This is a genomic window from Paraburkholderia sp. BCC1884 (assembly GCF_900996225.1).
Classification (GTDB): domain Bacteria; phylum Pseudomonadota; class Gammaproteobacteria; order Burkholderiales; family Burkholderiaceae; genus Paraburkholderia.
On record NZ_CAAJGL010000101.1, the window covers coordinates 1 to 57,671 of the forward strand.

General features: G+C 62.9%; 48 protein-coding genes (1 of these 48 running past the window's edge). 30 read left to right on the top strand and 18 right to left on the bottom strand.

Translation table 11 applies throughout. From position 1 onward, the window contains the following. Positions 1-329, bottom strand: a 329-nt coding sequence (locus tag FQ705_RS22420; RefSeq protein ID WP_144144407.1) for a pyridoxal-phosphate dependent enzyme, incomplete at its 3' end; no start/stop codon positions are given. 503 nt (positions 330-832) lie between these two features. Between FQ705_RS22420 and FQ705_RS22425 the strand changes: the two genes are divergently transcribed. The 18 genes from FQ705_RS22425 to FQ705_RS22510 all read left to right on the top strand — a co-directional run bounded on the left by FQ705_RS22425 (position 833) and on the right by FQ705_RS22510 (position 23,276). Further along, positions 833-4,927 carry a DUF3683 domain-containing protein gene (locus tag FQ705_RS22425; RefSeq protein ID WP_144144409.1) on the top strand — a complete coding sequence of 1,365 codons (4,095 nt, stop codon included), beginning with the start codon at positions 833-835 and terminating at the stop codon, positions 4,925-4,927. Between the two features lie 34 nt (positions 4,928-4,961). Next, positions 4,962-5,390: an HIT family protein gene (locus FQ705_RS22430; RefSeq protein WP_144144411.1), complete on the top strand. Its 429-nt coding sequence runs from the start codon at positions 4,962-4,964 to the stop codon at positions 5,388-5,390. 7 nt (positions 5,391-5,397) lie between these two features. Beyond that, positions 5,398-5,811 carry a gamma-butyrobetaine hydroxylase-like domain-containing protein gene (locus tag FQ705_RS22435; protein ID WP_144144413.1) on the top strand — a complete coding sequence of 138 codons (414 nt, stop codon included), beginning with the start codon at positions 5,398-5,400 and terminating at the stop codon, positions 5,809-5,811. Positions 5,812-5,877: 66 nt separating this feature from the next. Beyond that, positions 5,878-6,609 (top strand): bifunctional demethylmenaquinone methyltransferase/2-methoxy-6-polyprenyl-1,4-benzoquinol methylase UbiE, encoded by a 732-nt coding sequence (ubiE, locus tag FQ705_RS22440; RefSeq protein ID WP_144144415.1) that lies wholly within the window; start codon positions 5,878-5,880, stop codon positions 6,607-6,609. A 38-nt stretch (positions 6,610-6,647) separates the two neighbouring features. Next, a complete protein-coding gene (locus tag FQ705_RS22445) occupies positions 6,648-7,643 on the top strand; it encodes a Tim44 domain-containing protein (protein ID WP_144144417.1) in 996 nt (331 codons plus the stop codon). Between the two features lie 153 nt (positions 7,644-7,796). Next, on the top strand, positions 7,797-8,441 hold the full coding sequence (locus tag FQ705_RS22450; RefSeq protein WP_144144419.1) for an SCP2 domain-containing protein: 645 nt from the start codon (positions 7,797-7,799) through the stop codon (positions 8,439-8,441). A 15-nt stretch (positions 8,442-8,456) separates the two neighbouring features. After that, entirely contained in the window at positions 8,457-10,034 is a 1,578-nt protein-coding gene (gene ubiB, locus FQ705_RS22455) for a ubiquinone biosynthesis regulatory protein kinase UbiB (protein WP_144144421.1), read from the top strand. Between the two features lie 18 nt (positions 10,035-10,052). After that, a complete protein-coding gene (locus FQ705_RS22460; RefSeq protein ID WP_144144423.1) occupies positions 10,053-10,676 on the top strand; it encodes a methyltransferase domain-containing protein in 624 nt (207 codons plus the stop codon). Positions 10,677-10,854: 178 nt separating this feature from the next. Next, a complete protein-coding gene (locus FQ705_RS22465) occupies positions 10,855-11,253 on the top strand; it encodes an FmdB family zinc ribbon protein (RefSeq protein WP_144144425.1) in 399 nt (132 codons plus the stop codon). 75 nt (positions 11,254-11,328) lie between these two features. Further along, on the top strand, positions 11,329-11,982 hold the full coding sequence (locus tag FQ705_RS22470) for a DUF502 domain-containing protein (RefSeq protein WP_144144427.1): 654 nt from the start codon (positions 11,329-11,331) through the stop codon (positions 11,980-11,982). 76 nt (positions 11,983-12,058) lie between these two features. Then, positions 12,059-13,858: an aspartate--tRNA ligase gene (gene aspS, locus FQ705_RS22475; protein WP_144144429.1), complete on the top strand. Its 1,800-nt coding sequence runs from the start codon at positions 12,059-12,061 to the stop codon at positions 13,856-13,858. 167 nt (positions 13,859-14,025) lie between these two features. Continuing rightward, on the top strand, positions 14,026-14,529 hold the full coding sequence (nudB, locus tag FQ705_RS22480; RefSeq protein WP_144145745.1) for a dihydroneopterin triphosphate diphosphatase: 504 nt from the start codon (positions 14,026-14,028) through the stop codon (positions 14,527-14,529). Then, complete coding sequence (clsB, locus tag FQ705_RS22485; protein WP_144144431.1) at positions 14,526-15,785, top strand: cardiolipin synthase ClsB; 1,260 nt, start codon at positions 14,526-14,528, stop codon at positions 15,783-15,785. Before nudB ends, clsB begins: the two co-directional genes overlap by 4 nt. 289 nt (positions 15,786-16,074) lie before the next feature. Continuing rightward, on the top strand, positions 16,075-16,674 hold the full coding sequence (locus FQ705_RS22490) for a TetR/AcrR family transcriptional regulator (RefSeq protein ID WP_091796739.1): 600 nt from the start codon (positions 16,075-16,077) through the stop codon (positions 16,672-16,674). Between the two features lie 98 nt (positions 16,675-16,772). Next, on the top strand, positions 16,773-18,560 hold the full coding sequence (locus FQ705_RS22495) for an acyl-CoA dehydrogenase C-terminal domain-containing protein (protein WP_144144433.1): 1,788 nt from the start codon (positions 16,773-16,775) through the stop codon (positions 18,558-18,560). A gap of 119 nt (positions 18,561-18,679) precedes the next feature. After that, positions 18,680-21,115, top strand: a complete 2,436-nt coding sequence (locus FQ705_RS22500) for a 3-hydroxyacyl-CoA dehydrogenase/enoyl-CoA hydratase family protein (protein WP_144144435.1) — start codon at positions 18,680-18,682, stop codon at positions 21,113-21,115. Between the two features lie 41 nt (positions 21,116-21,156). Next, a complete protein-coding gene (locus tag FQ705_RS22505; RefSeq protein ID WP_144144437.1) occupies positions 21,157-22,356 on the top strand; it encodes an acetyl-CoA C-acyltransferase in 1,200 nt (399 codons plus the stop codon). Positions 22,357-22,505: 149 nt separating this feature from the next. Further along, a complete protein-coding gene (locus FQ705_RS22510; protein ID WP_144144439.1) occupies positions 22,506-23,276 on the top strand; it encodes an enoyl-CoA hydratase in 771 nt (256 codons plus the stop codon). Between the two features lie 48 nt (positions 23,277-23,324). On the opposite strand, the gene fdhD is transcribed toward FQ705_RS22510, so the two are convergent. Then, a complete protein-coding gene (gene fdhD, locus FQ705_RS22515; protein WP_144144441.1) occupies positions 23,325-24,164 on the bottom strand; it encodes a formate dehydrogenase accessory sulfurtransferase FdhD in 840 nt (279 codons plus the stop codon). Between the two features lie 106 nt (positions 24,165-24,270). Between fdhD and FQ705_RS22520 the strand changes: the two genes are divergently transcribed. Together FQ705_RS22520 and FQ705_RS22525 are read left to right on the top strand one after the other, a co-directional pair. Continuing rightward, positions 24,271-24,747 (top strand): nitrate reductase associated protein, encoded by a 477-nt coding sequence (locus FQ705_RS22520; protein ID WP_144144443.1) that lies wholly within the window; start codon positions 24,271-24,273, stop codon positions 24,745-24,747. 157 nt (positions 24,748-24,904) lie between these two features. Then, positions 24,905-28,015 carry an EAL domain-containing protein gene (locus FQ705_RS22525; protein WP_144144445.1) on the top strand — a complete coding sequence of 1,037 codons (3,111 nt, stop codon included), beginning with the start codon at positions 24,905-24,907 and terminating at the stop codon, positions 28,013-28,015. 19 nt (positions 28,016-28,034) lie between these two features. Here the strand turns inward: FQ705_RS22525 and FQ705_RS22530 are convergent, their stop codons facing one another. After that, positions 28,035-28,649: a glutathione S-transferase gene (locus FQ705_RS22530; RefSeq protein WP_144144447.1), complete on the bottom strand. Its 615-nt coding sequence runs from the start codon at positions 28,647-28,649 to the stop codon at positions 28,035-28,037. Between the two features lie 158 nt (positions 28,650-28,807). Here FQ705_RS22530 and FQ705_RS22535 point away from each other — a divergent pair, with 158 nt between their 5' ends. Both FQ705_RS22535 and FQ705_RS22540 read left to right on the top strand, forming a co-directional pair. After that, positions 28,808-29,740 (top strand): LysR substrate-binding domain-containing protein, encoded by a 933-nt coding sequence (locus FQ705_RS22535; RefSeq protein WP_144144449.1) that lies wholly within the window; start codon positions 28,808-28,810, stop codon positions 29,738-29,740. 200 nt (positions 29,741-29,940) lie between these two features. Then, positions 29,941-30,270 carry a DUF4148 domain-containing protein gene (locus FQ705_RS22540; protein WP_144144451.1) on the top strand — a complete coding sequence of 110 codons (330 nt, stop codon included), beginning with the start codon at positions 29,941-29,943 and terminating at the stop codon, positions 30,268-30,270. 105 nt (positions 30,271-30,375) lie between these two features. On the opposite strand, the gene FQ705_RS22545 is transcribed toward FQ705_RS22540, so the two are convergent. Then, positions 30,376-30,771, bottom strand: coding sequence for an acyl-CoA thioesterase (locus FQ705_RS22545; RefSeq protein ID WP_144144454.1), 396 nt, complete (start codon positions 30,769-30,771; stop codon positions 30,376-30,378). A gap of 319 nt (positions 30,772-31,090) precedes the next feature. Here FQ705_RS22545 and FQ705_RS22550 point away from each other — a divergent pair, with 319 nt between their 5' ends. Then, a complete protein-coding gene (locus FQ705_RS22550) occupies positions 31,091-32,974 on the top strand; it encodes an ABCB family ABC transporter ATP-binding protein/permease (protein WP_144144456.1) in 1,884 nt (627 codons plus the stop codon). A 19-nt stretch (positions 32,975-32,993) separates the two neighbouring features. Here FQ705_RS22550 and murU read toward each other — a convergent pair whose 3' ends face one another. Then, complete coding sequence (gene murU, locus FQ705_RS22555; protein ID WP_144144458.1) at positions 32,994-33,713, bottom strand: N-acetylmuramate alpha-1-phosphate uridylyltransferase MurU; 720 nt, start codon at positions 33,711-33,713, stop codon at positions 32,994-32,996. A 3-nt stretch (positions 33,714-33,716) separates the two neighbouring features. Further along, positions 33,717-34,808 carry an aminoglycoside phosphotransferase family protein gene (locus tag FQ705_RS22560; RefSeq protein ID WP_144144460.1) on the bottom strand — a complete coding sequence of 364 codons (1,092 nt, stop codon included), beginning with the start codon at positions 34,806-34,808 and terminating at the stop codon, positions 33,717-33,719. A gap of 221 nt (positions 34,809-35,029) precedes the next feature. Here FQ705_RS22560 and FQ705_RS22565 point away from each other — a divergent pair, with 221 nt between their 5' ends. From FQ705_RS22565 to rsmA, 4 genes are all read left to right on the top strand, one after another. Further along, on the top strand, positions 35,030-37,396 hold the full coding sequence (locus tag FQ705_RS22565) for an LPS-assembly protein LptD (RefSeq protein ID WP_144144462.1): 2,367 nt from the start codon (positions 35,030-35,032) through the stop codon (positions 37,394-37,396). Between the two features lie 67 nt (positions 37,397-37,463). Further along, positions 37,464-38,825 (top strand): peptidylprolyl isomerase, encoded by a 1,362-nt coding sequence (locus tag FQ705_RS22570; RefSeq protein ID WP_144144464.1) that lies wholly within the window; start codon positions 37,464-37,466, stop codon positions 38,823-38,825. A 5-nt stretch (positions 38,826-38,830) separates the two neighbouring features. Then, complete coding sequence (pdxA, locus tag FQ705_RS22575; protein ID WP_144144466.1) at positions 38,831-39,841, top strand: 4-hydroxythreonine-4-phosphate dehydrogenase PdxA; 1,011 nt, start codon at positions 38,831-38,833, stop codon at positions 39,839-39,841. A gap of 141 nt (positions 39,842-39,982) precedes the next feature. After that, complete coding sequence (rsmA, locus tag FQ705_RS22580; protein ID WP_144144468.1) at positions 39,983-40,813, top strand: 16S rRNA (adenine(1518)-N(6)/adenine(1519)-N(6))-dimethyltransferase RsmA; 831 nt, start codon at positions 39,983-39,985, stop codon at positions 40,811-40,813. Here rsmA and FQ705_RS22585 read toward each other — a convergent pair. Beyond that, complete coding sequence (locus tag FQ705_RS22585) at positions 40,810-41,745, bottom strand: DMT family transporter (RefSeq protein WP_144144470.1); 936 nt, start codon at positions 41,743-41,745, stop codon at positions 40,810-40,812. The genes rsmA and FQ705_RS22585 overlap by 4 nt on opposite strands. A 263-nt stretch (positions 41,746-42,008) precedes the next feature. On the opposite strand from FQ705_RS22585, the gene FQ705_RS22590 reads away from it, so the two are divergent. Next, positions 42,009-43,130, top strand: coding sequence for a porin (locus FQ705_RS22590; RefSeq protein ID WP_144144472.1), 1,122 nt, complete (start codon positions 42,009-42,011; stop codon positions 43,128-43,130). 5 nt (positions 43,131-43,135) lie between these two features. Here FQ705_RS22590 and FQ705_RS22595 read toward each other — a convergent pair whose 3' ends face one another. Continuing rightward, on the bottom strand, positions 43,136-46,171 hold the full coding sequence (locus FQ705_RS22595) for an autotransporter outer membrane beta-barrel domain-containing protein (protein WP_144144474.1): 3,036 nt from the start codon (positions 46,169-46,171) through the stop codon (positions 43,136-43,138). 207 nt (positions 46,172-46,378) lie between these two features. On the opposite strand from FQ705_RS22595, the gene gloA reads away from it, so the two are divergent. Both gloA and FQ705_RS22605 read left to right on the top strand, forming a co-directional pair. Further along, positions 46,379-46,765, top strand: a complete 387-nt coding sequence (gloA, locus tag FQ705_RS22600; RefSeq protein WP_144144476.1) for a lactoylglutathione lyase — start codon at positions 46,379-46,381, stop codon at positions 46,763-46,765. A gap of 25 nt (positions 46,766-46,790) precedes the next feature. Continuing rightward, a complete protein-coding gene (locus FQ705_RS22605) occupies positions 46,791-47,189 on the top strand; it encodes a hypothetical protein (protein ID WP_144144478.1) in 399 nt (132 codons plus the stop codon). A gap of 73 nt (positions 47,190-47,262) precedes the next feature. Here FQ705_RS22605 and FQ705_RS22610 read toward each other — a convergent pair whose 3' ends face one another. The 10 genes from FQ705_RS22610 to mnmA form a co-directional block, all read right to left on the bottom strand. Further along, positions 47,263-48,165, bottom strand: a complete 903-nt coding sequence (locus FQ705_RS22610; protein ID WP_144144480.1) for a M48 family metallopeptidase — start codon at positions 48,163-48,165, stop codon at positions 47,263-47,265. Positions 48,166-48,209: 44 nt separating this feature from the next. After that, positions 48,210-48,968 (bottom strand): lysophospholipid acyltransferase family protein, encoded by a 759-nt coding sequence (locus FQ705_RS22615; RefSeq protein WP_144144482.1) that lies wholly within the window; start codon positions 48,966-48,968, stop codon positions 48,210-48,212. Between the two features lie 40 nt (positions 48,969-49,008). Continuing rightward, positions 49,009-49,563, bottom strand: coding sequence for a D-glycero-beta-D-manno-heptose 1,7-bisphosphate 7-phosphatase (gene gmhB / locus FQ705_RS22620; protein ID WP_144144485.1), 555 nt, complete (start codon positions 49,561-49,563; stop codon positions 49,009-49,011). A 10-nt stretch (positions 49,564-49,573) separates the two neighbouring features. Further along, positions 49,574-51,676: a glycine--tRNA ligase subunit beta gene (glyS, locus tag FQ705_RS22625; protein ID WP_144144487.1), complete on the bottom strand. Its 2,103-nt coding sequence runs from the start codon at positions 51,674-51,676 to the stop codon at positions 49,574-49,576. Positions 51,677-51,691: 15 nt separating this feature from the next. Beyond that, positions 51,692-52,699, bottom strand: a complete 1,008-nt coding sequence (gene glyQ, locus FQ705_RS22630) for a glycine--tRNA ligase subunit alpha (RefSeq protein ID WP_144145747.1) — start codon at positions 52,697-52,699, stop codon at positions 51,692-51,694. Positions 52,700-52,859: 160 nt separating this feature from the next. Continuing rightward, entirely contained in the window at positions 52,860-53,177 is a 318-nt protein-coding gene (locus tag FQ705_RS22635) for a hypothetical protein (RefSeq protein ID WP_260854591.1), read from the bottom strand. Next, positions 53,174-53,896, bottom strand: coding sequence for a peptidoglycan recognition family protein (locus FQ705_RS22640; protein ID WP_260854592.1), 723 nt, complete (start codon positions 53,894-53,896; stop codon positions 53,174-53,176). Before FQ705_RS22640 ends, FQ705_RS22635 begins: the two co-directional genes overlap by 4 nt. 2 nt (positions 53,897-53,898) lie before the next feature. Next, positions 53,899-54,474: a PAAR domain-containing protein gene (locus tag FQ705_RS22645; protein ID WP_186307961.1), complete on the bottom strand. Its 576-nt coding sequence runs from the start codon at positions 54,472-54,474 to the stop codon at positions 53,899-53,901. 380 nt (positions 54,475-54,854) lie between these two features. Beyond that, positions 54,855-56,465 (bottom strand): FMN-binding glutamate synthase family protein, encoded by a 1,611-nt coding sequence (locus FQ705_RS22650; protein ID WP_144144491.1) that lies wholly within the window; start codon positions 56,463-56,465, stop codon positions 54,855-54,857. Between the two features lie 146 nt (positions 56,466-56,611). Then, positions 56,612-57,671, bottom strand: the 3' portion of a protein-coding gene (gene mnmA / locus FQ705_RS22655) for a tRNA 2-thiouridine(34) synthase MnmA (RefSeq protein ID WP_144144493.1). It continues 86 nt past the right edge of the window; the window shows 1,060 of its 1,146 coding nt (coding positions 87-1,146); the start codon falls outside the window, past its right edge — the gene reads right to left on this strand; the stop codon is at positions 56,612-56,614.

The following is a 57,671-nucleotide window of genomic DNA, read 5'->3' on the forward strand; positions in this document are numbered from 1 at the left end:
GCATCGACCTTCAGTTGAGGCGTCGTGACCGGCACCACGATAATCGCCTTCACGCCCATACGGGCCGCCGACAGCGCCACGCCCTGCGCATGATTGCCCGCCGACGCCGTAATCACGCCACGCGCCAGCGCCTCGGCCGGAATGTGCGCCATCTTGTTGTACGCGCCGCGCACCTTGAAGGAGAACACCGGCTGGTTGTCCTCGCGCTTCAGATACACCGGATTGCGCAGCCGGGCCGACAGATTCGGCGCGCGTTCGAGTTCGGTCTCGCGCGCCACGTCGTAGACGCGCGCGGTCAGGGTTTTCTTCAGGTAGTCGTGGGAGGCCATGCGGGTAGCGCGGTGCGCTCAATGAGACGGGAAAGGGTCAATGATAGCGCCAACGGCACGCGCTCAGGCCTTCGCCCGCTGCATCGCTATCGTGTCGTCAAGTGCCGCCCGACCGTTCGGTCGGACATCCTGTCAATCTAGCCGGGCGCCCGATTTCGCCAGAAAACGCTCAAACCCGCGCCTTTGCTTCGATTTCAACCGCGAACGCGTGGCGGAATCATGCGGTAGAATTCCATTTTGGAATGAGGATCGGAAGATGCACTGGCAGCCTCGGATCGCCCACCTGATGCCCGTCCCGCGTGAGTCTTGCCCCGCGGCGGAGCGTCACGTCCGCCATGCACGATCGTGTAGCTAGCTCCGAGTGCCGCGAAGCGACTGATGTGGGTCAGGCCGTCAGTCGTGCTTCGCTCCCCTAGAAGATTTCCAGCATTGCGCCCCACGCGCACCGTTAGCCGACGCCTCATCGACGAGCGCGCCGGGCTGACCTACCGAGTCGTCCGACTATGAACGCACCTCAAGTTTTCGATCCGCACGGTGCCGCCGCTACGGTGGCCGCCGATCCCGAAGCGCGTCTGCGCGAAATTCCCTATAACTACACGTCGTTCTCCGACCGCGAAATCGTCATCCGGCTGCTAGGCGACGACGCCTGGGCGGCACTCGCCGAATTGCGCGCGGAACGCCGCACCGGCCGCTCGGCCCGCATGCTGTACGAAGTGCTGGGCGATATCTGGGTGGTGCGTCGCAATCCGTATCTGCAGGACGATCTGCTCGACAACCCGAAGCGCCGCGCGATGTTGATCGAAGCGCTGCATCACCGTTTGTCGGAAATCGAAAAGCGCCGTCGTGCCGATCTGGTCGCCCACGGCGACGAAGCCGGCGTGGACCGTGCCGCGCGCGTCGAAACACTGGTGCAGGCCGCGCGCCGCGCCGTCGACGAATTCGCGAGCGAGTTCCAGAAAACCTATGATCTGCGCCGTCGCGCGACCAAGGTGCTGGGCAAGGTCACGGAAAAAGACAACATCAAGTTCGACGGTTTGTCGCGCGTCTCGCACGTCACCGACGCGACCGACTGGCGCGTCGAATATCCGTTCGTGGTGCTGACGCCGGACACCGAGGCCGAGATCGCCGGCATGATCAAGGCGTGTTTCGAGCTGGGGCTGACCGTAATTCCGCGCGGCGGCGGCACGGGCTACACGGGCGGCGCGGTGCCGCTCACGCCGTTCTCGGCCGTCATCAACACGGAAAAGCTCGAACAGCTCGGCGCGGTCGAGATGACCGAATTGCCGGGCGTGGATCGCAAGGTCGCGACGATTTTCTCCGGCGCGGGCGTGGTCACGCGTCGCGTGACGGAAGCGGCCGAGCAGGCCGGCTTCGTGTTCGCGGTCGATCCGACCTCGCTGGATGCGTCCTGCGTCGGCGGCAATGTCGCGATGAACGCGGGTGGCAAGAAGGCGGTGTTGTGGGGCACGGCGCTCGACAACCTCGCCTGGTGGCGCATGGTCGACCCGGAAGGGAACTGGCTCGAAGTCACGCGCCTCGACCACAACATGGGCAAGATTCACGATATCGAAGTGGCCCGCTTCGAACTGAAATGGTTCGACGGCAACTACGCGCCGGGCGAAAAGCTGCTGCGCACCGAATCGCTCGACATCAAGGGCCGCGTGTTCCGCAAGGAAGGCCTCGGCAAGGACGTCACCGACAAATTCCTCGCCGGCCTGCCAGGCGTACAGAAAGAAGGCTGCGACGGGCTGATCACGTCGGCGCGCTGGGTGCTGCACAAGATGCCGGCGCACACGCGGACCGTCTGCCTCGAATTCTTCGGTCAGGCGCGCGACGCGATTCCGAGCATCGTCGAAATCAAGGACTACCTGTTCGAAACGTCGAAGCAGGGCGGGGCGATTCTGGCGGGTCTGGAGCATCTGGACGAGCGCTATCTGCGCGCCGTCGGCTACGCGACCAAGAGCAAGCGCAACGCGTTTCCGAAGATGGTGCTGATCGGCGACATCGTCGGCGACGATGCGGATGCGGTCGCGCAAGCCACTTCGGAAGTGGTGCGCATGGCCAACGGCAAGAGCGGCGAAGGTTTCGTCGCGGTCAACGCCGAGGCGCGCAAACGTTTCTGGCTCGACCGCAGCCGCACCGCCGCGATCGCCAAGCACACCAACGCGTTCAAGATCAACGAAGACGTGGTGATCCCGCTCAATCGCATGGGCGAGTACACGGACGGCATCGAGCGTATCAACATCGAGCTGTCGATCAAGAACAAGCTGCAACTGGTCGACGCGCTCGAAGCGTTCTTCAGGGCCGGCAAGCTGCCGCTCGGCAAGAGCGACGACGCCAATGAAATTCCGAGCGCCGAATTGCTCGAAGATCGCGTGCAACAGGCGCTCGATCTGCTGAAGCGCGTGCGCACGCGCTGGGAGTTCCTGCGCGACAAGCTGGATCTGTCGCTGCGTGAAGCGCAACACTACCTGGTCGGTCTCGGCTACGAAGCGCTGGCGGAGAAGTTCGCCGACCGCGTGGATGCGCAACCGGGCGCGAACGTGTTCCACGTCACGCAGGACCGCACGATCCGCGTCTCGTGGAAGCAGGAAATCCGCGCCGAACTGCGGCAGATTTTCAACGGCGGCGAGTTCAAGCCGATCCTCGACGAAGCTCAGGCGATCCATAAGCAGGTGCTGCGTGGTCGCGTGTTCGTCGCGCTGCACATGCACGCGGGCGACGGCAACGTCCACACCAACCTGCCGGTCAACTCCGACAACTACGAGATGCTGCAGGACGCCCACAAGGCGGTCGCACGCATCATGAAGCTGGCGCGTTCGCTCGACGGCGTGATTTCCGGCGAGCACGGCATCGGCATCACCAAGCTCGAATTCCTGACCGAAGACGAGATCGCCGAATTCCGCCAGTACAAGCAGCGCGTCGATCCGCATGGCCGCTTCAACGCGGGCAAGCTGCTCGAAGGCGCCGACCTGCGCAACGCCTATACGCCGAGCTTCGGCCTGATGGGCTATGAATCGCTGATCATGCAGCAGTCCGATATCGGCGCGATTTCCGAGTCGATCAAGGACTGCCTGCGCTGCGGCAAGTGCAAGCCGGTGTGCGCCACGCACGTGCCGCGCGCGAACCTGCTGTACAGCCCGCGCAACAAGATTCTCGCCACTTCGCTGCTGGTCGAGGCGTTCCTGTACGAAGAGCAGACCCGCCGCGGCGTGTCGATCAAGCACTGGGACGAGTTTAACGACGTCGCCGATCACTGCACGGTGTGTCACAAGTGCGTGACGCCGTGTCCGGTGAAGATCGACTTCGGCGACGTGACCATGAACATGCGCAACCTGCTGCGCAAAATGGGCAAGAAGAAGTTCAATGCGGGCAACGCGGCCGGCATGTTCTTCCTCAACGCGACCAATCCGCAGACCATCAACCTCGCGCGCACCGCGATGATGGGCGTCGGCTACAAGGCGCAGCGCCTCGGCAACGAAGTGCTGAAGAAGTTCGCGAAGAAGCAGACGGCGCACCCGCCGGCAACGGTCGGCAAGCCGCCGGTCACGCAGCAGGTGATCCACTTCATGAACAAGAAGATGCCGGGCAATCTGCCGAAGAAAACCGCGCGCGCTTTGCTCGATATCGAGGACAACAAGATCGTCCCGATCATCCGCAATCCGAAGACGACCACGGCCGATACCGAAGCGGTGTTCTACTTCCCGGGCTGCGGCTCCGAGCGGCTGTTTTCGCAAGTCGGTCTCGCCACGCAAGCCATGCTGTGGGAAGCGGGCGTGCAAACGGTGCTGCCGCCGGGTTATCTGTGCTGCGGTTACCCGCAGCGCGGCTCGGGCCAGTTCGACAAGGCCGAGCAGATCGTCACGGATAACCGCGTGCTGTTCCACCGCGTCGCCAATACGCTGAACTATCTCGACATCAAGACGGTGGTGGTGTCGTGCGGCACGTGCTACGACCAACTGGCCGGCTACGAATTCGACAAGATCTTCCCGGGCTGCCGGATCATCGACATCCACGAATTCCTGCTCGAGAAGGGCATGAAGCTCGAAGGCGTGAACGGCGTGCGCTACATGTATCACGATCCTTGCCACACGCCGATCAAGACGATGGACCCGGTCAAGCTGGTCAATCAGCTGATGGGTTCGGAGAAAGACGGCTACAAGATCGAGAAGAACGATCGTTGCTGTGGCGAATCCGGCACACTCGCGGTGACGCGTCCCGACATCTCGACGCAGGTGCGTTTCCGCAAGGAAGAAGAGCTGCGCAAGGGCGCGGCCAAGCTGCGTGGTATTCCGCTGCTGGCCGAAGCTGGCGCAAACGGGATCAACCCGGCCAATGCGTCGGCGGGTTCGGCGGGTGCGCCGAACGGCTCCGTGCTCAAGGCCGGCGACGGTCCGCAGCCGAAGGGCGCCACCGACGTGAAGATCCTCACGAGCTGCCCGTCCTGCCTGCAAGGTCTGTCGCGCTTCAACGAAGACGCGGGCATCGAGGCGGACTACATCGTCGTCGAGATGGCACGTCACGTGCTCGGTGAAAACTGGATGGTCGACTACGTGCAACGTGCGAACAATGGCGGAATCGAGCGCGTGCTGGTTTAATGGCACGACTGACGATTTTTGCCTGAGGACGACGATGGATTGCGTTTTTTGCCGTGAAGATGGCGGTGATGTGCTGTGGCAGGACGACACCTTGCGCGTCGTCCTCGCCGACGAACACGATTACCCCGGTTTTTGCCGCGTGATCTGGAATAGCCACGTCGCCGAGTTCTCCGACCTCGGCGAGAGCGAGCGAGATCGTGTGATGAAGGCGGTGTATGCAGTTGAGCGCGCGATCCGGCGCATCCTTCAGCCGGTCAAGGTGAACCTGGCGAGCCTTGGCAACCAGGTTCCGCACGTGCACTGGCACGTGATTCCGCGTTTTTCGAACGACGCCCATTTCCCGCTGCCCATCTGGGCGCCGCGCCAGCGCACGGTGTCCGAAGCCATGCTGTCGTCACGCCGCGCGCAAGCCACCTTGCTGCGCGAAGCCGTGCGGCAAGAAATCGAACAAGCTTTAGGTTGAGGCCAACATGAGCGGACTGACTCCCGATACCCCGGTGCCGACCGGGGTCGTCGTGCATTCCAAATCCCGTGTGCTCGAATTGCAGTACGCAAACGGCGAATCGTATCGCCTGCCGTTCGAACTGCTGCGGGTGTATTCGCCGTCGGCGGAAGTGCAGGGGCACGGGCCTGGCCAGGAAACGCTGCAAACGGGCAAGCGCGAAGTGACGATCACGATGATCGAGGGCGTCGGCAATTACGCGATCCAGCCCACTTTCTCCGACGGACACGCCACCGGCATCTATTCGTGGGACTTGCTACACGACCTGGCGCTGCGCCAGGACGATCTCTGGCGCGACTATCTGGCCAGACTGCAGGCGGCCGGCGTCGACCGCGATACGCCGATGGTTGCCGCCGGTGCTGCGCATGGCCACTGTCACTGATACGATTCGCCCCGGTCGCCGCCTGATGCGGCGCAACATTTCAGAATACGCGAAAGGACAAGCGCGATGAGCAAAACCCACTTCGGCTTTCAATCGGTCGACGAACAGGACAAAGCGCAGAAGGTGGCCGGCGTGTTCCACTCGGTTGCCGCTAACTACGACTTGATGAACGACCTGATGTCGGGCGGGATGCACCGGGCGTGGAAGATGTTCACGGTCGCTCAGGCCAACGTGCGGCCGGGCTACAAGGTGCTCGACATCGCCGGCGGCACGGGCGATCTGTCGAAAGCCTTCGCGAAGCGGGCGGGCGAAACGGGCGAAGTCTGGCACACCGACATCAATGAATCGATGCTGCGCGTGGGCCGCGACCGCTTGCTGGACAAGGGCGTCATCACCCCGGCGCTGCTCTGCGACGCCGAGAAGATTCCCTTTCCGGACAACTACTTCGACGTGGTCACGGTGGCATTCGGCCTGCGCAACATGACGCACAAGGATGTCGCGCTAGCGGAAATGCGACGCGTGCTGAAGCCGGCGGGGCGTTTGCTGGTGCTGGAGTTTTCGAAGGTGTGGGACCCACTCAAAAAGGCCTACGACGTCTATTCTTTTAAGGTGTTGCCGTGGTTGGGCGAACGCTTCGCGAAGGACGCCGAGAGCTATCAATACCTGGCCGAATCGATCCGGATGCACCCGGACCAGGAAACTTTAAAAACAATGATGGAACAAGCTGGCCTGGACGGCGTCAAATATTACAATTTGTCAGCTGGCGTGGTAGCTTTACATGTGGGGACCAAGTACTAGGGTTCCTAACCCATCGATTTTTAAAGGAAAGTACGAAAATGTCCGATTCAAATGTGTTATCTCCCCGTAAGGTTGGGCGGTCTCTGGTGAGAAGAATCGGACTGATCGCGATGGTCGGTCTGATCATGGCCGGCTCCCTCGCTTCGCTCGATGCGGAAGCTCGCCGCATGGGCGGTGGCCGTAGCTTCGGCCGTCAGTCGAATACCGTTCAGCAGCAGCATCAGACGACACCGTCGCCGTCTCCAACCAATCCGGCCATGCAGCAGCGCGCCCAGCCCGCACCGGCTCCCGCGCCGACGCCCGCCGCGCAGCCTAACCGTTCGCGCTGGCTCGGGCCGATCGCCGGTCTGGCCGCGGGTCTCGGTATTGCCGCTTTGCTGTCGCACTTCGGTCTGGGCGGCGCGTTTGCCGGCGCCATGGCCAATATCATCGTGATTGCGATCATCGCGATGATCGGTATCTGGCTGATCCGCCGTTTCATGGGACGCAAGCGCGACGCGTCGCAACCGGCCTACGCGGGCAGCGCGCCGTCGTTCAATTCGAGCGGCACGGGCTACACGCAGGAACCGGGCTACAGCGCGCCACCCACCGGCTCGTATCTCGAACCGCAAGGCAACCCGCTGAACACGCCCACGATCAATACGCCAGCCGCCGTGCCGGCCGGTTTCGATTCGGAAGCGTTTCTGCGTAACGCCAAGGTGTACTTCGTGCGACTGCAAGCCGCATGGGACGTGGGCAACGTGGAAGACATCCGCGAATTCACCACGCCGGAAATGTTCGCCGAGGTGCGCGTGGACCTGTCTTCGCGTGGCGCCGAAACCAATCAGACCGACGTGGTGCAGTTGAACGCCGAATTGCTCGGCGTGGAGGAGCGCGCGAACGAGTACTTCGCGAGCGTGCGCTTCTCCGGCCTGATCCGCGAGGCGCCGGGCGCTGCCGCCGAGCCGTTCGTCGAAGTCTGGAACCTGTCCAAGGCGAACCGTCCTGGTGAAGGTTGGCTCCTCGCCGGCATCCAGCAAGTGGCGCAGCACTGATAGCGCGACGCCGCAGAGTCAGGGCGGTGCGGTTTGCCCTGACTTTGCACAACGCGTTGGCCGTTCGGCATAGCAGGCCGCGAAGCGAACGGACGTTACAATAGGAACCCGCGCGGGCACCTCGCCCGTGCGGGTTTTTTCTTGCCACTTTCAATGACCCTCGCCGCCAAGCCCTTCGCCGCTGCTGTCAATCATCTGCTCGCCCGCGAATCGTGGGCACGTGAGCGCCTCGCCCCGTACGCGGGCAAGACCGCCAGGCTGTCCTGTCCACCGGTTACGCTGATGCTGCTGGTGCAGCCCGACGGCTATCTGAGCGCGGTCGGCGAGACCGAGGCGCAACAGTTCGACGTGACCATTTCGGTGCCATCCGACGCGTTGCCGGCTTTCGTACAAGGTGGCCAGGCGGCGGTGATGAAGCACGTGAAGATCGAGGGCGACGCCGAATTCGCCACCGTGATCGCGAAGCTCGCCGAGCATCTGCGCTGGGAGCCGGAAGAAGATCTCGCCAGATTTATCGGCGACGGTCCGGCGTGGCGGGTGGCGTCGGTGGTGCGCACGGTCGGCGAACAGGTGCAGCGCACCGGGCGCAATCTGCTCGACACGGCCGCCGAGTATCTGCTCGACGAGAATCCGCAACTGGTGCGCCGCGCCGCGCTCGACGATTTCAACGTCGAGCTGGCTCGGACGCGCGACGCGCTGGCGCGGGTGGAAAAACGCCTCGAGCGTCTTGAACAGAAGGTCGAAGCCCGCGGCGCCGATGCGCCGGGCGGCGCCGCCACGTCGCGCGGCACGCGCTAGTCACCGGGCACAACTATGCGTTTTCTGCGTTTCCTCAAGATTTTTTTCACGGTCATCCGCTTCGGTCTCGATGAGATGATGCTCAGCCGGGTCAACGACCGGCGCGTGCGTTTCCTGTTGCGTATCACGACCATCGGCCGCAAGTTCGACGCGCCGCCGGGCGTGCGTTTGCGCCTTGCGCTCGAAAGCCTTGGGCCGATTTTCGTCAAGTTCGGGCAGGTGCTGTCCACGCGGCGCGATCTGTTGCCGGTCGATATCGCCAACGAACTGGCGAAGTTGCAGGATCAGGTGCCGCCGTTCGATTCGGCAGTGGCGATCGGGCTTGTCGAGAAGTCCCTCGGCGCGCCCGTCGACGTGCTGTTCGACGATTTCGAGCGGACGCCGGTGGCGAGCGCGTCGATCGCGCAGGTGCACTTCGCCACGGTCAAGGCTGGGCAACACGCCGGCAAGGCGGTCGCGGTGAAGGTGCTGCGTCCGAACATGCTGCCGGTGATCGACTCCGATCTCGCCTTGCTGCGCGACATCGCCGTGTGGGCCGAACGTCTGTGGGCCGACGGCAAGCGTCTGAAGCCGCGCGAAGTGGTCGCGGAATTCGACAAATATCTGCACGACGAACTCGATCTGATGCGCGAGGCCGCCAACGGCAGCCAGTTGCGACGCAACTTCGCCGGGCTCGATCTGTTGCTGGTGCCGGAAATGTATTGGGAGTTCTGCACGCCCACCGTGCTGGTGATGGAGCGCATGGTCGGCGTGCCGATCAGCCAGGTGGAGACGCTGCGCGCGGCGGGCGTCGATATTCCGAAGCTCGCGCGCGAAGGCGTCGAGATCTTCTTCACCCAGGTGTTTCGCGACGGTTTTTTCCACGCGGATATGCACCCCGGCAACATTCAGGTGAGCCTCGATCCGGCACATTTCGGGCGCTATATCGCGCTCGACTTCGGCATCATCGGCGCGCTATCGGACTTCGACAAGAACTACCTCGCGCAGAACTTCCTGGCGTTTTTCAAGCGCGACTATCACCGCGTCGCCACGCTGCATCTGGAGTCGGGCTGGGTGCCGCCCACCACGCGCGTCGAAGAACTGGAGAGCGCAATCCGCGCAGTCTGCGAGCCGTATTTCGACCGCGCGCTGAAAGATATTTCGCTGGGGCAGGTCCTGATGCGCCTGTTCTCGACCTCGCGTCGCTTCAATGTCGAGATTCAGCCGCAGCTCGTGCTGCTGCAAAAAACCATGCTGAACGTGGAAGGGCTCGGCCGCTCGCTCGATCCCGAGCTGGACCTGTGGAAGACTGCCAAGCCGTATCTCGAGCGCTGGATGAACGAGCAGATCGGTCTGCGCGGTTGGTACGAGCGCCTGAAGATCGAAGCGCCGCAGTGGAGCAAGACGTTGCCGCAGTTACCGCGCCTGATCCATCACGTGTTGGCCGAGCGGCATGACAACACGCGTGGCGCTAACGACGAAATGATTCGCCAGATTCTGCTTGAACAGAAGCGCACCAACCGCCTGCTGCAAGGCCTGCTGCTGTTCGGCGTGGCGGTCGGCGTCGGTGCGGCGCTGGCGCGGGTGTTTCTCGCGTTTGCCTACGGCGGATAACGACACACGAGGTATCCGATGAGCGACCCGACTCAACCCTCCGCGCCCAATTTTGCGAGCCGCGATCCCGACTCCCCCGATTTCTGGGACGAACGTTTCGAGCGCCGCTTCATGCCGTGGGACCAGGCGGGCGTGCCGTCCGCGTTTCAGTCGTTTGCGGCGCGCCATAAAGAGGCGGGCGTGTTGATTCCCGGCTGCGGCAGCGCGTACGAGGCACTGTGGCTTGCGGAGCAGGGCAACCCGGTGCGGGCAATCGATTTCTCGCCGGCCGCGGTCGCCTCGGCGCAGGAGCAACTGGGCACGCAGCACGCACACCTGGTGGAGCAGGCGGATTTCTTCACCTACGTGCCGCCCTTCGAACCGGAATGGATTTACGAGCGCGCGTTCCTCTGCGCACTGCCGCTGGCGCGCCGCGCCGACTACGCGCGCCGGATGGCCGAACTCATTCCCGGCGGCGCGTTGCTGGCGGGCTTCTATTTCATCGGGGCGACGCCGAAAGGTCCGCCGTTCGGTATCGAACGCGCCGAACTGGACGCGCTACTCACGCCGTATTTCGAATTGATCGAAGACGAACCGGTGAACGATTCGATCGCCGTATTCGCTGGACGTGAGCGCTGGCTCACGTGGCGACGCCGCGTATGAGCACTCGCGGCGCATGAAGGAAAGTCGTGGCCGCACTTGATTCGGCCGCGGTCGCCTCCATTTAGCCCGACGGCGGCTGCGTCCGGCGGTCGTCCCCAAAATCCGGGGTAGGGGTATCGTTTGCGGCTATAATTCAAGGCTTTGCAAGCGTTTACAAGATTTCAGTAGGGAAAAGATCATGCCGATCTACGCTTATCGTTGCGAGTCATGCGGCTTCGGGAAGGACGTGCTTCAGAAGATGAGCGACCCCCAGTTGACGCAATGTCCCGAATGCGGGAAAGACACATTTCGCAAGCAGGTCACTGCCGCCGGTTTCCAGCTGAAAGGCTCGGGCTGGTATGTGACCGATTTCCGCGGTGGCAATAGCGGCGCGAAGGCGCCGGTCAAGGCCGACGCCGACAGCGCCTCGAATGGCGGCGCGGGCGAGAGTGCCACTGCCAATAACGGCGGCGCGGCATCCGACACGGCCGCGGCCAGCAACACGGCTGCCGCCGGCTCATCGAGCACGGCAGCGCCGGTCGCGCCTGCTGCCGCACCGGCCGCTTCGACGAGTTCGAGCGGTTCCGGCAACGCCTAGCGGGACTGCCGCCCTCAGGGGCGGCGCACCTGCCGCGCCTTGGGCTTCGGTCCGCGCGGCTTTCTGGCGGTACACATGACGACGAAAAAAACGACGCTCAAATCGGTGTTCCTGACTGGCCTGCTGGTGCTGGTGCCTCTGGCCATCACACTGTGGGTGCTCGGTCTGATCATCGGCACGATGGACCAGACGCTGTTGCTCTTGCCAAGCGCGTGGCAGCCGGAGCGCGCGCTCGGCTTCCGTCTGCCGGGCCTCGGCGCGGTGCTCACGCTGGCGTTCATCTTTGTCGTCGGTCTGTTGACGCAGAACTTCATCGGGCAGAAGCTCGTGAAGTGGTGGGAAGTCATCGTCGCCCACATTCCGGTGGTCGGTCCGATCTACACCAGCGTCAAACAGGTGTCCGACACCTTGCTGTCGAGCAGCGGCAACGCGTTTCGCAAGGCGCTCCTGATCGAATACCCGCGCCGCGGCTCCTATACGATCGCGTTTCTGACCGGCATTCCGGGCGGCGACGTGGTCAACCACCTGAAAGAAGATCACGTCAGCGTGTATGTGCCGACTACGCCGAACCCCACGTCCGGCTTCTTCCTGATGGTGGCCAAGAGCGAAGTGATCGAGCTCGACATGACGGTCGACGCTGCGCTCAAGTACATCGTCTCGATGGGCGTCGTGGCGCCGTCCGCGCCGCCGGCGCCGGTGCGCCGCACGACAGTCGAGCCTCCGCTGTAATGCCGGCGCGCAGAGTTTCACGCAGGTTCCCACTGCGGCGCGCCGTTCAATCAATGCAAAACGAAAGACAAACATCATGTCGATGAGATCTCAATACTGCGGTCTGGTGACCGAAGAACTGCTGGGCCAAACCGTCTCGCTGTGTGGCTGGGTAAGCCGCCGCCGCGACCACGGCGGCGTCATCTTCATCGACCTGCGCGATCGCGAAGGCCTCGTTCAGGTCGTGTGCGACCCGGACCGCGCGGAGATGTTCAAGGCCGCCGAAGGCGTGCGCAACGAGTTCTGCCTGCAGATCAAGGGTGTCGTGCGCAGCCGTCCGGAAGGCACGACGAACGCCGCGTTGAAGAGCGGCAAGATCGAAGTGCTGTGCCACGAACTGATCGTGCTGAACGCATCGGTCACGCCGCCGTTCCAGCTCGACGACGACAACCTGTCGGAAACCACGCGTCTCACCCATCGCGTGCTCGATCTGCGCCGTCCGCAGATGCAGCACAACCTGCGTCTGCGTTATCGCGTCGCGATCGAAGTGCGCAAGTACCTCGACACGCTGGGCTTCATCGACATCGAAACGCCGATGCTCACGAAGAGCACGCCGGAAGGCGCGCGCGACTACCTGGTGCCGTCGCGTACGAACCCGGGTCAGTTCTTCGCGCTGCCGCAATCGCCGCAGCTGTTCAAGCAGCTGTTGATGGTGGCGAACTTCGATCGCTACTACCAGATCGTCAAGTGCTTCCGCGACGAAGATCTGCGTGCTGACCGTCAGCCGGAATTCACGCAGATCGACTGTGAAACCTCGTTCCTGTCGGAACAGGAAATCCGCGATCTGTTCGAAGACATGATTCGTCACGTCTTCAAGGAAACGATCGGCGTCTCGCTCGCCGAGAAATTCCCGGTCATGCTGTATTCGGAAGCCATGCGCCGCTTCGGTTCGGACAAGCCCGACCTGCGCGTAAAGCTCGAATTCACGGACCTGACGGACGCAGTGCGCGACGTCGACTTCAAGGTGTTCAGCACGCCGGCCAACACGAAAGACGGCCGCGTTGCGGCGATTCGCGTGCCGAAGGGCGGCGAGCTTTCGCGTGGCGATATCGACAGCTACACGGAATTCGTGCGCATCTACGGCGCGAAGGGTCTGGCCTGGATCAAGGTCAACGAAGTCGCGAAGGGCCGTGACGGTCTGCAAAGCCCGATCGTCAAGAACCTGCACGACGAAGCGGTCAAGGCGATCATCGAGCGCACCGGTGCGCAAGACGGCGACATCATTTTCTTCGCGGCAGATCGCGCGAAGGTGGTGAACGACAGCCTGGGCGCACTGCGTCTGAAGATCGGTCATTCGGAGTTCGGCAAGGCCAACGGTCTCGTCGAAACCGGCTGGAAGCCGCTGTGGGTGGTCGACTTCCCGATGTTCGAGTACGACGAAGAAGACAACCGCTACGTCGCGGCGCATCACCCGTTCACGAGCCCGAAGGACGAGCACCTCGAGTATCTGGAAACGGATCCGGCACGCTGTCTCGCCAAGGCTTACGACATGGTGCTGAACGGCTGGGAAATCGGCGGCGGCTCGGTGCGTATCCACCGTGAAGAAGTGCAGAGCCAAGTGTTCCGTGCGCTGAAGATCAACGCGGAAGAAGCGCAGGCCAAGTTCGGCTTCCTGCTCGACGCGCTGCAATACGGTGCGCCGCCGCACGGCGGTATCGCCTTCGGTCTGGACCGCATCGTCACGATGATGGCCGGCGCCGATTCGATCCGCGACGTGATCGCGTTCCCGAAAACGCAACGCGCGCAAGATCTGCTCACGCAGGCGCCGAGCGAAGTGGACGAGCGCCAACTGCGCGAGTTGCACATCCGTCTGCGTACGCCGGAACCGAAGGTGTAACGGATTCAGCAATCCGTGCTGTTTGAAAACGACAGCTGAAGCACACGAAAAAGGCGCGTCACGCGCCTTTTTCTTTTTTTGCGTTACAGTCGATGCCAAGCTTTCGACCGTCCCCTCGACCGGTCGCCGACATGTACCGCGCAAGCGTTGCGCCCAGTTTTCACGCCATGCCGAAACCGCCGAAGATTCCACAATCCGTACTCGTCGTCATTCATACGCCCGCACTTGAGGTGCTGCTCATCGAGCGCGCCGATCATGCGGGCTTCTGGCAGTCGGTCACGGGCTCCAGGGATCGGCTCGACGAGCCGCTCGTCGAAACGGCCGCGCGTGAAGTGGCCGAAGAGACCGGCATCGTGGTCGGCGGCAGGCTGGTGCAACAAAGCGCCTTGTTCGACTGGCGCTATTCGATCGAATACGAGATCTATCCGGAGTTCCGGCATCGCTATGCCGAAGGCGTGATCCACAACACCGAACACTGGTTCAGCGTGCAGGTGCCCGAGCAACTCAATGTGAGGCTTGCACCGCGCGAGCACACCGCATTTCTCTGGCTGCCGTATGAAGAAGCGGCGTCACGCTGCTTTTCCTCGTCGAATGCGGATGCGATCCTGCAGCTGCCCAAGCGGCTCAGCCAGCGCGCGAGCCTCGAGCATCCCGCGGAGGGTGGCCCGTGAGCGTCGGCAGCGCGCGCCGTTTCGCCCGACTGCGGCAATCGCTGCTCGGCCGCCGTTATTGGCAACGTTACCGCTTCACCAGCGGCAACGAAGTCAAACTGCTGCGTTCCGGCGATCAGTTCTTCAGCGCCTTGATCGAGCGTATCGACGCCGCGCAGCACGACGTCGTTCTCGAAACCTATATCTTCTGCTATGACAAAGCCGGCCAGTCGGTCAGCGCCGCCTTGCTGCGCGCCGCCGGGCGCGGCGTGAAAGTGCGCGTGATCACCGACGGCATCGGCACGGCCCGTTTGCCGATGTTCAACGAGTGGCCGATGGCCGGCGTCGACCATCGCATCTACAACCCGCACCTGTTCGGCCGTTTCGGCTTCTCGCGGACACACCGCAAGCTGGCGGTGATCGACGATCAGTACGGCTTTTGCGGCGGCATCAACATCGTCGACGACTACGAGAACAATGGCGAGCGCCTGCCGTTCCGGCGCTGGGACTTCGCCGTCGAATTGCGCGGACCGGTGGTCGCCGATATCCGCCAGGCGTTCGAGGTGCAATGGCGGCGCATCCGCCTTGGACACCGTCCGCTCGAGTCCATGCAGCCGGACCTCGGTCCGAAAACAATGGCTTCGCTCGGCAGCCTGCGGCGGCGTCGGCAACGTCGCAATGAACAATTGTGGGCGGGCGGTCTGCCGTGCGTGGCGTTCGTCGCGCGCGACAACCTGATCAACCGGCGCGCGATCGAAAAGGCCTACCTGACCGCGATCGGCCAGGCGCGCAGCGAGATCCTGCTGGCCAATCCTTACTTCATGCCGGGGCGCAAACTGCGGCGCGCCTTGGTGCTGGCGGCGCGGCGCGGCGTCGAAGTGAAGCTGATTATCGGGCGCAAGGAGTTTCGGGCGCTCGATTACGCGGTGCCGTTCCTGTACCGTTCCTTGCTCAAGGCCGGCGTTCACATCGCCGAGTACGAGAAAACCCTGCTGCACGGCAAGGTAGCGGTGGTGGATTCGAACTGGGCGACCGTCGGCTCGTCGAATCTCGACGCGCTGAGCCTCATGCTCAACAACGAAGCCAACGTGGTGCTGGTCAACGACCCAGCCATCGAGGCCCTGCGCGAAGCGATTCTCGTCGCTTTCAAAGACGCGCGCCGCATCGACGAGGCGCACTACGACGCCCGCCCGGCCGGCGAGCGCGCACTCAACTGGATCGCCTACACGATCTACCGTGCAGCAATGAAACTGCTGACGGTGGGGGGCTACGACTAAGCGTAGGCAACGGATTTCGAGGGACCGTCCAAGGGACGTCCCCGGTAGCCGATCCCGTTTGCTTGCTGCATCATGTCGGCGCTGCTGCGCCACGCGCGCCTTGACCGGCAACAAATACCTCAAGGCAAACGCCTCTAAAAAATCTGATTCCTCTGATTGACGGATGCCGCAGAATTGAAACCAGGTTAGAAACCGGTTTCTAATAAAGTCCTTGTTTAGCGGACGGCAGCACTCAATAATAGTACGGCCGTTCGATTTTCTTTCGGTCACATTAGAACGGTAAAAAGCTATGCGAAAAGGCGAACAAACGCGAGCCGCGATTCTCGAAGCCGCACTCGATCTGGCAAGCCGCGACGGACTGGAAGGTCTGACGATCGGGTTGCTGGCCGAGCGCATGCAGATGAGCAAAAGCGGAGTGTTCGCGCATTTCGGGTCGCGCGAGGATTTGCAGGTCGAAGTCGTGCGCGAATATCACCGTCGTTTCGAAGACGAGGTGTTTTTCCCGAGCTTGCGCGAGCCTCGTGGCTTGCCGCGCTTGCGCGCGATGATTTCCCGCTGGATCGAGAAACGCATTCAGGAAGTCACCACCGGTTGTATCTACATCAGCGGCGCCGTCGAATACGACGATCGCGCGGATAACCCGGTGCGTGAACAGCTGGTGTCGAGCGTGACGATCTGGCGTGCGGCCCTCACGCGTGCGATTTCGCAAGCCATGGAAGAAGGCCATCTGCGTGCCGATACCGATCCGCAACTGATGCTCTTCGAACTGTACAGCTTCACGCTCGGTCTACATCACGACGCGCGCTTCCTGCATCTGCCGGATGCTGTGCGCCTCACGTGGGCCGCGCTGGAAAAATTGATTGTTTCGTATCAAAGCGAAAGCCGTTAGCCACGCCGCCGAACCTCTTCAAGTTTCAGCGGCAAAGAAAGCTCCGATCCACGGACTCTGCTAACAGCCTGGCTTCTTGTCAAACTTGGGAGAGAGTCATGGGACAGTACGCCGCGCCGCTGCGCGACATGCAATTCGTGTTGCACGAACTGCTTAACGTCGAAGCCGAAATCAAGCAGATGCCGAAGCACGCGGATCTCGACGCCGACACGATCAACGCGGTGCTCGAGGAAGCCGGCAAGTTCTGCTCCGAAGTGCTTTTCCCGCTCAACCACAGCGGCGACCAGGAAGGCTGCACGTACGTCGGCGACGGCGTCGTGACCACGCCGAAGGGCTTCAAGGAAGCCTATCAACAGTATGTCGAAGCCGGTTGGCCGGCACTGGGCTGCGATCCCGAATACGGCGGCCAGGGCCTGCCCGCGTTCGTGAACAACGCGCTCTACGAAATGATGAACTCGGCGAATCAGGCGTGGACCATGTATCCGGGTCTGTCGCACGGCGCGTATGAGTGTCTGCACGCACACGGCACGCCGGAGTTGCAGCAGCGCTATTTGCCGAAGCTGGTCGCTGGCGTCTGGACCGGCACGATGTGTCTGACCGAACCGCATTGCGGCACTGACCTCGGTATTCTGCGCACGAAGGCCGAACCGAACAGCGACGGCTCGTACGCGATCAGCGGCACGAAGATTTTCATCTCCAGCGGCGAACACGATCTCGCGGAGAACATCGTTCACCTGGTGCTCGCGCGTTTGCCGGGCGCACCGAACGGCACCAAGGGCATCTCGCTCTTCATCGTGCCGAAATTCATTCCGAACGAAGCCGGCGAGCCGGGCGCGCGCAACGGCGTGAAGTGCGGTTCCATCGAACACAAGATGGGCATTCACGGTAACGCCACCTGCGTCATCAATCTCGACAACGCCACGGGCTGGCTGGTCGGCGAACCGAACAAGGGCTTGAACGCCATGTTCGTGATGATGAACGCCGCACGTCTGGGCGTCGGCATGCAAAGCCTGGGTCTGACCGAAGTCGCTTATCAGAACTCGCTGACGTACGCGAAAGAGCGTCTGCAAATGCGTTCGCTGACCGGCCCGAAGGCCCCGGAAAAGGCCGCCGACCCGATCATCGTGCATCCGGACGTGCGCCGCATGCTGCTCACGCAGAAAGCCTACGCTGAAGCCGCGCGCGCGTTTTCGTACTGGTCCGCGCTGCACATCGACAAGGAACTGTCGCACGCCGACGAAGCGGCGCGCAAGGAAGCCGCCGACCTCGTCGCGCTGCTCACGCCGATCCTGAAGGCGTTCCTGTCGGACAACGCGTTCGAAAGCACCAACCACGCGATGCAGATCTACGGCGGCCACGGCTTTATCGCCGAGTGGGGCATGGAGCAGTACGTGCGCGACGCGCGTATCAACATGATCTACGAAGGCACCAACGCGATTCAGGCGCTCGACCTGCTGGGCCGCAAGATCCTCGGCGACATGGGCGCGAAGATGAAGAAGTTCGGCAAGCTGGTGTCGGATTTCGTCGAAGCCGAAGGCATCAAGCCGGAAATGCAGGAGTTCATCAACCCGCTCGCCGACATCGGCGAAAAGGTGCAGAAGCTGACGATGGAAATCGGCATGAAGGCCATGCAGAACCCCGACGAAGTCGGCGCCGCCGCCGTGCCGTATCTGCGCACCGTCGGTCATCTGGTGTTCTCGTACTTCTGGGCGCGCATGGCACGCATCGCGCTGGATAAGGAAGCGTCGGGCGATCCGTTCTACAAGGCCAAGCTCGCCACGGCCCGTTTCTATTTCGCGAAGCTGCTGCCGGAAACGGCCATGACGATCCGTCAGGCACGCGCCGGTTCGAAGTCGATGATGGACGTCGAAGAGTCGCTGTTCTAAAGCCACATCACGGCAGACGCCGCGCGTTCTGATATGAATCGCGCGGCGTCTGCATCTGCCACATCTCGCGAAGCGTCCATGCACCTTCGCGACACCGCATAACTCCCCGGAGGAACGACGTGAGCAATCTGATCATTCGCAAGGTAGCCGTGCTCGGCGCCGGCGTGATGGGCGCGCAGATCGCCGCGCACCTGATCAACGCCAAGGTGCCCGTGCTGCTGTTCGACCTGCCCGCCAAGGAAGGCCCGAAGAACGCCATCGCGCTCAAGGCGATCGAGAATCTGAAGAAGCTGTCGCCGGCGCCGTTCGGCGTGAAGGACGACGCGCAATACATCCAGCCCGCGAATTACGACGACGACATCGAGAAGCTCGCTGAATGCGACCTCGTGATCGAAGCGATCGCCGAGCGGATGGACTGGAAGCACGACCTGTACAAGAAGGTCGCGCCGCACCTCGCCCCGAACGCGATTTTCGCGACCAACACGTCGGGTCTGTCGATCACGGCGTTGTCGGAAGGTTTCCCGGATGAACTGAAGGCGCGCTTCTGCGGCGTGCACTTCTTCAATCCGCCGCGCTACATGCATCTGGTCGAGCTGATCCCGACCGCGACCACGCGTCCGGAAATTCTCGATCAACTCGAATCGTTCCTGACGAGCGTGGTCGGCAAGGGTGTCGTGCGCGCGAAAGACACACCAAACTTCATCGCCAACCGTGTCGGCATTTTCTCGATCCTCGCCGTCATTACCGAAGCCGCGAAGTTCGGCCTGCGTTTCGACGAAGTGGACGACCTGACGGGTTCGCGTCTGGGCCGCGCCAAGTCGGCGACGTTCCGCACCGCCGACGTGGTCGGTCTCGACACGATGGCGCACGTCATCAAGACGATGCAGGACACGCTGGGCGACGACCCGTTCTTCCCGGTCTACGAAACGCCGGCCGTGCTGGCCGAACTGGTGAAGAAGGGCGCGCTCGGTCAGAAGACCGGCGGCGGCTTCTACAAGAAGGAAGGCAAGGCGATCAAGGTGCTCGACCCGAAGACGGGCGAGTACGTCGAAGGCGGCGCAAAGGCGGACGAACTGGTCGGCCGCATTCTGAAGCGCCCGGCGGCCGAGCGTCTGAAGCTCTTGCGCGAATCGGAGCATCCGCAGGCGCAATTCCTGTGGGCGATTTTCCGCGACGTGTATCACTACATCGGCGTGCATCTGGAATCGATCGCTGACAACGCGCGCGACGTCGACCTGGCGATCCGTTGGGGCTTCGGCTGGAACGAAGGTCCGTTCGAAGGCTGGCAGACGGCTGGCTGGAAGCAGGTCGCCGAGTGGGTTCAGGAAGATATCGCGGCAGGCAAGGCGCTCTCGAGCGTGCCGTTGCCGTCGTGGGTGCTGGAAGGTCCGGTGGCCGAAAAGGGCGGCGTGCATACGAACGAAGGTTCGTGGTCGCCGGCGTCGAAGACCTTCGTGCCGCGCTCGTCGCTGTCGATCTACGACAAGCAGGTGTTCCGTGCACCGCTCGTCGGCGAAACTTCGGCTGATCCGAAAACCTACGGCAAGACGCTGTTCGAAACGGACGCCGTGCGCGCGTGGGTCGACGACCGTGCGGGCGAGAACGACGTCCTGATCGTGTCGTTCAAGAGCAAGATGAACACGATCGGACCGTCGGTGATCGACGGTCTGACGCAAGCAATCGAGCTGGCCGAAAAGGACTACAAGGGTCTGGTGGTGTGGCAGCCGACGTCGCTGAAACTCGGCACGCCGGGCGGCCCGTTCTCCGCTGGCGCGAACCTCGAAGAAGCCATGCCCGCCTTCATGATGGGCGGCGCGAAGGGCATCGAGCCGTTCGTGAAGAAATTCCAGCAAGGCATGCTGCGCGTGAAGTACGCGAGCGTGCCGGTCATCTCGGCGGTCTCGGGCATCGCGCTCGGCGGCGGCTGCGAACTGGCGCTGCATAGCGCGAAGCGTGTTGCCCACATCGAAAGCTATATCGGTCTGGTCGAAGTCGGCGTCGGCCTCGTGCCGGCAGGCGGCGGTCTGAAGGAAGCGGCCTTGCGCGCTGCGGAAGCGGCGACGCAAGTCGGCGCGACCAACGACCTGCTGAAGTTCGTGCAGAAGTCGTTCGAGAATGCAGCGATGGCGAAGGTTTCGGCTTCCGCGCTCGACGCTCGCACGATGGGTTACCTGAAACCGTCCGACACGATCGTCTTCAACGTGTTCGAGCTGCTCGACGTCGCGAAGAAGGAAGCGCGCGCGCTGTCGGCTGCGGGTTATCGTCCGCCGCTGCGGGTCACGCAAGTGCCGGTGGCGGGCCGCTCGGCGATCGCCACGATCAAGGCCTCGCTAGTCAATATGCGCGATGGCCGTTTCATCAGCGAGCATGATTTCCTGATCGCGAGCCGCATCGCTGAAGCGGTGTGCGGTGGCGATGTCGAAGCCGGCAGCCTGGTCGACGAAGAATGGCTGCTGCAACTCGAGCGTCGCGCGTTTGTCGATCTGCTCGGCACGCAAAAGACACAGGAACGGATCATGGGCATGTTGCAAACCGGCAAGCCGGTGCGTAACTGAGCGACGAGCGTAGAGCGAATAGCAAGACATAGGAGCTTCAAATGGCAAAGCAATTGCAAGACGCATACATCGTCGCCGCGAGCCGCACGCCGATCGGCAAGGCGCCGCGCGGGATGTTCAAGAACACGCGCCCCGACGAACTGCTGGTGCACGCGATCAGATCCGCCGTGGCGCAAGTGCCCGGCCTCGACACGAAAGTGATCGAAGACGCGATCATCGGCTGCGCGATTCCGGAAGCGGAACAAGGCCTGAACGTCGCGCGCATGGGCGCGCTGCTGGCCGGTCTGCCGAACACGGTCGGCGGCGTCACGGTGAACCGTTTCTGCGCCTCGGGTCTGACCGCGCTCGCGATGGCGGCTGACCGCATCCGCGTCGGCGAATCGGACGCGATGATCGCCGGTGGATGCGAATCGATGAGCATGGTGCCGATGATGGGCAACAAGCCGTCGATGTCGCCGCACATCTTCGATCGCAACGAAGACATCGGCATCGCCTATGGCATGGGCCTGACGGCGGAGAAAGTGGCCGAGCGCTGGAAGATCAGCCGCGAAGCACAAGACGCGTTCTCGGTCGAATCGCACCGTCGCGCAATCGCGGCGCAGCAAGCTGGTGAATTCAACGACGAAATCGCTGCGTACACGATCACGGAGCGTTTCCCGGATCTCGCCACCGGCGAGGTCAGGATCAAGACCCGCGAAATCTCGCTCGACGAAGGCCCGCGCGCGGAAACGTCGCTCGAAGGTCTCGCCAAGCTGCGCGCGGTGTTCGCCAACAAGGGTTCGGTCACCGCAGGCAACAGCTCGCAAACTTCGGACGGCGCCGGCGCGCTGATCGTGGTGTCGGAAAAGATGCTCAAGGAGTTCAACCTCACGCCGCTCGCGCGGTTCGTCAGCTTCGCCGTGCGTGGCGTGCCGCCGGAAATCATGGGCATCGGTCCGAAGGAAGCGATTCCGGCTGCGCTGAAGGCAGCAGGCCTGAAGATCGAGGACATGGACTGGATCGAACTGAACGAAGCGTTCGCCGCGCAATCGCTGGCGGTGATTCAGGATCTGGGCCTCGATCCGTCGAAGATCAATCCGCTCGGCGGCGCGATCGCTCTCGGTCACCCGCTCGGCGCGACGGGCGCGATTCGTGCGTCGACGGTGGTGCACGGCCTGCGCCGCCGCAACTTCAAGTACGGCATGGTAACGATGTGCGTCGGCACCGGCATGGGCGCAGCGGGCATCATCGAGCGCCTGTAAGCGTGCTCGACACGATGTTCGCTCCGATCCTCGAGTGCAGCCCCGAGGTTATCCAGGGGCCGACCTCGTAAAGATCGCAGAACGGTTCGCAGGCCAGGCTTGCGAACCGTTTTTTACATTCTCAGCAGCAACCCGAAGAGATGAAGGAGATGACGATGGATATCCTGGTCGAGCGCGCCGACGGCGTGCTGACGATTGCCTTCAACCGGCCCGACAAGAAAAACGCGATCACGGCCGCGATGTATCAGACCATGGCCGACGCGCTGGTCGAAGCGCAAGGCGATGCGTCGGTGCGCGCGATCCTGATTCGTGGCAGCGCCGGCATTTTCAGCGCCGGCAACGATCTCGAAGACTTCATGAAGACGCCGCCGATGGGCGAAAGCGCGCCGGTGTTCCAGTTCCTGCGCGCGATCAGCTCGGCCGAAAAGCCGGTGGTGGCGTCGGTGGCGGGGCCGGCGGTCGGCATCGGCACGACGCTGCTTCTGCATTGTGATCTCGTCTACGCGGCGGACACGGCCAGCTTCTCGCTGCCGTTCGCGCAACTGGGGTTATGTCCCGAAGCGGCGTCGAGTCTGTTGTTGCCGCGCGTGGGCGGCTATCAGGCGGCGGCGGAAAAGTTGCTGCTCGGCGAGGCGTTCGACGCTGCCGAAGCTCAACGCATGGGTTTCGTGAATCGTCTGCTGCCGGCTGCTGAAGTCGACGCGTTCGCCGCTTCGCAAGCCGCGAAGCTGGCCGCGCTGCCGGCTTCGTCGTTGCGCGTGACGAAGAGTTTGATGAAGCACGCGAGCCACCAGGAACTGCACACGCAGATGTCGGAAGAAGCCGTGCATTTCGGCAAGATGCTGCTCGCACCGGAAGCGCGCGAGGCGTTCAAGGCGTTCTTCGAAAAGCGCAAACCGGATTTCCGGCAATTCGACTGATATGCCGCGTTCAGGCGCATTCACGCACCTGAACGCTTCTGGCGACTTTCAGCCAGGCGTCGGCTGCAAAGTATCGTAGTCGACGTAGCTTTTCTCGCGGCAGAAGCTCACCAGCCGCACGCCCGCCTTGCGGGCAATCGCAATCGCGAGCGACGACGGCGCCGAGATCGTCGCGACCATCGGCACGTCGACGCGCGCGGCCTTGCGCACCAGCTCGTAGCTGGCGCGGCTCGAGAGAAACACGAAGCCGTCTTTCGTATCCGCCCGGTCGAGCACGAGCTGGCCGATCAGCTTGTCGAGCGCATTGTGGCGGCCGACATCCTCGAAGGCGTAACGGATCGCGCCTGACGCGTCGCACCATGCGGCGGCGTGCAGACCGCCGGTCAATTGGGTTAGCGCCTGGTGTTCCGGCAAATCGCGGGCCGCGCGCGCGATCGCGTCCGGCGCGAGCCGTTGAAAGAAGCCCGTGTCCGGTACCCGCTCCGGTTCAAGATCGAGCAGATCGATGCTCTCGATTCCGCACACGCCGCAGCCCGTTCGTCCGGCCAGTGCGCGGCGCTTTTCCTTCAGCGCGACGAAGGCCTGCTGCACCACCTGCAATTGCACTTCGGCATGTGGCAATTCGCCGTCGTCGTGCAGTTCGACCTCGATGTCCTGAATGTCGGCGCCGCGCGCCACGATCCCTTCCGAAATCGCGAATCCGACCGCAAACGCTTCCAGATCGCGCGGCGTGCACATCATCACCGCGTGCGAAATGCCGTTGAAGACGAGCGCGACCGGCCATTCCTGACCGACGTGGTCGATAACGGTTTCGACTTCGGTGCCGCGGTGCCGGTGCACCTTGCGCTCCACCGCGCCTGGCTGTCCGGCGGTTTCCAGTTCGTTCAAGCTCAGTGACTCCTTTACCTTGCTACGCGCCGCTGCGGCGCGAATTAGGTTCTAAAATACCTCAAGCTGGGCTTGCGTGCCGTCCACCCTCAAAAGGAACACTGTCATGGGACTCAACGAAGCACCGCTTCTGTTCGACTTCGAAGTCGCGTCTTCGGAGAATTTCACCTTCATTCCGATGTCGGTCCGCTTCAATCTCGACCGCTTCGGCCTGCGCATCTCGCTTGCGCAGTGGCAGTTGCTGCCGCTCGAAGACCGCAAGCTGCTGGCGCGTTTCCCGGTCGAGGAAGACGCCGAGATCGAACCGAATTTCGATCACGCCCTGTTCGAAATGCTGCGCACCCATGCGAATGTCGAGCCGGAATGGTTCACGCCGGAAGAATCGCCCGCCTGGCGGCGCACCGACAGCGTGCCGCCAGGCGTCGCGCATCAGGCGGGGCTGGCGGGGCTCGCCACGCCGGGCGTCGCGCAATGGGCCGAACTTGCCCCTTTCAAGCGTTACGTACTCACTAAACTGTCGCGCAAGCCCGACGCCAATCACGACTTCATCCCGGCGATGAAGGAATTTGGTGCGGCCGGCTAGGTGCTCCCGGCCAGTTTTTTTCACTCTCCACCCTCAACCCGCTCCGAACGCTGCCGTTATCCATGGGTTGGCGCGTAAAAAAATCCGCATCGGTGCCGTCCTTGCATCGACAGCGACTACGCGCTCCCGCCGGCAGAACGATTGACGTTCGGAACCCATGAATCTTTTTCTCTCGAAGCGGCTGCTGATCAATATCGCGGTCGTGGCCGCGGCGGTCGGCGCAAACGCGTTCGTCGCCTACACGCAGATTTGCGGCCAACGCGACGCCGATGCCCGCATGCTGCGTTCGACGAGCGTGCGCCAGAACCTCGACGCCTATCACACGGCGCTCGACGGTGGCCTCGCTGCGCTCGGCCGTTTCGAGGCTACGGGTGAATCCGCGCCGGTCAACGCGGCCACCGCGATGACCACGACGCTGACGGGACTGGAGCGCGAGCTGCGCCAGGAACTCATCGGCGAACCCGCCATGCTCGGCGCACTGGCCAAATTGAGCGCGGATAGCCAAACGCTGCAGCACGACATCAACGACGCGTTGCTCAAGAGTGCCGACGCCGGGGCAAGTGCCTCGCGCGCCTGGGCGGCCTCGACCTACACGCATCTCGGACTGGGCCTCGACCGGGTGGAAGCCGACCTGGCCGAACTGCGCGGTGCGGAAAACCGCGCCTTGCAAGCGTCGCTGGCGGCGTCCGGCGTCGAAACCCAGCGCGCAATGTTCCTGCTGATCGTGACGATGCTCGCGGGCAGCGTGCTGTTGATCTTCACGTTCGGCGCGCGCGAAAGCAGCGCCCGCGAGAAGCTGCGCACCGTGCGCGCGCTGGGGCGCAACGACGAACGCTTTCGCGGCCTGTTCGACGATCATCCGGTGCCGATGTATATCTTCGATCGCGAGACGCTGCGTTTTCTCGCCGTCAACGCGGCTGCGATCCAGCAATACGGCTATTCCGAATCCGAATTTCTCGGCATGACGATTCGCGCGATCCGGCCAAATGCCGAAATTGCGCGCCTCGAATCGCATCTGCAACGCAGCGACGCGACCTCGCGCAACCGCACCATGGCGGGCGTCTGGCATCACCGTCGCAAGGACGGGACGACGATCAGCGCCGACATCTCGTATCACGCGATGAATTTCCTCGGCCGCGCCGCGTTCTTCGTGCTGGCCGACGACGTCACCGAGCAGATCAACGCCGAAGCCGAAGCGCATCGCTCGAACCAGATGCTCGAAGCAGTGATCGACAACATTCCGCAACGCATCTTCTGGAAGGATCTGGAGTCGCGCTATCTCGGCTGCAACATGGCGTTCGCGCGCGATGCCGGGCTCGCCTATCCCGAGCAGGTGGTCGGCAAAAGCGACACCGACATGCCGTGGCGTGCCTTCGCCGATCTGCTCAACAAGCACGACCAGGAAGTGGTGAGCACGGGCGTGCCGAAGATGAGTTTCGAAGTCGATCTGATGATCGACGGTGTGCACCGCACCACGGTCACGAGCAAGCTGCCGTTCACCGACGGCGACGGCCGCGTGATCGGCGTGCTCGGCTCGTACACGGACATCACCGAGCGCAAACGCGCCGACCTCGCGCTGCGTCTGCAAAGCCGCGCGCTCGATGCGAGCGTCAACGCGATTCTGATCACCGCGCCGTCACCGACAGGCAACCTGATCGAATACGTGAACCCGGCCTTCATGCGCATCACCGGCTACGATCCGGCCGAGGTGATCGGCCACGATTGCCGCGTGCTGCAACGCGACGACCGCGATCAGGAAGGCGTCGCACTGATCCGCCAGGCGCTCGTGGCGAATCGCGAGGTGAGCGCCGTGGTGCGCAACTACCGCAAGGACGGCGCGCTGTTCTGGAATCAGCTGTTCATCGCGCCGGTGCCGAATGCGGAAGGCGTGATTACCCATCACATCGGCGTAATCAACGATGTGACCGATCTGATCCGCTACCAGGAACAGCTCGAATATCAGGCCAACTACGACAGTCTCACGCGCCTGCCGAACCGCAATCTGCTGCGCGACCGCTTGCAGCATGCGTTGATCGTCGCGCAACGGCAGCACAAGGGCGTCGCGGTCGTGTTCATCGATCTGGACGGCTTCAAGAACGTCAACGACAGCCTGGGTCACAGCGTCGGCGACCGTCTGCTAAGTGTGGTCGCCGAGCGGCTGGCGCGCTGTACGCGCACGAGCGATACGGTGGCGCGCCATGGCGGCGACGAGTTCGTGATCGTGATGACCGACACGGTCGACGAACAATCGCTGATCGCGTGGATGGAGCGCGTGCGGCTGTCGATTTCCGAGCCGGTATGGCTCGACGGTACCGAGTTGTACGTGGGCTGTAGCATGGGCGCGAGCCTCTTCCCGCAAGACGGGGAAGACGCGGAAACGCTGATGAAAAAGTCCGATCTCGCGATGTATCGCGCAAAGGACATGGGCCGCAACACGTTCCAGTTCTACCAGCCGGAAATGAACGCGAGCGCGGGCGTGCGGCTGAATCTCGAACGGCGTCTGCGCCGGGCGTTGCGCGACAACGAATTCCTGTTGCACTACCAGCCGCAGGTGGATATCGAGACTGGGCAGATCGTCGGCACCGAAGCGCTGGTGCGTTGGCGCGACCCAGAGTTCGGGCTGATTGCGCCCTCGGCATTCATTCCGCTCGCGGAAGAAAGCGGCCTGATCGGACCGCTCTCCGAATGGGTCTTGCGCGAAGCGTGTCGTCAGAACAAGGCGTGGCAGGACGAAGGTCTGCCGCCGGCGCGTGTGTCGGTGAATCTGTCGGCGCGGGTGTTCCAGCAGCGCGATATCGCCAAACTGGTGATGCAGGTGCTGGCCGAGACGGGGCTCGAGCCGCAGTACCTCGAACTCGAATTGACCGAAAGCACCATCATGCGCAACGCCGAAGAGGCCGTATCGATGCTCAACGAGCTGCACGCACTGGGCATCGGCCTGGCCATCGACGACTTCGGCACGGGCTATTCGAGCCTGAGCTATCTGAAGCGCTTCCCGGTGGATCGCCTGAAAATCGACCGTTCGTTCGTGTCGGACATCGGCGTATCGGGCGACGACGAGACGATCACCTCGGCGATCATCGCGCTCGCGCATTCGCTGAAGTTGCAGGTGATCGCCGAAGGGGTGGAAACCTCGGCGCAACTCGATTTCCTGAAAGAGCGCGCGTGCGACGAGATGCAAGGCTTCTACTTCGCCAAGCCCCTGACCACCGAAGCGATTTCCGAGTTGTTGCAGGGCGGCGTGGGACGCGATCTGGCCACGGTTTAAGCGTCCCCACGCGCTGCATTTACTGCGCCGGCGTGCTCAGAAAAACCGGCAGGTCTTCGGCCAGCGCCGAAAACGCCTGCAAATGCGGGTGCGCCGTTTTTCCGACGGTGCCCGGCAACATCATCTGCGTGAAGTGCCAGGCGACGGCCACGGTGACGTCGGCCGCATCGAACTGATTCGCCTCGAGCGGCAGCGCGGCGGCCGCGACTTCGCGTTCGAGTTCGGCGTAGGCGGCGAACAGCTGCGCGCTCACGCGCTCGACCCAAGGCTCATGCTGCTTTTCAGCCGGGCGCAGGTTGCGTTCATAAACGATCTGCACGGTCTTCTCACAGGCGGCGAGCGCAAGACCCGTGAGCCGGGCGGCGCGCAAGGCGCCGTCGGGATGTGTTGGAAAGAGCCTTTGCTGCGGCCCGGCGAGTGTGGCGAGGTACTGCAGGATCACCGTCGAATCCATCACGGTCTGGCCGTTGTCAGCGATCAACGTCGGCGCCTTGACGACGGGATTGATCTTCGCGAACTCGTCGTAGGTGCTGAACACCGAAATCGGCTGGTGCTCGAACTCCAGCTTCAATAATTTCAGACAGATAGCGACCCGGCGCACGTACGGCGAATCGAGCATTCCGATCAGTTTCATTTCGTTTCCGTTAGAAGTTCTTTCAGTACGCGATTGGACCGCGGCAAGCTGCGGTTCCGTGGCTGGTCAAACTCGTCGCGCATGAGAGGGATAGGTTAAGCATCTCCATCAATCAAAAAAAGCGACATTATTCGACGGTTTACGTCAGAATTTCTAACATGAAAGCCATCCCGCCTTTGACCGCATTGCGCTGCTTCGAGGCCGTCGCCCGGCTGGGCGGCGTGACTCATGCGGCGCGCGAATTGCACGTGACGCATTCGGCGGTGAGTCAGCAAATCAAGGTGCTGGAAGACACCATGGGCGTCGCGCTGTTCGTGCGTGAGGCGCGCGGACTGCGGCTCACCGAAGAGGGACGCCTTTACGCGCTCGACATCCGCATCGCGTTGCGCGACATCACTCAGGCAACACGCCGCGCCCAGGCACGACCGCAGGAAAGCGAACTGGTGATCGCGACTTTGCCGTCGTTCGCGCAGCACTGGCTCGTGCCGCGTCTTGCCAGCTTTCGCGAGGCGCATCCCTATTATCGAGTGCGTCTGCTGACGAGTCTGCAAATCGAAGACTTCCGCCAGGGCGGCTGCGATGTCGGCATCCGCATGGGGCAGGGCCATTGGCCCGAGCTCGCGCAACAAAAATTATTCGACGACGAGATGATCGTGGTCGCCGCGCCGCATTTCGCGCTGGCGCCGAATGGCCGCTTGCCCGTCAGCGCCGAGGACATCGTCGGCTGTCCGCTGATATCGAGCCCGGATACCCAGTGGGCCGAATGGTGCCAGGCGGCGCGGGTCGCGGTGCCGGCCGCCGGCTCCGTCGTGCTCAGCGCGAACGATTCGAACATCGTGATCAGCACCGTGTTGCTGGGTCAGGGCATCGCGCTCGAACGGCGCAGCCTGGTCGCTCATGCAATGGCGCGCGGCGAACTCGTGCAGATCAGCGAGGTTTGCGTGCCGTATCCCTATCCCTACTGGCTGGTGTGGCAGCAGCGCGAAACGCTCAATGCGCGGCAGGCGCATTTCACTCAGTGGATCGGAGGGCAGGTCGATGCCTATTTACGCAGCGGTCATTCGTCGGCGGTATCGGTTCACGCGGTTTAGCGCGGTGCCGGCGTCTGCGCCGCCAGCCCAGATTCTGTGGCGCTCGTATATATTCGGGGTTCTCATCTCAGACTGAGCTGGGAACTCTGAAGCATCAATGCACGTGGCGTAGCGTCCGTTCGCTGGTTGTTTTCGTGGTTGTAGGCGGTCACGGACGTTGGGCCGAAGACTTTTTCGACAATACGATTGGAGAGAGAACAATGACGTCTACACCTGCAAAAAAACTGGCTGTCCTGCTGGCATCGGTTGTCCTGAGCGTGGCGGCAGCCGCGCCGGCGTTCGCGCAAAGCAGCGACGCTGCTGCGGCAGGCACCGATTCGGGCGCGGTCAAGCCCATGGTCGCTTCGACACCGGCGGCAACGACCAAGGCCCAACGCAAGGCCGCGCGCAAACAGGCACGGGCGAAGAAAAACGCCGAGTTGAAGAAGCTGGAAAGCAACGGCTACAACCCGTCGCGTAATGATCCGAACTATCCGACCGACATTCAGAATGCGGAGAAGAAGGCGGCGGGCGGTTCTGGCGGTCAGTGACGCCGGGTCCGAGGCGGCGTATCGCGCGAAGAGCGTAGCGCTGAACGAAAACGAGGCGCCCAGGCGCCTCGTTTTTTTCGTTTACCGCAGACCGCGGCGAGCCGTTCAGTCCAGCACGGGCAGCGCGCGCGGGCGGCGGTCGCTATCGGTGGCGACGTAGGTGAGGGTGGCTTCGGTCACCTTTACGAGATCTTCGGTCAGGCTCATGCGCTGCGCGTAGACCACCACCGAAACCGTGACCGACGTGTTACCCGTCTTGACGATGTCCGCGTAAAAGCTCAGCAGATCGCCGACGAACACCGGCTGCTTGAAGACGAACGAATTCACCGCAATGGTCGCCACGCGCCCATTGGCACGGCGGCTTGCCGGAATCGAGCCGGCAATGTCCACTTGCGCCATGATCCAGCCGCCGAACACGTCGCCGTGAACGTTCGCGTCCGACGGTTGCGGCACGACGCGCAGCGCGCAATGCTTTTGCGGGAGTTGTAGGAGATCGGACATTCGGGGCACCTTTGAGAAACGGTTTGGCTCGGTCGACTCGACCGCCAGGCAGCGATTCACGACAACGCGTCCAGTCAGCGCTCACCCGGTTGCACACACCAACCGTACGGCCGCGCTACTGGCCGATTCGCAACTCGTGGCCGGACAGCCCGTGAAAAGCGGCACCAGCCGGCTTCTGCGACAATAGAAAGATCAGGAATTGTACGGGAAAGCGCCCAGCCGGATTTGCGCGACAAAATGCAGTGTGCCGGACCGGCATGCCGCAATCGGCGCACTGCTGCGAACTCCGTCGCTTCCATCTTCCCCAAGCAGACTCTCCATGCGCCGCACGCCTTCCTCCGAGCCCTCGCCGATTTCCACCCAGCCGCGCAACGACTGGCAGACGATCCTGTCGCTGCTGCCTTACCTCGGCACTTATAAGTGGCGGGTGGGATTCGCGCTGACTTGCCTGATCGGCGCCAAAGTCGCCAATCTCGGCGTGCCGATCGTGATGAAACGGATCGTCGACGGCCTCGCGTCGGTGCGCCATCTCACCGCGCTTGGCCGCGCGCACGACGCGCCGGGTATCGTGTTGCTGGGCGGCGTCGGTTTGCTGGTGGTGGCGTATGCGGTGGTGCGATTGTCGACGTCGCTATTCACCGAGTTGCGCGAGATCCTGTTTGCGAAAGTGACCGAAAGCGCGGTGCGTCAACTGGCGCTGAAAGTGTTTCGCCATCTGCACGCGCTGTCGTTGCGTTTTCACCTGGATCGGCAGACGGGCGGCATGTCGCGCGATATCGAACGCGGCACGCGCGGCATCACGCAACTGATTTCGTATTCGCTCTACAGCATTCTGCCGACGCTCGTCGAAGTCGGCCTCGTGCTCGGCTTTTTCATCGTCAAATACGAGGCGTATTACGCGATCGTCACGTTCATCGCACTCGCGGTGTACATCGTCTTCACGGTGAAAGTGACCGAGTGGCGCACGCATTTTCGTCGCACGATGAACGACCTCGATTCGAAGGCCAATTCGCGCGCGATCGATTCGCTGCTCAACTACGAGACGGTGAAGTACTTCGGCAACGAAGAGTGGGAAGCGCATCGCTACGATGAAAACCTCAAGCGCTACCGCACGGCGGCGATCAAGTCGCAGCGTTCATTGTCGGCGCTGAACTTCGGTCAGCAGGCGATCATCGGCACGGGGCTCGTATTCATTCTGTGGCGCGCCACGCAAGGTGTGATGGCCGGGCGCCTCACGCTCGGCGATCTGGTGTTGATCAACACCTTCATGTTGCAGCTTTATATTCCACTGAATTTTCTCGGCGTGGTGTATCGCGAGCTGAAGCAGAGTCTCACCGACATGGACCGCATGTTCACGCTGCTCGGCGCCGCGCAGGAAGTGCCCGATCTGGAGGACGCGGCGGCCTTGCAGGTGAGTGGCGCGCAAGTGCGCTTCGAGCACGTGAATTTCGCCTATGAACCGGCGCGGCAGATTCTGCACGACGTGAGCTTCACGATTCCGGCGGGCACCACGACGGCGGTGGTTGGCCATAGCGGCTCGGGCAAATCGACGCTCGCACGGCTGATGTTCCGCTTCTACGATCTGGACCGCGCGACGGGCGGTGCGATTACCATCGACGGCCAGGATATTCGCGACGTCACGCAGGATTCGCTGCGTGCGTCGATCGGCATCGTGCCGCAGGATACGGTGTTGTTCAACGATTCGATCTACTACAACATCGCCTACGGCCGGCCGACGGCCACCCGCGACGACGTGATCGCGGCGGCGCGCGCGGCGCATATTCACGAGTTCATCGAAGGCTTGCCGAAGGGCTATGAGACGGCGGTCGGCGAACGTGGTCTGAAATTGTCCGGTGGCGAAAAGCAACGCGTGGCGATTGCGCGGACCATCCTCAAAAATCCGCCGATTTTGTTGTTCGACGAAGCCACCTCTGCGCTCGATTCGCGCTCCGAGCGGGCGATTCAGCACGAACTCGATCAGATCGCCCGCGAGCGCACGACGCTGATCATCGCGCACCGGCTTTCGACGGTGGTGCACGCGCAGCAGATCATCGTGATGGATAAAGGGCGCATCGTCGAACGCGGCACGCATGCAGAGTTGCTGCGCGCGAACGGTCTGTTCGCGCAGATGTGGGCGTTGCAGCAGCAGCGCGCGGCCGAGGCGCCGGAATCGGCGGATACGGCGAGCGTGGGGGAGCGTTAAGCCGAGATGATGCAGCGCGTTAGCGCGCGTTGCTCTTCAAATGCCGGTCGAGCGTTTCGAGTTGCGCGGGCGTGCCGACGTTCTCCCACAAACCTTCATACAACTCGCCGGTCGCAAGACCGCGAGCAATCGTCTCGCGATAGTACGGGCTGAGCGCGCGCCGCGTGCCGCGCGGCAGATCGCGGAACATGCGCGTGTCGTAAAGGCCGATGCTGCCGAACGTCAGACGCGGTTGAGCATCGAGCGAGAGCACGCCGTCGATCAGCCCAAAGTCGCCGTTCGGATGAAACGCTGGGTTCGGCACCATCACCAGATGCATGCCGGGCTCCGGTGAGGCTTGCAGCTTTTCAGCCGGGGCAGCGAGCGCGGCGTAATCGAAATCGGCGTACACATCGCCGGCGACCGCGACGAATACTGCGCTCTCACCTTCGTCTTCGAGCAGCGGCAGCGCCTGCACGATGCCGCCCGCCGTCTCCAGCGCTTCGTGTTCGGCCGAGTAACGCAACTCGACCTGCCAGCGCGAGCCGTTGCCGAGCGTGGTTTCGATCTGCTCGCCAAGCCACGCGTGATTGATCACGATGGTGCGAAAGCCCGCTTGCGCGAGTCGTTCGATCTGCGAGACGATCAGCGGTTTGCCACCGGCTTCGAGCAAAGGCTTCGGGCACGTGTCCGTCAACGGACGCATGCGATCGCCGCGCCCGGCGGCGAAAATCATCGCTTTCTTCGAGGACATCGTCATCGGTCAGAAGGTGTAGCCGATTTCGTTCGCGCGGCCTTCGAGCTCGTCGAGCAGTCTGGCGAACCCACGCAGCGGCGCGTAACGTTCGGCCACCTTGCGCGCATAGCCGATGAAACGCGGCAGATCCTGCATGTAATGCGGTTTGCTGTCGCGATAGTTGATCCGGCAGAACAGGCCGAGCACCTTGATGTGCCGTTGCAGACCCATCCATTCGAGCTGACGGTAGAACTCGCCGAAATCGGGATCAACCGGCAGCCCGGCCTTTTTCGCCCGTTCCCAGTAGTACACGAAGCAGTCCAGTTCGAACTCTTCGTCCCAGCTGAGGAATGCGTCGCGCAGCAACGAGGCGACGTCGTACGTGATCGGGCCGTACACGGCGTCCTGGAAGTCGAGCACGCCGGGATTCACCGGATTCGGCGCGCTGGCGACCATCAGGTTGCGCGGCATGAAATCGCGCAGCATGAAGACTTGCGGCTGCGCCCGGGCGCTCGCGATCAGCAGCGCGAAGGTGCGGTCCAGCAGCGCGCGGGTGCTTTCGTCGATCTCGCGGCCCAGATGGCGGCCGATGAACCACTCCGGCAGCAACTCCATCTCGCGACGCAGGAAGGCTTCGTCGAACGGCGGCAGCACGTCTTCGCGCGAGGTGAGTTGCCAGCGGATCAGCGCGTCGAGCGCGTCGCGCATGAGCGTGCGGCAGGTGCGCGAGTCGCCCGCATTCTGCGCGGCGCTCAATGCGCCGAGGTAGGAATCGGTGCCCAGATCGGTGACGAGCATGAAGCCGGCTTCGAAGTCGACCTCGAGCACGCGCGGCACATGCACGCCGGCGGCGTCGAGCAAGCCGGCTACCTGGACGAATTCTCGGCACTTTTCGGGCGGCGGGGCATCGACGGCGATCAGGTTGCCGAGGTTTTCGCCTTCCGGCGCCTTACCGGCGAGCCGGAAATAGCGACGAAAACTGGCGTCGGACGAAGCCGGTGCGAGCGTGGCGAGATCGAGCGCATAGCGCGCCGCATGGCCTTGCAGCCAGGCCTCGAGCAGTTCGAGGCGGCGGTCGGCGGAGGGTCGGGTGGAGTCTGGGGAGGAGGGCAGCGTCATGAAAACCGGCGGCAAATTCTTGGGGGCAACGTCTTGCCATATAATACCCCACGACTTTTTTGACGCGACTCACGCCGGCTTTTCGCGTATTCCGTTTCACCGCCCGCCTCACGTTCGACAGATTGTAAATATTGTGTGCAGCCGACAGTCACGGTCGGGATGTGCAGGCGGTGGATCGTGACTGCAGAAGCTGACGGACGGGCCGATTCGCCAAACGATACATGCCGCCTAGAAAGCTTTCCCAAACGACGCCCTCTTGTGCCATCGCGCCGCGCAAAAGGCGGCTCGTCGCGGCGTTGATCGCCGCTCCGGGCCTGATGCCCGCGCTTGCACACGCCCAGCTGGTCGGGGAAGCCGCGCAGCCGCAACCGATCGACGCACCGTGGGGTATGCAACTCGCCCCGCAGCTCGAAGAGCATCCGCTGCAGCCCGGTCAGAAGCCTGCCACCTTCGTGCTGGGCGACACCACCACCGGCACCAGCGACCAGGACATGGCCGCCAAGGGCTCGGCCGAGGTGCGTCGCGGTACGGTCGTCATCAAGGCCGACGCGCTGCACTACGATCAGGACACGGACATGGCCGACGCCTACGGCTCGGTCCACGTGAACAATAGCGGCGCTACGTTCGCCGGCCCGGAAGCGCACATGCGGGTGGATTCGAGCGAAGGCTTCATGACCGCGCCGAAGTACCACTTCACCATGACGGGCGGCTCGGGCAGCGCGGAGCGGGTCGACCTGCTCGACAACGAGCGCTCGGTCTTCACGAAGGGCACCTACACGGCCTGCGCGTGCGCCGACGACCCGGCGTGGTACATCAAAGGCAGCGAGTTCGATTTCGACACCGGCGCCGACGAAGGCGTGGCGTATAACGGCGTGCTGTTTTTCCAGGGGCTGCCGGTATTCGCTTCGCCCTGGCTGTCGTTCCCGTTGTCCGGTGAGCGGCGCAGCGGCCTGTTGCCGCCCACGTTCTCGCTGGGTTCGTCGAACGGCTTCGAACTGTCGGTGCCGTACTACTTCAACATCGCGCCGAATCGCGATCTGACCGTGACGCCACGGCTGATCTCCAAGCGCGGCGTGCAGTTGCAGTCCACTTTCCGGTATCTGTCGCCCACGTATTCCGGCTCGATCACCGGCGAGTTCCTGCCCGACGACCACCTGACGCATACCAACCGCTACGCGCTGTACATCCAGCACAACCAGAACTTCGGCGACGGGTTCGGCGGTTACGTCTACTACAACAAGGTCTCGGACAACACGTATCCGGAAGATCTGTCGTCGTCGGTCAGTCAGTTCATGAACGGCACCCAGCTCCTGTATCAGCAGGAAGCCGGGTTGACCTATAGCAACGGCCCATGGTCGGTGCTCGCGCGCGAACAGCACTGGCAGACGCTGGCGCCGTCCACCGCGCCGTATGGCCGCGAGCCGCAGTTGAACGTGAAGTACGCGAAGTACAACGTCGGCGGTTTCGACTTCGGCGCGGAAGCCGACTACTCGAATTTCCGCATCACCACCGCGGATACCACGCAGGGTCAACGGGTGATGTTCAATCCGTACCTGTCGTATTCCGTGGTCGGACCGGGTTACTTCATCACGCCGAAGGTGCAGTGGCACTTCGCGCAGTACGACCTGAACAACATCAGCAGCACGGCGGCGGCCGGCACGCCGAAAAACTTCACCGAATCGATTCCGACGTTCACCTTCGATACCGGGCTGGTGTTCGACCGTTCGGTGCGGATCTTCGGCGAAGACTATATCCAGACGCTCGAGCCGCGCCTGTACTACGTGTACACGCCGTACCGCAATCAGGCGTTCGCGCCGCTGTTCGACACGGCCGACTCCGATTTCGGGCTGGCCGAGATTTTCTCGCCGAACACGTTCGTCGGTAACGACCGGATCGCCGACGCGAACCGTCTGACCGCCGCCCTCACCACGCGCTTCATCAACCCGGCCACGGGCGACGAACGCGCGCGTTTCGTGATCGCGCAGCAGTACTACTTCCAGGACCAGCGCGTCACGTTGTTGCCGACGCAAACCAGCACGCAGGCTACCCACTCGGACCTGATTCTGGGTGCGGCGCTGAAGCTCGGCGCCGGTTTTTCCTCGGAAACGGCGTTCCAATATAATGCCGACAACGATCAACTGACGAAAACCAGCGTCGGCTTCGGCTTCAGTCCCGAAAGCGGCAAGGTGATCAATGTCGCGTACCGCTACACGCGCGCGAACACCACGCTGGACTTTCAGCCGATCAATCAGGTGCTGATCTCCGGCCAGTGGCCGTTGACGCACCGGGTGTACAGTGTCGCCCGGCTGAACTACGACCTGGGCGGTCACCGGATCGTCGACGGGCTGGTCGGTCTGCAATACGACGCGGACTGCTGGACGCTGGGCGCCGGGATCCAGCGCTATGCGAACGGCCTGAACACCTCGGGGGAAACCCAGTCGAGCACGCGGTTCCTCGCGCAGCTGACATTCAAGGGTTTGTCGAGCGTCGACAACGGGCTGATTGCCGCGTTCCGCGCGGGTGTGTCGGGCTACACGCCGTTGCCGCCGCCGCCGGCACCGGAAGCGCGTTTCACGAACTACGAATGACGCGGACACGATCATTCATCAAATGCGAAAAGACGGGCCAGGCGCGCCCGACATCATTGGAGTATCTGTGGCAATCATGAAAAAGCTTCGCTTGGCAACGCTTGCGGCCGGTCTTGCCGCCGCAGCGTCCTTCCTGTCGGTAGCGCCGGTTCAGGCGCAGGCACTGAGCAGCAACAACGGCCAGACGGTCGACACCATCGCCGCGGTGGTTAACAACGGTGTCATCACGCGGCGCGAACTCGACGAGCGCATGGGCCTGATCACGCGCCGGCTGAACCAGCAAAACGCGCCGGTCCCGCCGATGGACCAGTTGCGCCAGCAGGTGCTCAACCAGATGGTGCTGGAGCGCATCCAGTTGCAGAAGGCGAAGGAAGACGGCATCAACATCGACGACGCTCAGGTGCAGAAAACCCTCGAGCGGCTCGCGAAGGCCAACAATATGTCGCTCGAGATGTACCGCGCGCGGATCGAGGCACAGGGCGTGCCCTGGACCACGTTCACGGGCGACGCGCGTACCGAACTGACGCTCTCGCGTCTGCGTGAAAAGGAAGTGGACAGCAAGGTCACGGTGTCGGACGCGGAAGTCGCGAACTACATCGCCAGCCAGCGCGGCCCGAACGCCGGCCAGATGAGCGACCTGCATATGGAGCACATCTTCCTGAAGGCACCGCTGAATGCGTCGGAGACCGACATCGAAGCGGCTCAGAAAAAGGCCCAGTCGCTGCTCGACCAGGCCAAGGGAGGCGCCAACTTCGAGAAGCTCGCAAAAGCCAATTCGCAGGCACCTGACGCGTCGAAAGGCGGCGACCTTGGGTTTCAGTCGCAGTCCAAGCTGTCGCCGGAATTCGTAAAGGCAGCGTCAACGCTGCGCCCGGGCGAAATCAGTCCGGACCTGGTGCGTACCAACGACGGCTTTGAAGTCGTTCGCCTGGTGGATCGCCGCGCCGGCCAAGGCGCCAGCTCGGATGCACCGAAGCTCGTGCAAACCCACGTGCGTCACATTCTGCTGCGCGTCGGCGACGGCATGTCGGAACCGCAAGCACGTCAGAAGCTACTTGAGATCAAGAGCCAGATCCATTCGGACGGTGACTTCGAGAAGTTCGCTCACACGTATTCGCAGGACGGCTCGGCCTCGCAAGGCGGCGACCTCGGCTGGATCAGCCCGGGCGAAACGGTGCCGGAATTCGAGCGCGCGATGAACAATCTGCAGGACGGCCAGATCAGCGACCCGGTCCGCAGCGAGTACGGCTATCACCTGATCCAGGTGCTCGGCCGCCGCGAATCGGAAGGCTCGGTTTCGCAGCAGATGGACCTGGCCCGCCAGGCCATCGGTCAACGCAAGGCGGAGCAGGCTTACGCCGACTGGCTGCGCGAACTGCGCGACACCGCCTACGTGGAAGTCAAGCCCACGCTGACGAGCGCGCAATAAGCATCATGACCCACGCCGCCCAGTCCGCCCGCCCGCCGCTGCAGATCGCGATCACGACCGGCGAGCCCGCCGGCGTCGGTCCGGAACTGACGGTGCAGGCGCTGGCCGGCGCGGCGGTGCATTGGCCGCAGGCGCAGTTCACTGTGCTGGGCGACTCCGCTCTGCTCGCCGAACGGGCGCAGGCGGTCGGGGTCGATTGGGCCGCGCTGCTGGCCGACGGCAAGCGGGTGGGTGTGCAGCATCATGCGCTCGGCGCGCCGTCGCTGGCGGGCAAGCTCGACGCCGCCAATGGCCGCTACGTGCTCGATCTGCTCGACAGCGCGATCGACGGCGCGGCGGCCGGCACGTTCGACGCGATCGTTACCGCGCCGCTGCAAAAAAGCACCATCAACGACGCCGGTGTGCCGTTCACCGGCCACACCGAATATCTGGCCGAGCGCACCCACACGCCGCGTGTGGTGATGATGCTGGCCGGCACGGGCAAGCGCCCGCTGCGCGTGGCGCTCGCCACCACGCATCTGCCGCTCAAGGACGTCTCCGCTGCGCTGTCCATCGAGAGTATTCTCGAAACCTTGCGTATCATCGATCACGACTTGCGGCACCACTTCGGTTTGCCCGCGCCGCGCATCCTCGTGACGGGTTTGAATCCGCACGCGGGCGAGAACGGTTATCTGGGCCGCGAGGAAATCGAGGTCATCACACCGGCGCTGAAGCTCGCGAACGCTCAAGGCATCGACGCGCGCGGCCCTTATCCGGCGGATACGCTGTTTCAGCCGCGTTATCTCGAGCAGGCCGACTGCGTGCTGGCGATGTTCCACGATCAGGGCCTGCCGGTGCTGAAGTACGCCACCTTCGGCGAAGGCATCAACGTCACGCTCGGTTTGCCGATCATCCGCACCTCGGTCGATCACGGCACGGCGCTGGATCTTGCCGGCACCGGCCGCGCCGATTCCGGCAGCCTGATTGCCGCGATCGAGACGGCGGTGTCGATGGCGCAGCACCGCCGCGCGGACTGACGCGGATCTGGCGTAGCGCGGCAGCCAGCCGGCACGGCATGCTTCACGCGAGTGGGTCGCGAACGGCGACAGGGCGGCAAGACGACAGGGCTTGTGCGCAGTTCTTTTCTTTAAGCAGTTCTCTTTCTTAGCGTTTCTTCGATGTCCACCAGCAGACAGCAACAGGGCCGACACCAAGGTCATATCGCGCGCAAGCGTTTCGGTCAGAACTTTCTGGTCGACATGGGCGTGATCGAGTCGATCGTCGATGTCATCGGGCCGCAGCGCGGCGAGCGTATGGTCGAGATCGGCCCGGGTCTGGGCGCGCTCACCGAACCGCTGATCGAGCGTCTGGCGACGCCGGAGTCGCCCTTGCACGCCGTCGAACTGGACCGCGATCTGATCGGCCGTCTGAAGACGAAATTCGGCGAGTTGCTCGAACTGCACGCCGGCGACGCGCTCGCGTTCGACTTCGGCTCGCTGGCCGCGCCGGGCGAGAAAGCGTCGCTACGTATCGTCGGCAATCTGCCGTACAACATTTCCAGCCCGCTGCTGTTTCACCTGACCTCGTTCGCGCATCTCGTGATCGATCAGCATTTCATGCTGCAGAACGAAGTGGTCGAGCGGATGGTGGCGGAGCCCGGCACCAAGGCGTTCAGCCGTTTGTCGGTGATGCTGCAGTACCGCTACGTGATCGACAAACAGCTCGACGTGCCGCCCGAATCGTTCAACCCGCCGCCGAAGGTCGATTCCGCTATCGTGCGGATGATTCCGTACGAGGTGCATGAACTCGCGCCGGTCGACGAGCGCGTGCTCGGCGAAGTAGTGACGGCGGCGTTCTCGCAGCGCCGCAAGATGCTGCGCAACACGCTCGCGGCGTATCGCGATTTGGTGGACTTCGAGGCGCTCGGCTTCGACCTGCAGCGTCGCGCCGAAGATGTGTCGGTGGCGGAATATGTGCGCGTCGCGCAGATCGTGGCGGGCAAGGCTTAGGTTGTTACCCGCTTTGCCGGTGCGTTGACCAGTGCAATGCCGGTCAGCACCAGCAAAGCGGCCATCAGAAAGCGCACGCTGAACGATTCGCCGAGCAACAGCACGCCGAAGGTCACGCCGAACAGCGGCGTCAGAAACGAGAATACCGACAGGCGCGACGCGATATAACGCGTCAGCAGCCAGAACCACACCAGATAGCTCACGAACGCGACCACCACCGCCTGATAGGCGAGGCTCATCACCGCCACGGGCGTGACGCTTTCCACCCGCGCTTCGCCGAGTCCCACCGCCAGCGCGAGCAGCACCACCGCCGACACCGTCAGTTGATAGAACAGCGTCTTGCTGGCGCTCGTGTGCGCGAGCCGCGAGCCGCGCACCACCACCGTGGTCGCTGCCCATGCGATGCCGCCCAGCACGCCGAGTGCGTCGCCGGCCACGCCCTTCATCGTCGAAGCTTGCGCGGCGGGGGCGTGCAGGAAACCGTCCGCGAAGGCTAGCGTCATCCCCGCGAAAGCCACTACGATGCCGACCCACTGAATGCGTCGCATGCGTTCGCCGTCGACGAACCAGTGCAGGCCGAGCGCAGTGAAGCACGGTGCCGTGTACAGGAATACCGCCATGCGCGAGGCGCTGGTCAGCGTCAGCCCGAGAAAAATGCACACGAATTCAGCCGCGAACAGCACGCCCGCGAGCAGGCCGGCGCCGAGCGTGCCGTCGTCGCGAAAGAGCGGCGTGCCGCGACTGCGCGCCCAGCCCCACACCAGCACCGCCGCAATCGCCGATCGCAAGCCCGCCTGGAAGATCGGCGGCACGGCTGCGTTGGTGCTCTTGATCGCGACTTGCTGAAGGCCCCAGATCGCGCACAGACCGATCATCAGCAGGATGGCGAAGCTATCCGGGGCGCGGCGCGCGGGCAGGGCAGGGGTGCTCATGGATGATTGGAGTCGTTGGGCGGGATGAGACCTTCATACGATAGCAAACCCGCGTGTCATTCCTGCCGATGACCCCATCGCCTACGCGTGCTTCTTACGGATCGCAAGCATTTTGCGGACTTAACAACACTCTCGTCAGACTAATTTTTGCCTGTCTTAATTTCGCGCTAAGGTTCAGCCACACGCGTTTCGTCTGGCTAATCCCGCAGACATACCCCGTTCGCATCAAGCAGATTCAAGCAGACCCTGTACGAGGAAACGGTATGAAGAACGCAAGCAGGTGGGTCGTCACGGCGATCCCCGCAGCCTTGGCGTCGTTAGGATGCCAAATGGCGCAGGCGCAATCCAGCGTGACGTTGTACGGCGTGGTCGACGAGAGCGTGCGCTATCTCACCCACGCGAACACGGCCGGCGATTCGTCGCTCGGGCTCGGCGCGGGCGGCATGACGCAAAGCCGCTGGGGCCTGAAAGGCACCGAGGACCTGGGCGGCGGCTGGTCGACCTTCTTCAAACTCGAAAACCGCATCTACCTCAACACCGGTCAGAGCGATCCCGCGCTGCCGTTTTTCAACGAAGCGCAAGTCGGCATACGCTCGGATTCTTTCGGCCAGGTGATCCTCGGGCGTCAGTACAACGTCGTGATCGAAGGCGTGACGGTGGCCGGCTACGGCAGCAACTGGTGGATCCCGTACGACTTCAGCTTCCAGCCTGAAGTGACGATGACCGGCGGCATCTGGACCAGCAACCAGGTGCAATATCAGGCGAGATATAACGGTTTCAGCTTCGCGGCGGGTTACGCGTTCGGTGGCAACGCGGGCAATTCCTACGGCAGCCAGATCGGCGCGGCCGCCGCCTATAAGCCGGAAGGCGGACCGTTCAGTTTTGGCGGCGCGTACGAAGAGTCGAAGGATTCGGTCAACGGCGCGGCCTCGAAGACGTGGACTTTCGGCGGCGCGTACACGTGGAATCTGACGCGCTTTTCGGCGGGTTATATCGTCGATCAGAACGACGCGGGGTTCTCCAGCTTCGCCAACGGACCCTTCACCGCGCCCGCCTTGACCGCGCTGAAGTACCTGGATTTTGCGCGACGCCGCATGATCATGGGCGGTATCACGCAACAGGTCGGCAATCGCTGGCACTTCGCGGCAAACGTCTGGCGCACGTTGCAGGACGGCAAGGCCGCGGCGCAGGACGGCTCCGCCTGGCAATATCAACTGGTCGCCGACTACAACCTTTCGCAGCGCACCGACATCTACCTGGAAGGCGACTACGCGCTATACCGTGGCGATCTGATCGGCGCGCAACTGCAGGGCGTCAACACGATCGGACTCGCGCAGAAGGGTTCGCAGATCGGCTTGATGGCGGGCGTGCGGCATCAATTCTGAACGCGTCACCAGCTCCAGCGAACGCCGAGATTGCCTTCCACCGTGCTGCGATGTTCGCCATTCACGTTCGTGGTGTAACTCGCCGCGGCGAACACGCTGCCGCGCGCACTCAGATGCGCGACCACGCCGAGGCCGAATTGCGCGGCAGTCGCCGTGACATCGGTTGGAATGACGGTGCTGCCGGCGAAGGTCGCGCTGTCGGTGGCGTTGAAATAGCGCCACAGATTCGCCCGAAAATACGGCTGCCACTGTGCGCCCGCGCCTTCGAATGTGCCCTGCAGACGCAAGCCGAGCCGGCCGACCAATCCATTGGCGGCGTGAAACGATACGTCCGAAATGCCGTCGTTGAAATCGCTGATGGACGCGTGCTGCCAGATCAGTTGCGCTTGCGGTTCGAGACTCAGGTCGGCGCGTAGCGGGATCGGCAAACCGGCTTCGAGCGAGGTCGTCACCGCGTGCCCATGCGTGCTCGCGCCAATACCCTGATTCGAAGAAGGATCGAGCGTCAGCGTGCTGCCCATCGCTACGGCATCGGTGTACCAGCCGCCGGGACCGATGTGTGTCCAGTAGGCGCCCAGGCTGTACGCGTTGATCGACAACCGCCCGGCCGACAGATCGGGAAAGCCCAACGCGAAGCCGTTCACGTCGCCCTGCGCGCGGGCGAAGCCGAAGAAAAATCCATAGTGATTGCGATGGCCGCTCGCACTGCGGTCTGCATAGATATCGTGGCCGACCTGCACGCCGCCCATCGTGCCGCTGAAGTCAGGGTTGGCCGCGCCGCCGTTGCTCTGCGACGTGTGTTCGCCCCACACGCGCGCCCATGCTGCGGGCAGCGCACCGCTTTCGGTGAGCAGCGACTGCTCGCCCTGGCGGTCATGGAACGTGCCGATCTGCGCGATGCCGAGTTCGCGCGTGAGCACGGGGACTTCGGCGTAGACGGGGACTTCCATCCGGTAGAGCGCGGTGGGGGCGGCGCCGGCGGCGGGTGGCGCGGGCAGGGCGGGCGTGCCTGGTGCGGCGATGGGGCCTGCCGCCGAGACTGGAGGTGGCAGGGGCGTCGGCGTTGGCGTCGGCGTCGGGCTCGGAGCAGGACTTGGCGTGGGTGTCGGGCTTGGCGCGGGTGCTGGCGTCGGTGCAGGCGCAGGTGTCGCCGCTACGCTCGAACGCAGATACCAGTTGTCCGCCGTCCCCGTGCTCACGCCGCCCTTGAACAGATAGTAGGTGTAAGCGCCGGCCGTCAGCGGTCTTGGCAACGTGAACGCGCTCGATGTGGTCGTCGCGCCGTTGGTGGCTTGCACGACCATGATTCCATCCGTGACCGTAGCGCCACCGTTGCCGCCGACGTTGGTCACGCCGAGCGTCGTGCTACCGGAGCCGACGCCTTGTGCGATCACCAGCTTGCCGCTCGGCGAGCCGTCCCCGCCGAGCACGCTTTGCAGCAACAGGCGGGCGTTGCTTCCGGTGTAATTGCCGTTGATCACCAGCACGGCCTGTGTGTTGTTGCCGCCGCCGTTGGTGAGATCGAACGTCCCCGCGTTGTTGACATTGACGAGCTGTCCCGCGACCGCCGGCGCAAGCGTGGCCACACCAGCCAGGCCGCCCGCGAACAGCGTGCTGGTCGCGTCGACGTTGAGCGTGCCGGTCAATGTGCCGCTGTCGCCGAGAGTGAGGCCGTTGGTGTCGAGCGTCAGCTGACTGCCGTTGCCGAGGTTGATCGTCTCCCAGTTGATGAAGCGGCTCACGCCGCTTGCCGTCGTGTGATCGAAGTTCAGCAGGTCCCTGCCGGTGCCGCCGTCGAAGCTCGGCACGCCGCCGAGATTGGCGTCAGTGAGGTTGGTGAGCGTGGCGGTATCGTCGCCATCGCCGAGGCGCACGAAGCCCGTGACGGTACCCGCGTTCCAGTTGAACGTGTCGTTGCCGGTGTCGGTCCAGATCGCGCGGCCGTTGCCGCCTGCAATCGTCCCGGTGTTGTCGATGACGATGCCATACGGCCCGATCGAACTGATCGCCTGGCTCGCCGCCGCGGTGATCGAGCCGCTGTTCGTGAGGGTGGCGCCGGCATTGGCGAAAGCCACGGCGTTGATGGCGCCGGCGATCGTGCCTGCGTTGTTGAAGGTGCCGCCGCCATTGGCCACCACCGCATTGGCCTGCTGGCTGACGATGCTCGCGCCCGCCGTGTTGTTCAGCGTGACGTTGCCGGAAAAGATCGCGCCGACGCCGTCCGCTCCGCGCGCCGTGACCGAGCCGGTATTGGTGACGAGGCCCGGTGAGCTATCCGACGAGACGATGCCGTGCGCGTCCGCGCCGGACACGTCGATCGTGCCGTGGTTGGTCAGCACGTTGTTGCCGGGCCCGCCGACCGCGTTGCCGTTTGCCCGCATGCCATACGATCCCGCACCGGTCGTGGTGATCGTGCCGTTGTTGACGAGCGTATCGTTGTTGGTGAGCGCAGCCATGCCGGGCGAACTGTCGCCGGTGGTCGATAGCAGGCCGTTGTTGGTGAGGGTGCCGCCGCCAGGGCTCTGGAAATCATGCATGGCCGCCGATTCGCTACCGCTCGTGCGGATCACGCCGCCGGTGTCGTTCAGCATGGTGACGCCGGCCGCGTTGTTGAACATGCCTTCCGATTCGACACCGCTCGTTGCGATGCTGCCCCGGTTGATCAGCACGTTGCCGCCGGCGCCGCCGGTCGAGCCGTGTGCGGAGATGGCGTCGAAGGTATCGCCCGCGCCGTTCAGGGTGCCGAGATTCGTGACCGCGCTACCGTCGCGTATGAGGATCACGTTGTCGCCCGTGACATCGAGCGTGGCGCCCGCCTGCACCGTCACCGTCACATTCGTGCTGCCGGTTGCTGCGGCGACACCCGTGGTGGTGGGATTGGGCGCTGCGCTAGTGCAGTTGACGCTTTGCCCGCTGACCGGCGCGCTGTTGTCGCAAGCCGCGAGCGCGGGTTCGTACGGCAACAGAATGGCAAGCCCGATGACGGACGAGAGCGCTTCGATCAAACGAACGGGCGCGAGCCGTGAGCATTCGCGACGCATACGGAAGTCCTCCAGTAGAACAGGCCTGGTCGGTTCCTGCGGGGTGCTTTCTCTGCTGAGCCGCCTCCTGGGTGAATGGGCCGGGACGGTTTGAAAAGAATGTATCTTCGGACGAAAATAGTCAACGTCCGCCACGCCGGCAATCTGCAGCGCCGAGTGATTCCGGGTACATTTACGCTCTCTTTACCAAGCAACAAGGAGTACGAGATGCGTCTACTACACACCATGCTTCGAGTCGGCGACCTGGATCGTTCGATTGCCTTCTACACTGACATGCTCGGCATGAAATTGCTGCGCCGCGACGATTACCCGGACGGCAAGTTCACGCTGGCTTTTGTCGGCTATACGGACGAGCGCGACGGCACGGTTCTCGAACTGACGCATAACTGGGACACGCCGTCGTACGATCTCGGCACGGGCTTCGGGCACCTTGCGGTGGAAGTCGACGATGCCTACGCGGCATGCGCGAAGATCAAGGAACAAGGCGGCACCGTGGTGCGCGAAGCCGGCCCGATGAAACACGGCACCACCGTGATCGCGTTCGTGACCGACCCGGACGGCTACAAGATCGAGTTCATCCAGAAGAAGAAGTAAGACGAGTGGCGGGGCGAGGTCAACGATGAATAACAGCAATCCCTACTTCAAAGAACTCGACGACATTCACGTCGAAATTCAGGCGCTGTTCGACGGCTCGGCGGACGAAGGCGCGGTGCAGCGGATCATGGCGCGCTTCGCGCCGCAATTCACGCTAGTGATGCCGTCGGGCAACTTGCTGGATCACGCTGCGTTGGGCGAGACCTTCACCAGGCTGCGCGGCGCACGGCCGGGCTCGCAGATCAACATCCGTGAGATGGAAATCGTCGCCGAACACGCGTCGGGCGCGGTGGTGAAATATCGCGAGTATCAACGCGACGACACCGGCAACGCTAACGTGCGGCGCTCCACGGCGGTGATGGATCTCAACGCACAGGGCAAGGTGAGTTGGCGTCATTTGCAGGAAACGTTCTGCACGGAATGAGCCGCTGCTGATCGCGGCTCACTTCACACGCCGGCGCTTCGCGATGAAGCGCCGGATTCGCCATGCCGGCGCCTCAAAGTGTCGGCAGCAATTCCGGTGGATGCGACTTCAGCGTCTGCCGCGCCTCGCGGAATTCCGGAAAAATCGATTCGACCGTTTGCCAGAAGCGCGGGCTATGATTCATTTCGCGCAGATGCGCGAGTTCGTGCGCGACAACGTAATCGATGATGGAAAGCGGAAAGTGAATGAGCCGCCAGTTCAGGCGAATCTTGCCGTCGCTCGAACAACTCCCCCAACGCGTGGCCGCCGAAGAGAGCGCATAAGCGCGATAGTTGACACCCAGCTTCTCCGCGTAGATCGCGAGGCGCTCGCCGAAGATTCGTTTCGCTTCACCTTGCAGCCAGCCCTGGACACGATCCTTGATTTGCTGCGGGTCAGCGTGCAACGGCAGCGGCACTTGCAAGGCTGCGTCGCTCGCGCTGAACTGCAGCGTGCCTTGCGGCGAGCCGAGTATCACGCGCACCGGCTGACCGAGGTACGGCAATTCTGCGCCGTCTTTCCAGTCCACTTTCGGCAACGCGCGCTGTTCGACACGCGTTTGCCATTCGATTAGTTTCGTGAAAATCCAGCGCTGTTTTTCGGTGATCGCGGTTTCGATATCGGCGAGCGTGACCCAGCGCGGTGCAGTGATCGTGAGGCCGGTACTGTCGATCGCAAAGCCGATCGAGCGGCGCGCCGAGCGCTTGAGCACGTAATGAAGCGTGCGCGAGCCGATGGCGAGACTGCGCAATTTGCTGCCGTCTGGTGCAAGCGGCACGGCCGCCTGCTGTCCAGCCGGCGAGTCTTGCGACGAGCCAGTTGAAGGAGCGGACGGTGAAGGGGACGACGACGTCGACCCCGGCTCGGCGAAGAGCGGGAGATCGAGTTGCCGGTTATCGAGCGCCGCAGCGGGCTGCGACGTAGGAGACTTCTGCATCGGATTCGGCTTCGCGCTAATACGCCTTCGAGGGCGTGGGCGCGTCAGATTGGTGCGGCGGCGGAACTACTATCCGCCGCGCGGTACGCGGTAGGATCGATGCGGCGCATTTCAGCTTCGATCCACTGTTCGACGCGCGTGTTCACTTCATCGGGCGTGAGCCCCGTGGTCTCGATCGGCTTGCCGATCGACACTGTGACTATACCCGCATATTTGAGAAACGAGTTGCGAGGCCACACGCGTCCTGCGTTGTGTGCGATCGGTACAACCGGTGCGCCGGTGGCGATCGCGAAGCGCGCGCCGCCTGTTTTGTACTTGCCCTGCTTGCCAGTCGGTGTGCGCGTGCCTTCCGGAAACATGATGACCCAGGCACCTTCCGCCATGCGCGCCTTGCCTTGCCGGATGACCGAATCGAACGCGTACTTGCCTTCCTTGCGGTCGATGTGAACCATCTTCAGCAAGCCGAGCGCCCAGCCGAAGAACGGTACGTAAAGCAGTTCGCGCTTGAACACGTAGCACAGCGGACGCGGCATCAGTGCCGGAAACGCCAGCGTTTCCCACGCCGATTGATGCTTGGAGAGCAGCACGGCGGGACCGTTGGGCAGGTTCTCGTAGCCCTCGATCCTGTAGCGAATGCCGTTGAGCCAGCGCACCATATGCAAGGTGGACTTGCACCAGCCCGCCGCCATCCAGTAGCGCTTGTCCGCGCGCATGAACGGGAACGCGATGAAGCACGCGGTCGCGTAGGGCACCGTGAAAAGGACGAAATAAACTAGCAGCAGCGAAGAACGAATGAAGCGCATCGGCGTGGTCTGTGAGGGTTGGGGACGCGCGTGACGCGCGTCACTCTTGGGCGTCGGCGAGGAAGTCGAGCGCGAAGGCGCGCAGGTCGTCGTGCACGATCGTGCCTTCGGGCAAGCCGCCTGCTTCGAGCGTTTTACGGCCCTTGCCGGTCAGCACCACATGAGTCGGATGGCCGAGCGCTGCGCCCGCTTGCAGATCGCGCAGGGAGTCGCCGACCACTGGCGTGTTTTCCGGATCGACCTCGAAACGCTCGGCGATCATCTTCAGCATGCCGGGCTTCGGCTTGCGGCATTCGCAATGATCTTCTGCCGTATGCGGGCAGAAAAACACCGCATCGACGCGCCCGCCGACCGCTGCCGCCATGCGATGCATCTTCAGATGCATCGCGTTGAGCGCGTTCATGTCGAACAGACCGCGGCCGATGCCCGACTGATTCGTCGCGATCGCCACGCGATAACCCGCCTGGTTCAGACGCGCGATCGCTTCGAGCGCGCCGGGCAGCGCGACCCATTCGTCCGGCGACTTGATGAATGCGTCGGAGTCGACGTTGATCACGCCGTCGCGGTCGAGGATCACCACTTTTTTGGTCGGCATGGCGCGGGGCTCAGGCGGCGAGTCGGGAAATGTCGGCGACGCAATTCATCTGCTGATGCAGTGCGCCGAGCAAAGCCAGACGGTTGGCGCGCAACGCCGGATCTTCGGCGTTGACCATCACATCGTTGAAGAACGTGTCGACCGGTTCGCGCAGCGCGGCGAGTGCGCTCAGCGCACCCGTGTAGTCGCGTGCGGCGAGTTGCGATTGCACGCGCGGCGCGACCTGTTCGAGTTGCGCGTACAAGGCCTTTTCCGCAGCTTCGGTCAGCAGCGCGACTTGCACGCCGCCGCTCGAACCGGTGCCTTCCGACTTCTTCAGGATGTTCGAGATGCGTTTGTTGGCTGCCGCGAGCGAGGCCGCTTCAGCCAGCGACGCGAACTCGCGCACCGCGTCCAGACGCGCGACGATGTCGTCGAGATGTGTCGGATTCAGCGCCAGCACCGCGTCGATTTCACCCGGTGCGTAGCCACGTTCACGCAGCAGGCCGCGCAAACGGTCCATGCTGAATTCGTAGATCGCTTGAGTCGAATCGGCGACGTTCGGCACCGCGGCGAATTGCGCGTAAGCCGTGCGCAGCAGGTCGACGAAATCGACCGGCAGTTGCTTCTCGACCAGAATGCGCAACACGCCGAGCGCGTGACGGCGCAGCGCGAACGGATCTTTTTCGCCGGTGGGTTGCAGGCCGATGCCCCAGATGCCGACCAGCGTTTCGAGCTTGTCGGCGAGCGCGACGACCGTGCCGGTCGCGGTGGTGGGCAACGTGTCGCCCGAGAAACGCGGCTGATAGTGTTCCGAGCACGCGAGCGCGACTTCTTCCGGCTCGCCGTCGTGGCGCGCGTAGTACGTGCCCATCGTGCCTTGCAGTTCCGGGAATTCGCCGACCATGTCGGTGATCAGATCGGCCTTGGCCAGCAGCGCGGCGCGTTTGGCGAGCGTCACGTCTGCGCCGATCATGCCGGCAATCGCGCCGGCCAGCGCTTCGACACGCTCCACGCGCTGCAGCGCCGAACCCAGCTTGTTGTGATACACCACGTTCGCGAGCAGCGGCACGCGATCCGCGAGCGGCTTCTTCTTGTCCTGCTCGAAGAAGAACTTCGCGTCGGCCAGACGCGGACGCACCACGCGCTCATTGCCTTCGACGATGTCGCCCGGCGTGCTCGTTTCGATATTCGACACGATCAGGAAACGCGAGCGCAGCTTGCCGCTCGCATCCGTCAGCGCGAAATATTTCTGGTTCGTCTGCATGGTGAGGATCAGGCATTCCTGCGGCACTTGCAGGAATTCGTCCTCGAAACGGCAGGCATACACCACCGGCCATTCGACCAGCGAGGTCACTTCGTCCAGCAGCGATTCCGGCATCACCACCTGGTCGCCGTCGGCTTGCGCGAGCAGATGCGTGCGGATCGTTTCCTTGCGGTCAGCGAAATTCGCAACCACGTGGGCCTTGTGCAGCATCGTCTCCGCGTACGAATCCGCGTGCTGGATCTGCACGAAGCCTTCGGACAGGAAACGATGACCGAGCGTGGTGTCGTCGGCGTCGACGCCCAGCGCCGTGACCGGCACGACCTGATCGCCATGCAGCGTGGTCAGACGATGCACCGGACGCACGAACTGCACATTGGTGCCGTCCGGACGCTGATAGGTCATGACCTTCGGAATCGGCAGCCTGGCGAGCGTTTCGTCGATGGCGCCCTGCAGGCCATCGGCGAGCGTGGCGCCCGGCGCCGCGTAACGCAGGAAAAAGGCTTCGGCCTTGCCGTCCTGCGCGCGCTCCAGGTCGTTCACCGAAAAATCGGGGAAGCCGAGCGCGGCGAGTTTCTTGGCGAGCGGCGCGGTGGGCTGGCCGTCTTTATCCAGCGCGACGGAAACCGGCAGCACTTTTTCGCGCACGTGCTTTTCCGGCGCGACGGCGCGCACGTTCTTGATCGTGACGGCGAGGCGGCGCGGCGTGGCATAACGTTCGAACGACAGTTCGCCTTCGATCAGATCGCGCGCCGCGAGGCGCTGCGCAATGCCTTCGGCGAATGCGTCGCCGAGACGCGCGAGCGCTTTCGGCGGCAGTTCTTCGGTCAGCAGTTCGACGAGCAGGGTAGCTTGATGGGGTTGAGTCATTTCTTGATGTTCTCGTCAGTCCGGGTCGATCTTGCGTTCGACTTTCAGCGGCGGCGCCCATGCGGGCATCGCGGCATCCTGTTCGTCGGTCGTGAGGCCGGGCACGCCGTGCACCGGATTGCCGAGCATCGGGAAGCCGAGCTTTGCGCGCGAATCGTAGTAAGCCTGCGCAACCAGACGCGACAACGCGCGAATCCGGCCGATATACGCCGCGCGTTCCGTGACGGAAATCGCGCCGCGCGCGTCGAGCAGGTTGAACGTATGACCGGCCTTCAGCACCAGTTCGTAAGCGGGCAGCGCGATCTGTGCTTCGATCATGCGCTTCGCTTCCGCCTCGTAGCTGTTGAAGAACGTGAACAGCAGATCGACGTTCGCGTGTTCGAAGTTATACGTGGACTGTTCGACTTCGTTCTGGTGATACACGTCGCCGTAAGTCAGGCGACGGATTTCCGGGCCGTTCGGGCCTTGCTCTTCCCACTCGGTCCACACCAGGTCGTAGACGTTCTCGACCTTCTGCAGATACATGGCCAGACGTTCGAGACCGTACGTGATTTCACCGAGCACCGGCTTGCAGTCCAGACCGCCCACTTGCTGGAAGTAGGTGAACTGGGTCACTTCCATGCCGTTCAGCCACACTTCCCAGCCCAGACCCCAGGCGCCGAGCGTGGGATTTTCCCAGTCGTCTTCGACGAAACGCACGTCGTTCTGTTTCAGGTCGAAGCCGAGCGCTGCGAGCGAGCCGAGGTACAGGTCGAGGATGTTTTCCGGCGCCGGCTTGAGCACCACCTGGTACTGGTAGTAATGCTGCAGACGGTTCGGGTTCTCGCCGTAACGGCCGTCTTTCGGACGACGCGACGGCTGCACGTAGGCGGCGCGCCACGGCTCGGGGCCGATCGCACGCAGGAAGGTGTGGACGTGGGACGTGCCCGCGCCGACTTCCATGTCGATCGGCTGGAGCAACGCGCAACCCTGCTTGTCCCAGTAGGACTGCAAGGTCAGGATGATTTGCTGAAACGTGAGCATGAAGTGCCTTTCGGGCATGGGGCCGCGCCGCAAACGCCGGAGCGCGCGAGCTGGCCGTGGAGCGAAGTGCTAAACCGGAGATTTTAACGGAAAGGCAGGGGGGTGTCCGTTTTGACGGATGCGAGAGGAGATGTCTGTTGCGACCGGTCTCCAGAAGCGACTACAGATAGGGCGGAATTTGTGCCTTGCACATTTCGAGCGCTCGGGTACTAAATTGGTCTACACCGAGTCTATATTTGCAATAGTCGGCAAAGCGCGCGCGGTCGAAGGCCGATAGTCGATCGATCGGCGAACTCTCGCCTTCGTTCGCAAAGGGGTCGTAGAACTCCATCTGGAACGTCGGATGTCGCTTAACGAAGAAGGTCGTTTGCACTTCGTCGTCCAGATAGGATTTGACGTAGCCTGTATATGCGGCCGCGCCGACCGCCGCGCCGGCCACGACGAAAGCCGCGAGCCACTTCGTTTGCGATGCATTCATGGCGCTCCCAGTCCCGTCGATTTTCTCAAGTCGCCGACAAGCATCAGGCCGGCGTTGCCTGGACATATTTTCCCCTCACCGAGTTGACCAGGAAACTCGCGATGCCCGCCAAGGACGCCGATATAAAAAAACTCCCGCAGAATGCGAATAAGTGCAGTGAGCGCAAGCTTCTGCTTTTCTGTTACTTGCGGGTTCTTTTTGAGGCCGATCCAATTCAGCAGTCTCGTGATTCTGGCAACACCGTCGTGACCCTCGCCAGGGTTTGTCAGGTTTTCCAGTAGCACGATGCCAATGACCTGCGTATTGTAGTTGTGCACACTTTCACCTTTAAACCGGATATCCCTCCCCTCGAATACGTTCCCGAAACAATCCAGGGCGTAGTGATAGCCGATATCGTCGCTTGCCGCAGCGCCGCGCCCCATCTGCAGGTTTTGAATGTCCTGCAACTGGAGCGCAGCCGGCCCACATGTAAAGCTGCGTCCCGCATGATGGATAGCAATCTTGTTGTAATTCCAGTCGTCGTGCATGCGAGATGAGCGGCTCTTATGCGCGGCCCAGTCCGATCGTTCGACAAAGCTGATGCCGGACTGACGTACGCGGTTGATGATGGCCTGACGGGTTGCTGCGCGGTTGTTGACGGAGATAGAGAGGGCATCGCCTTTGTCGCCACCGAGCGTCGTTTGCCCATGCGCCCAATGTTCAATGATGTAGTCCTTCACGATCACGCTCGTTGATAGGGCGTGAGATCACGCTTCGGCGACGAGAAAACAATGTGGATGCGAAACGCTTTTGAATGGTCCGTTTCAAGCGTTGCATACCCGTCTCCGTCGGTTCTGCCCGACCGCTGTTCGCCTTCGATATCGGCAATGAACTGTTGATTTCTTAATGGTTCGCCGGTGATGCTATCCCACACGAACACGCGCTGGGCGTGCTTTCGGGCTGGCGGAGCCGTGGATGCGGCATCGAGCCGGCGCGTGTTGTCCCCGTCCGGTGAGTGGGTCAACGCACAAACATCGAGTTCCTGAAACAGGTCGTTTTGCGAAGCGATCATAACGGGAGATGGCTGGCATGCGCATGCGCAAATGTCTCCGTCCAACGCTGCGTTTTGGCCCATCATGCTGTACGGTAAGCGCGGCCCTGTTCCGACAATGAAACCGACGGTAAAGCAGGTTTGGCAATCGACCTTCGCGCCGATATAAGTCATCGCAGTCCCATAGTGCTTGCAGGTTTCATCGCCATCGAGAACGACCCCACCAGCCGAAGAGCGATCCCCCTGTTTCAGGTGGTACCGTCGCATGCGATCTCCTGACATTCGCACTCTTTGCCTGACCGACGGCCTGCTGCTGCGGCGATCGTAAAGAAGCCCGCGATCAGATTTGCAATGGGTGCCGTTTTTGACGGGCGCGTGGCTGTGCTGAAGTCATGCGGCTTGACGAGCGCCCAGCAACTGGGCATCTGACAGGGGCCGGGGAACGTGTCGAACGGCGAGGAAGCAGAGCGCGGAATGGGTGTAATCATGAACATTGAACGGGACAATAGGTCCCTTCAATGTACGGTTACCCGTCATGGTTGTATATAAGACGAGGTCTTATGGATTCTTATATTCGAACGGGAACCGATCTATCAAATTAACGTTGGCGGCGATCGCATACTTGCCGACCGTCGCCATGGCGTGCTTTACGTCGCCGCCAGTTCCACCTTCGGCGCAAACGAATCGCTTTGCGCGACCGGCCAGTATTTCTCGAACAGCGTGTAGCGATAGTTGCCGTTGAGCAGGTCGTTCGGTTCGAGATACTTCAACAGTTCGGACATCAACTGCACTTCATGCGACGAAACCCGCCGCACGATGTGATGCGCACGCAGTTCCGCCGGATGCTTCAACCCGGCTGCCTGAATGATTTCCTTCAGCGCATGCAGCGTGTTGTGATGGAAGTTGAACACGCGATCCGCCTTGTCCGGGACGACCAGCGCGCGTTGACGCACCGGATCTTGCGTCGCGACACCGGTCGGGCAGCGGCCCGTGTGGCAGGTTTGCGCCTGAATGCAGCCCACCGCGAACATGAAGCCGCGCGCCGCGTTGACCCAGTCCGCGCCGATCGCGAGCGTTTTGGTGATGTCGAACGCGGTAATCATCTTGCCGCTCGCGCCGATCCGAATCCGTTGCCGCAAGCCGAGGCCGACCAGCGTGTTATGGACCAGCAGCAGCCCTTCCTGCAAGGGCACGCCGACGTGATCGGTGAATTCGAGGGGCGCCGCGCCCGTGCCGCCTTCCGCGCCGTCCACGACGATGAAGTCCGGCAGGATGCCCGTTTCCAGCATCGCCTTGGCAATGCCGAAGAATTCCCATGGATGCCCGATACACAGCTTGAAACCGGTCGGCTTGCCGCCGGAGAGCGTGCGCAACCGGTCGACGAATTCGAGCAGGCCGCGCGGTGTCGAGAACTCGGCGTGCGTGGCCGGCGAGATGCAGTCGCGGCCCATCGGCACACCGCGCGTCTCGGCGATTTCCGGCGTGATCTTGGCAGCCGGCAGCACACCGCCGTGGCCCGGCTTGGCGCCTTGCGAGAGCTTCACCTCGATCATCTTCACTTGCGGCTCGGCGGCTTGCTTCGCGAATTTTTCCGCGCTGAAGCTACCGTCGTCGTTCCGGCAGCCGAAGTAGCCCGAGGCGATTTCCCAGATGATGTCGCCGCCATGTTCGCGGTGATACTTCGACATCGAGCCTTCGCCGGTATCGTGCGCGAAGTTGCCTTTCTTCGCGCCGAGATTCAGCGCCATGATCGCGTTCGCCGACAGCGAGCCGAAGCTCATCGCCGAGACGTTGAAGATCGACATCGAATAAGGTTGCGCGCGGTCCGGGCCGACGACGATGCGGAAGTCGTGATTGTCGAGCGTGGTCGGCGCGAGCGAGTGGCTGATCCATTCGTGCGAGACGGCTTTGACGTCGAGCTCGGTGCCGTACGGGCGGCTATCCACGTCGTTTTTCGCGCGCTGATAGACGATGCTGCGCTGGACGCGCGAGAACGGCTTCTCGTCGGTGTCGCCTTCGACGAAATACTGGCGGATCTCCGGGCGGATGAATTCGAACAGAAAGCGGAAGTGGCCCCACAGCGGATAGTTACGCAGAATCGCGTGACGCTGCTGCGTCAGGTCGAACAGACCGAGCGCGACGAGCGCGAGCGGCACGATGATCCAGAGCCACGAAATGTGCTGCGTCGCGCCGAGCGCCGCGCAGACGGCGAGCAGCACGGCTGCGCACCACATGGCCAGATAACGTCGAGAAAACATGGGGTCTCCAGTGCAGTGGGGTTCGTCGCGGCGGGATCGCTTGCGCCGATGGCGTCAAGCGGAATCCGCCGCGAAGTAAAACGGGCGACTGCCTGTTATGGTGATGCGAGCTGCGCAGTGGTTGGCCGCACGAGCGAGCGCATGATTTAGCGTGCGCTCAGCAGTGCCGCCTTTTGCGGTTGACGCGCGACCGGTTGCCCCGTCACCGCGTGCTCGATGATGCCGCCGCCGAGGCACACGTCGCCATCGTAGAGCACCGCCGATTGCCCAGGTGTGACAGCCCATTGCGCGTCGTCGAAAGTCAGCTCGAAGAGACCTTCGCCGACATGGGCACGATTGAACGTACACGCCGCATCCGCCTGGCGGTAACGCGTCTTCGCGCCGCACGCGAAACCGTCCGCCGGCGGCTCGCCCGCGACCCAGCTCGTGTTGCCGGCGCTCAGCGTATGGCTGAGCAGCCACGCATGATCGTGACCTTGCGCGACGTACAGCGTGTTCGAAGGAATATCCTTGCCGGCTACGAACCACGGCTCGCCGCTGCCGTCCTTGCTGCCGCCGAGGCCGATGCCCTTGCGTTGACCGAAGGTGTAGAACGCGAGGCCGATGTGTTCGCCGACCACTTTGCCGTCGGTGGTTTTCATCGGGCCGGGTTGGGTCGGCAGATAACGGTTCAGGAAGTCGCGGAACGGCCGTTCGCCGATAAAGCAGATGCCGGTCGAATCTTTTTTCTTCGCGTTCGGCAGCGCGATCTGTTCGGCAATTTCACGCACCCTGGTTTTCGGAATCTCGCCGAGCGGAAACAGCGTCTTCGACAACTGCGCCTGATTCAGCCGATGCAGGAAGTACGACTGATCCTTGGTGTGGTCGAACGCCTTCAACAGTTCGAAGCGGCCATTATTTTCGCGCACGCGCGCATAGTGGCCGGTCGCGATGGTTTCCGCGCCGAGCGACATGGCGTGATCGAGAAAGGCCTTGAACTTGATTTCGGCGTTGCACAGCACGTCGGGGTTCGGCGTGCGGCCAGCCGAATATTCGCGCAGGAATTCGGCGAACACGCGGTCTTTGTATTCGGCGGCGAAGTTGACCGCTTCGACGTCGATGCCGATGAGGTCCGCGACCGACACCACGTCGATCCAGTCCTGGCGCGTGGAGCAGTACTCGCTGTCGTCGTCGTCTTCCCAGTTTTTCATGAACAGGCCGACCACG

Bases quoted from the DNA above. Each gene is read 5' to 3' on its own strand.
- FQ705_RS22610 (WP_144144480.1), bottom strand. From the start codon at position 48,165: ATGCAGAAGTCTCCTACGTCGCAGCCCGCTGCGGCGCTCGATAACCGG.
- murU (WP_144144458.1), bottom strand. From the start codon at position 33,713: ATGACGATGTCCTCGAAGAAAGCGATGATTTTCGCCGCCGGGCGCGGC.
- FQ705_RS22650 (WP_144144491.1), bottom strand. From the start codon at position 56,465: ATGTTTTCTCGACGTTATCTGGCCATGTGGTGCGCAGCCGTGCTGCTC.
- FQ705_RS22590 (WP_144144472.1), top strand. From the start codon at position 42,009: ATGAAGAACGCAAGCAGGTGGGTCGTCACGGCGATCCCCGCAGCCTTG.
- glyS (WP_144144487.1), bottom strand. From the start codon at position 51,676: ATGACTCAACCCCATCAAGCTACCCTGCTCGTCGAACTGCTGACCGAA.
- FQ705_RS22535 (WP_144144449.1), top strand. From the start codon at position 28,808: ATGAAAGCCATCCCGCCTTTGACCGCATTGCGCTGCTTCGAGGCCGTC.
- FQ705_RS22470 (WP_144144427.1), top strand. From the start codon at position 11,329: ATGACGACGAAAAAAACGACGCTCAAATCGGTGTTCCTGACTGGCCTG.
- FQ705_RS22445 (WP_144144417.1), top strand. From the start codon at position 6,648: ATGTCCGATTCAAATGTGTTATCTCCCCGTAAGGTTGGGCGGTCTCTG.
- FQ705_RS22615 (WP_144144482.1), bottom strand. From the start codon at position 48,968: ATGCGCTTCATTCGTTCTTCGCTGCTGCTAGTTTATTTCGTCCTTTTC.
- FQ705_RS22510 (WP_144144439.1), top strand. From the start codon at position 22,506: ATGACGATGGATATCCTGGTCGAGCGCGCCGACGGCGTGCTGACGATT.
- ubiE (WP_144144415.1), top strand. From the start codon at position 5,878: ATGAGCAAAACCCACTTCGGCTTTCAATCGGTCGACGAACAGGACAAA.
- FQ705_RS22495 (WP_144144433.1), top strand. From the start codon at position 16,773: ATGGGACAGTACGCCGCGCCGCTGCGCGACATGCAATTCGTGTTGCAC.
- FQ705_RS22530 (WP_144144447.1), bottom strand. From the start codon at position 28,649: ATGAAACTGATCGGAATGCTCGATTCGCCGTACGTGCGCCGGGTCGCT.
- FQ705_RS22465 (WP_144144425.1), top strand. From the start codon at position 10,855: ATGCCGATCTACGCTTATCGTTGCGAGTCATGCGGCTTCGGGAAGGAC.
- FQ705_RS22635 (WP_260854591.1), bottom strand. From the start codon at position 53,177: ATGAATGCATCGCAAACGAAGTGGCTCGCGGCTTTCGTCGTGGCCGGC.
- gloA (WP_144144476.1), top strand. From the start codon at position 46,379: ATGCGTCTACTACACACCATGCTTCGAGTCGGCGACCTGGATCGTTCG.
- FQ705_RS22595 (WP_144144474.1), bottom strand. From the start codon at position 46,171: ATGCGTCGCGAATGCTCACGGCTCGCGCCCGTTCGTTTGATCGAAGCG.
- FQ705_RS22565 (WP_144144462.1), top strand. From the start codon at position 35,030: ATGCCGCCTAGAAAGCTTTCCCAAACGACGCCCTCTTGTGCCATCGCG.
- FQ705_RS22520 (WP_144144443.1), top strand. From the start codon at position 24,271: ATGGGACTCAACGAAGCACCGCTTCTGTTCGACTTCGAAGTCGCGTCT.
- FQ705_RS22645 (WP_186307961.1), bottom strand. From the start codon at position 54,474: ATGCGACGGTACCACCTGAAACAGGGGGATCGCTCTTCGGCTGGTGGG.
- glyQ (WP_144145747.1), bottom strand. From the start codon at position 52,699: ATGCTCACGTTTCAGCAAATCATCCTGACCTTGCAGTCCTACTGGGAC.
- FQ705_RS22450 (WP_144144419.1), top strand. From the start codon at position 7,797: ATGACCCTCGCCGCCAAGCCCTTCGCCGCTGCTGTCAATCATCTGCTC.
- FQ705_RS22585 (WP_144144470.1), bottom strand. From the start codon at position 41,745: ATGAGCACCCCTGCCCTGCCCGCGCGCCGCGCCCCGGATAGCTTCGCC.
- FQ705_RS22425 (WP_144144409.1), top strand. From the start codon at position 833: ATGAACGCACCTCAAGTTTTCGATCCGCACGGTGCCGCCGCTACGGTG.
- pdxA (WP_144144466.1), top strand. From the start codon at position 38,831: ATGACCCACGCCGCCCAGTCCGCCCGCCCGCCGCTGCAGATCGCGATC.
- gmhB (WP_144144485.1), bottom strand. From the start codon at position 49,563: ATGCCGACCAAAAAAGTGGTGATCCTCGACCGCGACGGCGTGATCAAC.
- rsmA (WP_144144468.1), top strand. From the start codon at position 39,983: ATGTCCACCAGCAGACAGCAACAGGGCCGACACCAAGGTCATATCGCG.
- FQ705_RS22460 (WP_144144423.1), top strand. From the start codon at position 10,053: ATGAGCGACCCGACTCAACCCTCCGCGCCCAATTTTGCGAGCCGCGAT.
- FQ705_RS22490 (WP_091796739.1), top strand. From the start codon at position 16,075: ATGCGAAAAGGCGAACAAACGCGAGCCGCGATTCTCGAAGCCGCACTC.
- aspS (WP_144144429.1), top strand. From the start codon at position 12,059: ATGTCGATGAGATCTCAATACTGCGGTCTGGTGACCGAAGAACTGCTG.
- FQ705_RS22605 (WP_144144478.1), top strand. From the start codon at position 46,791: ATGAATAACAGCAATCCCTACTTCAAAGAACTCGACGACATTCACGTC.
- FQ705_RS22540 (WP_144144451.1), top strand. From the start codon at position 29,941: ATGACGTCTACACCTGCAAAAAAACTGGCTGTCCTGCTGGCATCGGTT.
- FQ705_RS22505 (WP_144144437.1), top strand. From the start codon at position 21,157: ATGGCAAAGCAATTGCAAGACGCATACATCGTCGCCGCGAGCCGCACG.
- FQ705_RS22435 (WP_144144413.1), top strand. From the start codon at position 5,398: ATGAGCGGACTGACTCCCGATACCCCGGTGCCGACCGGGGTCGTCGTG.
- nudB (WP_144145745.1), top strand. From the start codon at position 14,026: ATGCCGAAACCGCCGAAGATTCCACAATCCGTACTCGTCGTCATTCAT.
- FQ705_RS22560 (WP_144144460.1), bottom strand. From the start codon at position 34,808: ATGACGCTGCCCTCCTCCCCAGACTCCACCCGACCCTCCGCCGACCGC.
- FQ705_RS22430 (WP_144144411.1), top strand. From the start codon at position 4,962: ATGGATTGCGTTTTTTGCCGTGAAGATGGCGGTGATGTGCTGTGGCAG.
- ubiB (WP_144144421.1), top strand. From the start codon at position 8,457: ATGCGTTTTCTGCGTTTCCTCAAGATTTTTTTCACGGTCATCCGCTTC.
- FQ705_RS22545 (WP_144144454.1), bottom strand. From the start codon at position 30,771: ATGTCCGATCTCCTACAACTCCCGCAAAAGCATTGCGCGCTGCGCGTC.
- FQ705_RS22550 (WP_144144456.1), top strand. From the start codon at position 31,091: ATGCGCCGCACGCCTTCCTCCGAGCCCTCGCCGATTTCCACCCAGCCG.
- FQ705_RS22525 (WP_144144445.1), top strand. From the start codon at position 24,905: ATGAATCTTTTTCTCTCGAAGCGGCTGCTGATCAATATCGCGGTCGTG.